A 56,423-nucleotide genomic window follows, 5' to 3' on the forward strand; every position below is an offset into this window, starting at 1 on the left:
CGGTGGAACGTCCAGTGCTGCCCATGGCGGCGATGCGGGTGCCCGGCTCCACCATCTGCCCGACGCGCGCGCCGAAGCCCGACAAGTGGGCATAGCGGGTGACCAGGCCGCTGCCGTGGCTGATCTCGATGCAGTTGCCATAGCCCTGCTTCTGGCCGACGAAGGTCACGCGGCCCTTGGCGGCGGCGTAGATCGCCGAGCCCATCGGTCCGGGAAAATCGAGGCCCGCGTGGAACGCCGCGCCGCCGTTGAAGGGGTCGGCACGATAACCGAAGCTGGATGAGACGAACGGCACATGCGCGGGCTGCACTTGCGGCACGCTGGCGAGACTGGAAACCATCGCGTCCATGCGGGCCAGGCTGGCGCCCATTCGCCGGAAGCGGGGATCGACCGAGCCGTCGCGCGCGGTGGCGAGGCGCAGCAGCGGACCACCCTCGGCAGAACGACGGGCGATCATCGCACCGGGATTGAGGCCGAGCTTGCGGATCGAATCCGCCGCACGGGTGGAGCGACGGTCCGCATAGCGGGTCAACCGCTCGACAAAGGAAAGCTGCGCAGCCTCCAATTGCGCCAATTGCGCGGCCTCGGGCATCGCCATGCTGAGCTTCTTGACGGTGGTGGACGTCTCGTCCCGGTCGTCCGACGCAGCATCGCCGCCTTGGATATCGTCGGGCAGATCACCCAGGTGGGCCTCGACCATGCGCTGGATGAATTCCTGCCGCCGTTCCAGGTCTGCGGCCACTGCACGCACGTCCTGGCGATAGGCGTCGACACGGTTCTGGGCGGTGGCGATTCGGGCCTCGCGCGCCTGCAGGGCGGCTTGTTCCTGCATGGCCGACCATTGCGAGAGTGTAGCGCTCGCCATCGTGCCGACCCACACGGAGAGGAAGGATACCACGCCCACGGCGCCAAGCGTCTGAACTTTCGTGGAAACCTTGATAAATCGGACCTGGCCCTGAGAGCGCATGAAGAATTCACGCTCAGGGAAAAGGGTCCGCAGACGCGATCGAACCGCGTCGGCGGCTGGCATTTTCAAAACTGACCCCGCTATCGCAACTATACTGTCTTGAGGCGCGCCCTAGCCACGGACTGTCACAAACGCGAATCCGCCTGCCTTGCGCACATGCCAAACGAAGTTGAGCGGAGGGAGTCTTGCGGCAAGCTGAGGTTTCGGCGGGAACGCTGGGTCTGCCGTGACATCGTCGGGCTGCGATGATAGGTGGCGGGCATGAATATCCAGAGCCCCGTCATCGCCCACGAATCCGATCTTGCAGCAGCGGATGGGCAGAGCCCGGAGGCGCTGGTCGCAGGCCTGGCAACGGCGGGCCGCGCCGCGCAGCGACAAGTCGCGCTACTGTCCGATGCGCAGAAGACTGCCGCTTTGCGTGCGGTGGCCGAACAGTTGCGTGCCGATCAGGCCGCGATCCTGGAGGCCAATGCGCGCGATGTTACGGCCGGCGAGGAAAAGGGCCTGTCGGGCGCACTGCTCGATCGGTTGCGGCTCGATCCCAAGCGGCTGGCGGCGATGGCCGACGCGGTGGAGCAGGTGGCTTCGCTGCCCGATCCCGTGGGGCAGGTGATCGATCGCAGCGAGCGGCCCAACGGCCTGCAGCTCTCGCGCGTGCGGATCCCGATCGGACTGATTGGGATCATCTACGAAAGCCGCCCCAACGTCACCGCCGATGCCGCTGCGTTATGCCTGCGCTCTGGCAACGCGGTGCTGCTGCGCGGGGGCACGGAGGCGATTCACTCCAACCGGGCGATCCACGCCGCCTTCGCCAGCGGGCTGGCCTCTGCGGGCGTCCCGGCGGAAGCGGTGCAGCTGATGCCTTCGCAGGACCGCGCCCTGGTCGGCGCGATGCTGACGGCGGCGGGGCTGATCGACATGATCGTGCCGCGCGGTGGCAAAAGCCTGGTGGCGCGCGTGCAGGCGGATGCACGGGTGCCAGTGCTCGCCCATCTCGATGGCATCTGCCACACCTACATCGATGCGGGCGCCGATGCCGAGATGGCGCGCAAGGTGGCGCTCAACGCCAAGATGCGCCGCACCGGCATCTGCGGGGCGATGGAGACGCTGCTGCTCGACGTGCAGTTCGGCGATTCGATCGCACTGGTGGGTGACCTGATCGACGCGGGCTGCGAATTGCGCGGCGATGCCCGGGCCCAGGCTCTCGATCCGCGAATCGGCGCGGCGAGCGACGAGGATTGGGATACCGAATATCTCGACGCGATCCTTTCTGTGGCGGTGGTGGACGGGCTGGATGCGGCGCTGGCGCATATCGCCCGCCATTCCTCGCACCACACCGATGCGATCGTGACCGGCGACGATGCCCATGCCGAGCGGTTCCTGGCCGAAGTGGACAGCGCGATCGTTATGGTCAACGCCTCCAGCCAGTTCGCCGATGGCGGCGAGTTCGGCCTCGGCGCGGAGATCGGCATCGCGACCGGCCGCCTCCACGCTCGTGGGCCCGTCGCGCTGGAGGGGCTGACGACGTACAAGTGGCAGGTGCGTGGGACTGGCCAGATCCGGCCCTGACTTTGATTCACGCGATGACGTTTCACGCGGAGGCGCGGAGCCGCGGAGACAAGCAGAAGAAGATTAGCTCGCGCAGAGGCGCAGAGGCGCAGAGCGGCGATTTCTGCGGCGAAGCCGCCTTCTCCCTCAACGGTTCGATCAACCCCGTCGACGGAACGGCAAGGGGCCTGACGGCCCACGGCGACTCCTCTGCGCCTCTGCGCCTCTGCGCGAGGCATCTCTTTACTTTCTTGTCTTTTTTTACTCTCACTCTGCGTGAAGCCGCATGAGCATCCCCACCGGCCTGCTCGGCGGCAGTTTCAACCCGGCGCATGGCGCACACCGCAAGGTCTCTCTAGAAGTCATGCGCGCGCTGGGGCTGGAAGAGGTGTGGTGGCTGGTTTCCCCGGGCAATCCGCTCAAGCCCAAGGCGGGCATGGCCCCGCTGGCCGCACGGTATGCCTCGGCACGGGCGCAGGCCCGGCGCGCGCCGATCCGGGTCACCGCGATCGAGCGGGAATTCGGCACCGCTTACACCGCGCTCACCTTGCGGCGGCTGATCCGGCGGTACCCCAAACGGCGCTTCGTCTGGATTATGGGCGCGGACAATCTCGCCCAGTTCCACCGCTGGCGCGACTGGCGGAGCATCGCGCGATCGATGCCGATTGCCGTGGTGGCGCGTCCGGGCTATGATAGCGCCGCTGTCGCGAGCCCCGCGATGGCCTGGCTGGGACGAAACCGGAAGTCACCCGCCTGCTTGAAGTTCCGGGATTCGTGGAGCGCGCCTGCGCTGTTGACCTTGCGTTTTGATCCCGACCCGCGCTCGGCGACGGATATCCGTCGCGCCGATCCGGACTGGGCGCAGCAGTCGTCGCTCTTGCGGCACGGCTTGCGTGATCAGGTCACCCATCGCGCCATAACCGGACATTCTGCGTGAGCGGGCAACTTGCCCTCCCGCGCTTTCCGCACCATTTCATCATCATGCATCATTTTGTTTCTACTTACCGATCGCACGCACTTGCGGCGCGATCGTGCGTTTCATCAGCAGAGAGGAGCTGACTTTACTCAAGATGCCCCAGGCACATCTACAGCCGGTCTCGACCGGCACCGCGAACCCCGCCGGGCCTGCCATGCCCGCAGGGTCGGACGATCCGCTTCTGGCGCTCGTCCTGCAATCGCTCGATGACGATCAGGCCCAGGAGGTCGTGACCATCGATCTCGACGGCAAGTCCAGCATCGCCGATTACATGGTGATCGCATCGGGCCGGTCCAGCCGGCAGGTGGCTGCGATCGCCCAGAAGCTGGCGGAGCGCCTCAAGCACGGCGGCCACGGCCATGCCCGCATCGAAGGCCTGCCCGCGGCAGACTGGGTGCTGGTGGATGCCGGCGGCGTGGTGGTCCACTTGTTCCGCCCGGAAGTGCGCACGTTCTACAATCTGGAGCGCATGTGGGGCTTTGGCGAAGGCGGCGCCGGCGTGGCCTGATCGCGCGCGGCAGGACGCGTCCCATGGCTCCGGCACTCCCGCGATTGCGGGAGCCGCCGTCACATTGCCCTCGCCGTAGCGGGGCCGTGGCGCTACCACGGCGGCAATGCTCTTGCACATCATCGCCAGGGGAAAGATCGCCCGCTCGCCCGAAGCTGAGCTGGTGGACCGCTATGCCAAGCGGCTGACCTGGCCTTTTCGTCATACCGAATTGCCCGACGTGGGCGGCCGCGTGCCGCCTGTGGCGCATACGCCCGTGCGTGAGGTGCTGCTGGATGAGCGGGGCAAGCTGCTCTCGTCCGAAGCGTTCGCCGAACTGCTGGGCCGCTGGCGGGACGAAGGCGTGCGCGAGGCGCGCTTCCTGATCGGCGCGGCGGATGGCCATGGCGATGCCGCGCGGGGGCAGGCGGACCTGCTGCTGGGTTTCGGCGCGATGACGTGGCCGCACTTGATGGTCCGCGCGATGCTGGCCGAACAACTTTGGCGCGCGACCAGTATCCTCGCCGGTCATCCCTACCACCGGGCGGGGTGAGAGTGGCGACTCTGCCCTTCCTCGTTACACCCGCAGCAGCGGAAACTCCTTTCCAGAGGCTTGCTTCGGCGCAGCCTTGTCAGATGGCACCCCGCGTTTGCGCGGATGGCGGGAAAAAGGGCGGGCGGCGGCTATGGCTGCTCCTAGCCGCGCTTCTCGCCGTTGCCGGGATCGTGCTTACCGCCACCGCGCAGGACGCGCCTGTTCCCCCGCCCGCCGATGCCGCGCAGACCCGCCGCGAGCTTGCGACGGCCCAGGCCGAGGGTAACGCTGCCCGCCGCCGGGCCGAGACGCTGGAAGCGCAGGCCCGTGCCGTCACTCTGCAGGCGGACCGCACCGCGCGCGAGGCCGCTGCCCTGGCTGCGCGCGTGCAGGAAACCGAGGCGCAGATCGCGGCGCAGGAGGCGCGGGTCAAGCTGATCGCCGCCGCCCGCCAAGCCTTGCGCGCCCGCATGGCCGAGCGGCAGGCTCCGCTGGTGCGGCTAACCGCCTCGCTCCAGCGGCTTTCGCGCCGCCCCCCGGTGCTGGCGCTGCTGCGGCCCGGCTCGCTGCGCGATCTCGTCACCATGCGGGCGCTGTTGCAGACCATGCTGCCCGAAGTGGAGCGCCGCACCGCCGCCTTGCGCACCGAGATCTCCCGGGCGCAGGCGCTGGAGCGATCGGCGCGTGCCGCGTCGGACCAGTTGCGCGCCGGTGAGAACCAGTTGAACCAGAAGCGCCGCCAGCTGGCCGCGGTCGAGGCGCGGCAGCGGATCGCCAGCAGGCAGGTTTCGGGCATCGCCAGTCGCGAGGCGGAGCGCGCGCTGATGCTGGCGGAGCGGGCGCGCGACCTGGGCGATCTGGTGGGGGAGATCGGCCGTCAGGGCCAGCTGCGTGAGGCGCTGGCACGGCTGCCTGGCCCGATTATCCGTCCGCCACGCCCGGAGGATTCGCGGGTGATCGATCCGCCCGCGGCCATTCCCGCGCCGCAAGGGCTGGGCGCGTGGATGCTACCGCTGACCGGCCGCCTCGTCACCGGTTTTGGCGAGCAGGGCGCGGGGCAATCGCGGTCGCGCGGCGTGTTGCTGGCGGTGCGGCCCAACGCGCAGGCGGTGGCGCCCGCCTCGGGCCGGATCGCCTTTGCCGGGCGCTATCGCGGTTATGGCCAGATCGTGATCATCGAGCATGAGGGCGGCTGGGCCTCGCTCGTCACCGGCCTGGCGCGGCTGGACGTGGCGGTGGGGCAGCAGGTGGTGGCAGGCTCGCCCCTGGGCGTGGCCGGGCCGGGCCGCCCGCAAGTGGGTGTCGAGCTGCGGCGCAACGGCGAGCCGGTCAACCCGCTGCAATACCTGCGGGGGGCGTGAGGGCTCTTACGTCCCTCGCATGCAGCTATGCTTCGTTGTTTGCCCTCAAGACAGCCACTGGCCAACCCCCGCCGCCGTCACTAGAATGGGGGAACTTACGCGGAAGCCGGATGGGCTCTGCTGGAAAAGAGAGGCTCCCATTAGCCGATGAAATTCGCTCCTCTCCTGCGCGCCACCATGCTGGTCAGCGCCGTCGCCCTATTGCCCACCGCCACGGCGGGCCTTGCGGCGGTCGATGCGCGCAGCGGGCCGCAGTTCGGCAAGCTGCTGGCGATCTACCAGCTGGTGAAGGATAATTACGTCGATCAGGTGAGCGACGACAAGCTGCTGAAGGGCGCAATCGACGGGATGCTTGCCAGCCTCGATCCGCACTCGACCTATCTCGATGGCCCCTCGCTGCAGCGGATCGAGACCATGATCGACGGCAACTACACCGGCCTTGGCCTCTCCGTGGTGGAAGAAGACGGGGCGGTGAAGGTGGTCTCGCCGTTCAAGGGCTCCCCGGCGGAAAAGGCGGGAATCAAGGCGGGGGACTTCATCACCCATCTGGATGGCACGCTCTATTTCGAACGGGACCTGGACGAGGCGGTCGCCAAGATGCGCGGCCCCGCAGGCACGCCGATCCGGCTGACGATCTTCCGCACCGGCCGCGATGCGCCGTTCGACGTGACGGTAACGCGCGGCGTGATCGAGCTGGAGCCGGTCACGCATGAGCTGAAGGGCGATGTCGGCGTGATCTCGGTGAACGAATTTTCGCGCGATGTCGGCAAGGACGTGAACATCGCGATCAACGACCTGAAGGCGCAGGTGGCCAAGACGCCGCAGGGCAAGCTGGCGGGTCTGGTCCTCGATCTGCGCTCGAACCCCGGCGGTTCGCTGGACGAGGCGGTGGCGCTGTCCGACTTGTTCCTGGACAAGGGCGATATCGTTTCGCAGCGCGGCCGCGTCGCATCGGAAAACCAGTTCTATCGCGCCGAAACGATGTTCAAGGGCGATGCGATCAAGGGCATGCCGATGATCGTGCTGATCGACGCCGGTTCGGCCTCGGCATCCGAGATCGTGGCCGGGGCGCTGCAGGATCAGCATCGCGCCGTGATCATGGGTGAGCGCAGCTTCGGCAAGGGCAGCGTGCAGTCGCTGATCGGTCTGGACAAGACCAGCGCGGTGAAGCTGACGACGGCACGCTATTTCACGCCGTCCGGCCACTCCGTGCAGGAAGGCGGCATCGATCCCGACATCCGCGTGCCCCAGCTTTCCGATCCCGACGCCAAGGCGCGCGCGGATCGGGCGGTGCGCGAAAGCGACTTGCGCGGCCACCTGATCAACGAGGCCTCGCTGGACGACAAGGAACTGGAAACCGACAAGAAGGATGATCCGCGTTTCACCGCCACGCCGGAAGACCTGAAGAAGCAGGGCATCAAGGACTTCCAGCTGCACTACGCGATCCAGACGCTGGACCGCACGGCGGGCCGTCCCGCGCTGGCGGCGCGGAAGTAACTTTGGTCGTAAATGCATCCTCACTCCCGTTCGTGTCGAGCGAAGTCGAGACGCCTCGCGCACCGCCAGCGTGTCTCGACTTCGCTCGACACGAACGGGGAGGGGTGATCTATGCGTGGTGAAAAAGCCGCGCGCTGGCTGGCGCTGCTGACGCCGGCGCTTCTGCTGGCGGGTGCGTATATCAGCCAATACGGTTTCGGCCTGCCGCCTTGCGAGATGTGCTGGTGGCAGCGCTATGCCCATTTTGCGGCGCTCGCGCTGGGGTTCCTGGCCTTCGTGATCCCGAACCGCGTGCTGGTCTGGCTCGCCGCAGTGGCTATCGCGTTGGCCGGACTGATCGGCGGTTTTCATGCCGGGGTGGAGTATGGCTGGTGGCAGGGCGTCACCGCATGCACCGCCAGTCCCTTCGCCAGCGGGCAGGACCCCCTGGCCGCGATCCTGGCCGCGCCGGTGATCCGCTGCGACGTGGCGCCATGGTCGCTGTTCGGGATATCGCTGGCGGGATGGAACTTCCTGTTCTCGATCGCCGCCGCGCTGGCGATCGGCTTACTTCTGACGCGCGGCCGGAGAGTGGCTGATGGATAAGCGCAGCGAGCGCATGTTGCGGGTCGACCAGGCGGGCGAATTCGGCGCGACCCGCATCTATGCCGGGCAGCTGGCGGTGATGGGCAATCGCGCGCCCGGCGCCGCCGAGATCGCCGGTATGGCGACGCAGGAGGCCGCGCATCGCGAAGTGTTCGACAAGCTGCTGGCAGAGCGCGGCGTGCGGCCCACGCTGCTGCAGCCGGTATGGTCGGCGGCAGGCTTTGCGCTGGGCGCGGCGACGGCCTTGCTCGGCCCCGAGGCGGCGATGGCCTGCACCGCGGCGGTGGAGACCGAGATCGACCGCCACTATACCCAGCAGCTGGACGACCTGGGGGACGAAGACCCCGAATTGTCCGGCCACATCGCCAAGTTCCGCGACGAGGAGCGGGAGCATCACGATGCGGCGATCGCCGGCGGGGCGGAACGGGCACCGGCCTATCCGCTGCTGTCCGGCGTGATCCGGCTGGGCTGCCGCGTGGCGATCAAGCTTTCCGAACGCATCTGATCGTCAAAAGCGTGACGGGCGCGGGAACCAATCGCGCGGCCTTCAGCTATCATTCAAGGCACTCGCGGCTTATAGCGGCGGCGAGGCGCTTCGCCTGATGGGAGCTGAAATATGTTGCGTACCTGGACCGCCATCGCCTCAACCGCTGCTGTCCTGGCCTTTGCCGCGCCGGTGCTGGCGCAGGATGGCGCGGAAACGTCCGGCAGCGACAAGGTGAACCAGGTGATCGTCTATGGCGACGATCCCTGCCCGGCCTCGACCGGAGACGAGATCACCGTCTGCGCCCGCAAGCCCGAGGGTGAGCGTTATCGCATCCCCGCTCCGCTGCGCGGCGTGGACCGGCCGACTTCGGAAGCCTGGAGCAACAAGGTGCTGGCGTACGAGACGGTCGGCCGCTTCGGCACCAACAGCTGCTCCCCCGTGGGCGCCGGCGGCTTCACCGGCTGCACCCAGCAGATGATCAACAAGGCCCGCGCCGAGCGGGAGAACGGCACCGACGTCCGGTTCGGCGATCTGATCCAGAAGGAGCGCGAGAAGCGCCTCTCGACCATCGACGCCACGGCTGCCGAAGAGCAGGTCAGCGTAGAGGCCGAGGAACGCGCGTACGAAGCGCGCAAGAAGGCGGCGGATGCGGCTGCGGCGGGACAGGCGGCGGGTACGACAGCCCCCTGATAGAAGCAGCGTCCTCTGTGGTTCAACTGGGGGGTATGGCGCGGAGATTGCGCCGCGAAGAAGCGGGGTCCCGGATCAAGTCCGGGACGACGAACAACTGGTTATGCTTCCATCCGTTCGTGTCGAGCGTAGTCGAGATACGCTGACGCAGCGCTGGCGTGTCTCGACTACGCTCGACACGAACGGATATAGAGGGCGAACCGGATAGGACGCCCTGTTTTCCCTTAAAAAACGAAAGCGTGGATGGCATTGAGCTTGGCTGACTTTGGCTAAGCCTGGCCAATCCAGCCACCTCCTACCGCCTCAGGTCAGCGCGATGTCCGGCGCGTCTTCCTGCTTCATGCCGACCACGTGATAGCCCGCATCCACGTGATGCGTTTCGCCCGTCACGCCGGAGGACAAGTCCGACAGGAAGTACAGCCCGCTGCCGCCCACGTCGTCGATGGTGACATTGCGGCGCAGCGGCGCGTTCAATTCGTTCCACTTCAGGATGTAGCGGAAATCGCCGATGCCGCTGGCCGCCAGCGTCTTGATCGGCCCGGCGGAGATCGCGTTCACCCGCACGTTCTGCGGGCCGAGATCGTTGGCGAGGTACTTCACCGAGGTTTCCAGCGCCGCCTTGGCCACGCCCATCACGTTGTAATGCGGCACTACCTTTTCGGCGCCGTAATACGTCAGCGTCAGGATCGAGCCGCCGTTGGGCATCATCGCCACCGCCCGCTTGGTCACGGCGACGAGGCTGTAGGCCGAGATGTTCATGGTCATCAGGAAGTTTTCGAGGCTGGTGTCGACATACTTGCCGCGCAGCTCGTTCTTGTCGGAAAAGCCGATCGCGTGGACCACGAAGTCCAGGGTGTCCCAGCGTTCTTTAAGCGTGTCGAACGCGGTGTCCAGCGCAGCCATGTCGGAGACGTCGCATTCCAGCAGAAAGTCGCTCCCCAGGCTTTCGGCCAGCGGCTTCACGCGCTTGGCCAAGGCATCGCCCTGGTAGGAGAAGGCCAGCTCGGCCCCGTGCTCGGCCAGCTTCTTCGCGATGCCCCATGCCAGCGACTTGTCGTTCGCCAGACCCATGATGAGACCGCGCTTCCCCTGCATCAGACCTGTCATTCGTATTCTTCCTGTAATTCACCCGTGCCGGCTTCGGCTGGAGCGCCGGCGCGATTCATGGCCCGTTCCTCGGGCGATTCCGTAAGTGCCGCGTTGAGCTCGGCCCCGACGACCATTCCTAGTCCGACAAGCCAGAAAAAGAAAAGTGCGATCATCACGCCCGCCAGGCTGCCATAGGTCAGATCGTAGCGGAAAAACGTGGATAGAACGCGGGGCAGGGCGGCGGCGACCACCACCCACCACACCGTCACCAGTAACGCCCCGGGCCAGCGCGGATAGATCGGCTTCTGGTAAGCCGACGGCGTCAGCGCGTAGAACAGCGTGTAGATCGATCCGTAGAGGCCAAGGCCGGTGACAAGGTGGCTCATCGCCAGGCTGAAGCGCGGCGCGTCGATGCCGGGCAGCAGCGTAACTAGCACTTCCTCGATCGAGGCGATCAGCACTTGGCCGGATAGCGAGATCAGCATGATCAGCACCGCGGCCAGGATCAGCCCGGTGGATGTCAGGCGATAGCGCCAGAACGTGCGCGTCGGCTGGGTGCCGTAGGCGCGGTGGAGGATATCGCGGATCGTCTCGATCAGGCTGGCGGCGGACCACACGCCGAACAGGCCGCCGATCCACAGCAGCCAGCCTTGGCGCAGCGCCACCACGTCATGCGCCACCGGGGCCAGCACTTCCGCCACGCGCGGCGGCAGCGCGAGCAGGATGTTGTCGATCGAACCGTCCAGCTGCTCCTGCTCGCCGATGACAGAGAAGATCGCGCCCACCGCGATGAAGAAGGGGAACAGCGCCAGCAGCGTCACGTAGGCGAGATTGCCGGCGTGGATGAAGCCATCCTCCCACGCGCCGGTCACCACGCGCTTCGTCACGTTGAAGAAGCGGGAGCCCGGGCCGGTCTTTTCACGGATGCGCGTTTGCAAGCCGGAGTGGCGGCGCATGGCATCCTTGCGCCGCGCTTCGGGCGTAAGGTTGGATTTTGCGACTTCGGTCAACCGGCGGTCAGCCTCAGACGCCCAGCTTCGCGCGGACGTCGCGCGTGTCGCGCCAGCCATCGAGGCGCTGGACGAGATCGGCGTCCCCTTCTGGCAGCACGATCTGCAGCGTCAGCAGCTGGTCGCCGCGGGTGCCGTCCTTACGGGTGAAGCCGCGGCCCTTGATGCGCAGCACCTTGCCGGAAGAGGTGCCCGCCGGGACGGACAGCATCACCGCGCCGCTGACGGTGGGGGCGCGCACTTTCGCGCCGTTCACGGCTTCGTCCAGCGTCACCGGCAGGTCCAGCCGCACATCGTCCCCTTCGCGGCGGAAGCTGGGATGGGGCTGGATCTGGATCGTGACGATAGCATCGCCCGCGCCGCCGGGGCCGGCCTCTCCCTTGCCGGCGAGGCGCATCTGCGTGCCGTCTTCCACCCCGTTGGGCAGCTTGAGGTCGATCGTCTTGCCATCGCCCAAAGTTATGCGCTGCGGGGAAAGGCTGGCCGCATCGGCGAAGGGGACGGAAAGGCGATAGGATACGTTCGCGCCCTTGGGCGGGGCGCGGCGTTGCTGGCGGGCGCTGCCGAACGGATCGCCGCCCATGCCGCCGCGCGCGCCGCCGCCGCGTCCACCGAACATATCACCGAAGATATCGCCCAGATCGATGCCTTCGCTGGAGAACCCTTCGAAGCCGCCGCCCGGATTACCGCCGCCAAAACCACGATGCCCGCCGCCAAAGCCGCCGCCGCCGTACCCCCCTCCGAAACCCATCGGGTTGCCATCGGCGTCGATCTCGCCCCGGTCGAACTTGGCGCGCTTGTCCTTGTCGGACAGCAGATCGTAAGCCGCAGTCGCTTCGCTGAAGCGCTCGGTCGCCTTGGGATTGTCCTTGTTGGCGTCTGGGTGGAGTTCCTTGGCCAGCTTGCGATAAGCGGATTTGATCTCCTTCTCGCTTGCGCCACGGGACACGCCGAGTGTGGTGTAGGGGTCTGCTGCCATATCGGCAGCATAGCTAGGATCGTGTGGCGCTTCCGGCAAGCGGTGCATTCTTCTACAAGGTGCGTAATGCCCGGCGCCATATGCGTCGGCCGCCAAGGATGACCGCATGATCGATGCCGAAATCGCCGCCGAAAGTATTCCGCGTTCAGACCCCCTGGCCCTGTTCGACCAGTGGTATGCTCAAGCGCGCGAGTCAGAACCCAACGATTCCAACGCGATGGCACTGGCCACCGCCACGCCGGAGGGTGTGCCCTCGGTCCGAATGGTGCTGCTCAAAGGGCACGGCCCGGACGGTTTCGTGTTCTACACCAATGCCCACAGCCGCAAGGGCCGCGAGTTGCTGGCCAATCCCCATGCCGCGTTGCTGTTCCATTGGAAGAGCCTGCGCCGCCAGATCCGGATCGAGGGGCCGCTGAGCGAGGTCGATCCGCAGATGGCGGACGATTATTTTCACTCACGATCCCGCGATTCGCAGCTGGGTGCGGTGGCGTCCGACCAGTCGGCCCCGCTGGATTCGCGCGAGACGTTCGTATCCCGCTATCACGAGGTGGAGCGCCGGTTCGGCGATAGCGAGATCGAGCGGCCCGCGCACTGGACCGGGTTTCGCGTGAAGCCCACCGCGATCGAGTTCTGGGTCGACCGGCCGGGCCGCCTGCATGAGCGCCGTGTGTTCACGCGCGATCAGGCGGGCGGCTGGGCCAGCACGCTGCTCTATCCATGAGCGCCAGCTCCATGAGCGATAGCGGCACGCTGAACCGCAGCGCCGCGATGGCCAGCATCAGCGCGGCGCTGTTGCTGCTGGCGTTGAAGGGCTGGGCCGCCTGGTCCACCGGCTCCACCGCGATGCTGGGCAGCCTGGCGGATACCACGCTCGACCTTGTCGCCAGCTGCGCGACTTTGGCGGGCGTGTGGGTGGCGGCGATGCCCGCGGATGACAAGCACCGCTTCGGCCACGGCAAGGCGGAGGCGATCGCGGCGCTGTTCCAGATCGTGCTGATCTCGATCTCGGCGCTGGGCATCGCCGCGCGTGCGGTAGAGCAATTCGTGGCCGGCGGGCGGACGCAAGCCGCGGGTGACGGGATCGTGGTTTCATTGGTGGCGATCGGGGTCACGCTGGCGCTGCTGGCCTGGCAGCGGCACGTGATCCGGCGAACCGGTAGTCTGGCGATCCAGACCGACAACGTGCACTATCAGTCAGATCTGCTGCTAAACCTGGCGGTGATCGCCGCGCTGGTGCTGGACCAAGTGGCGGGCTGGCGTCACGCGGACCCGCTGTTCGGCCTGGGCATCGCGGCCTGGCTGGGGTGGAGCGCGTGGACCGCATCGCAGCAGGTGCTCATGCAATTGATGGATCATGAATGGCCGGCGGAGAAGAAAGACCGGCTGCTGGCCTTGCTGGCGCGCAACCCTGACATCACCGGCGTTCATGACATGCGCACCCGCACGTCCGGCAATCGGGACTTTGTGCAGTTCCACGTCTGGGTCGATCCCGAAATGAGCGTACGCCAGGCGCATCGCGTCATGGACGATATCGAGGCGCGGCTGCAGGCCGAATTTCCGGATGTGGAAATCCTGATCCACCCCGATCCCGAAGGGTTGGTGGATGAAGAGGGCCCCGCGTCCCGCGACGTGCTGCCCAATACTTGCGATGTCGCCGATTACCTGGCCGATCAACATAAGGGCGATGCCTGATGCCTAAGGTACCCTATTGGCATGTCGATGCGTTCGCCGATCGTCCGTTCGGCGGCAACCAGGCGGCGGTGATGATCCTCAAAGCCTGGCCGGATGACGCGGTGCTGCAGGCGATCGGCGCGGAGAACATGTTCGCCGAAACCGCCTTCGTGGTGCGCGATGATACCGGCGCGGCGGATTGGGAGCTGCGCTGGTTCACCCCGACGTGCGAAATCCGACTGTGCGGCCACGCCACGCTGGCGTCCGGGCACGTGTTGCTGGGCCTGGAGCCCCAGCGGGCGCACGTCACCTTTCGCACGCGCAAGGCCGGCATCCTGGAAGTGCGGCGCGATGGCGAAGTGCTGGCGCTGGGCTTGCCGTCGATCCCGACGCAGCGCGGCGAGCACGCAGGCGCCGTGGCGCTGCTGGGGGCGGAGCCGGTGGAAACCTGGCGTTCGCCGCTGGGCTACAACGTGTTTCTCTATCCTGACGAGGCGGCGGTGCGCGCGCTGATGCCCGATTTGCGGGGGCTGGCGGCGCTGTGCGATGACCAGTTCATCGTCACCGCGCCAAGCGTGGAGACCGATATCGTCAGCCGCGTGTTCGTGCCCGGTGGCGGCGTGGACGAGGATAGCGTGACCGGATCGGCCCACGCGGTGCTGACCCCGTTCTGGGCGGCCAAGCTGGGGCGGGAGGGCTTCACCGCCTACCAGGCCTCACAGCGGGGCGGCCTGCTGACGTGCCGTCTGCAAGGTGAGACAGCATGGCTGGGCGGCCCTTGCGTGACCGTGGTGGAGGGCCGCTTCACGTTTTGAGGGGGTGGGCTTACCGGTTTACCTCGTTCTCACGAACGGAGATGGTTCGAACTTCCATCACAAGAACGACCCTACCCCGGAAACAGCTCCAGCAGCGCGCCGATGTGATCGTGCAGCACCGCTTCCTGCTGGGGCGTCGAGTATCCCAGGCGCACGACGGTGAGCAGCTGTCCCGGCGAGCCGACGACATATTGCCCATACTCGCCCCGGCAGGCGAACAGGTCCTTGCGGCCTTGACCGGGCCAGAGGGGTGAGACGCCCTCGGGCGGTGTGCCGTTCAGCCAGACCCCTGCGCCATAGGCGGCGTTGCGCGGCGAGGGCTTGCGCATGAAGGTGACCCAGCGGTGCGGCAGCACTTGCGCGCCTTTGACCGAGCCGGTGTGCCTCAGGAACTCGCCCAGCATCGCCCAGCTGCGGGCGGGGGCCAGCAACATCGAAGAGCCGACCATCGTGCCCGTCCGGTCGAAGCTGACTTGCGTGCCTTTCATGCCTACCGGGTCCAGCACGCGGGTGCGCAAGTAGTCACTCACCCAGCGCCGTCGAATCGCCGGATCGCGGCTGTCGGTCAGCGCGCGGCCGGCCAAGTCGGCCAGGATCACGCCGGTGGCGGAGGACGGCTCGAACTTCTGCCCGGCGGGCGATTCCAGCGGCTGCGCCTCGGCATAGGCGGCCATGTCGTCCCGCCCATCGAGGAACAGCATGCGCGTCCGGTCGGACTTGCGCTCGGGCTCGCCGCTCCGCTGCGCCGTTTCGGCATGGCGCAGGCCGGAACGCATCTGGAGCAGCTGGCGCAGCGTGATCTCGCCACGCGGATCGCCAGGGCGCTGCCAATCGGGCACCGGGGCGGTCTCGTCCATGCGCAGGCGGCCATCGCTGACCAGCTGGCCGATCATCAGCGCAGTGACGCATTGCGCCATCGACCAGCCGTTCAGCGGCGTTTTCTCGCCGATGCCGGGGCCGTAGCGCTCCGCCACCACGGTGCCGCGCTTCATCACCAGCAAGGCCTGCGTGGTGCCCACCGATTCGGCATCGAACAGGGCATCGATCTGGCGCGCAAGCGGGATGCGCGCCGCGCCGCCGTCATCGCGAATGGCGGCCTGCGCCTCCGCGCTGGGCGGGGGCGGGCCCTCCTGTCCACCGCCGCATCCGGCCAGGAACGGCACGGAGACTGGCAGCAGGGCAAGGGCGAGGATAAGGGGCAGACGACGCGACTTCATTCGCGCGGGTGATGTGCGAGGCGTGAGACGATGGCAACAGGGCAGGTGAGCGAAATGCGGCAGCGCCAGCCAGCGCGCTGGGGAAGAAACCTGCTGCTGCTTGCCGTGCTGCTGGTCGTAGCGCTGACCGCGTGGTCGTGGACGCGCCTGCGCGTCACCGCCCGTACCAATACCGCCTTGGCCGCGCAGACCGGCTGCCTGTGCCGTTTCGCCGCCGGTCGCTCGCTGGCGTCGTGCGAGGCGGACCCTGCCGTCAAGCGCGACTGGGTGGGGCTGCACCAGGACGCCGCCGCGCGCTCGCTGACGGCCAGCGTGCCCTTGCTCGCCAGCCAGACCGCGCGCTGGTCGCCCGAAACGGGATGCGTGATGGACGGGTGGAAGGATTAGGCGAAAAAGGCCTCTGCCATTATCCAGCGGCGCGCTCACCGCTGTTTCTTGGTGATCGTCGCGGTGAAGTCCGGATCCTTCTTCGCCACCCAGTCCACGAACTTGCGCACGTTGGGGTTCAGCAGCAGGCCTTCCACGTCCATCCCGTGGCGCTGCAGTTCGGAGTTGGTGAAGTTGGCGATCAGGGTCTGCTGACAGATCGGGTGCATCGGCACGACATCGCGGCCGCCGCGGCTTTTGGGCACGGGATGGTGCCACACGATCGTCTGGCCGGTCGGCCTGCCGCAGAGCCAGCAGGGGACGGGCGGTGGTGCGGTTTCCTCTTCCTGCGTTTCGGAATCGTCGTAGCCGCCCTTGCGGTGCTTACGGGCCATGCGGGTTACTCCTGAATCGCCGAAGTGGTGCCGGCGATCCAGCCGCCGCCCACCACGCGCTCGCCCGCGTAGATCACTGCGGCTTGTCCGGGGGCTACGCCATATTCTGGTTCGGCGAAGCGGATGGTCGTCGCCGCGCCATCGCCCAGCGGACCGTCCACCATCACCGGCACCGGTTTTGCCAGCGAACGGACCTTGGCGGTCAACGGGCCATCGGGCACCGGCCCGATGCGGTTGGTTTCATCGATCCGCGCCGCGCTGACGCCCAGCATCACTCGCGGGCCGACGAGGACGCGGCGACTGTCCGCCTCAATGCCCACGACATAGAGCGGCTGGGCCTGTCCGCCGATCTCCAGCCCCCGGCGCTGGCCCACGGTGTAGTGGATCACCCCGCGATGCGTGCCCAGCACCTCCCCGGTGGCGGCGTGGACGATTTCGCCCGGCGCATCGGCTTCGGGGCGGATGGCGCGCACGATCTTGGCATAGTCACCATCGGGCACGAAGCAGATGTCCTGGCTGTCAGGCTTGGCGGCGTTGCGCAGACCTGCCGCTTCGGCCAGGCGGCGCACTTCGGGCTTGGGCAGGCCGCCCAGCGGAAAGCGCAGGAAATCCAGCTGCGCCTCGGTGGTGGCGTAGAGGAAATAGCTCTGGTCCCGCGCCGGATCGAGCGCGCGGTGCAATTCCGGGCCCGCCGCACCGATCACGCGGCGCACGTAGTGGCCGGTCGCCAGGCAATCCGCGCCCAGATCGCGCGCCATGGCGAACAAGTCGGTGAACTTGGGCCCCATGTTGCAGCGGATGCACGGGATCGGCGTGCGCCCGGCCATGTAATCGTCAGCGAAGCGCTCCACCACGTCCTCGCGAAAGGCGCTTTCGTGATCGAAGACATAATGCGCGATGCCCAGGCGATCGGCCACGGCCCGCGCATCGCGAATATCATCACCCGCGCAGCACGCGCCCTTGCGTCCGGTGGCGGCGCCATAGTCATACAATTGCAGGGTCACGCCGATCGTCTCGGCCCCGCTGGCGGCGGCGAGAGCGGCCACGACCGAGCTGTCCACCCCGCCGGACATGGCGACGACGATGCGCCGCGCACTCACCGGAGCGTGCATTTGGAACAGTTCGGCGAAATCCAGGCCGGCAATCTGGGATGCAGGAGTCATCCGCGCGCCATAGCCGGTCATGCCGCATTTGGCCAATCTACGCGATTTTGCGGATGCACCGGGCAAGCAATCGCGGCCCATGGCGCAAGTATCCTAAATAACGGGTAAATCCGGAGTTTACCGGCTCTTGACCATAGCGGGTGTAGAGCCGGTCGCATGGACATGTCGCTAAACCTTGACGGGATGGTCCCGGTTTTTGCCGGAGATCCGCCAGCCGTCCGCCCCGTGCATCCACGGTGGCCGGATCTGCTGGCTCGAATGGTCGCGTCGCGGGAGGCAAGTGCCTCTATCGCAAGGGAAACAAGGAGAGGCGCTGTTGTGATGCAGGGCAGTTTCGATGAATTCACGGCAGCCTGCCTGGCCAGCTTTCCGCGCTTTCGGCACCTTTCTGTTAACCCAATCAATTCAGCCAATCGCAAGTCCGGCGGGATCATAGCCTCACCCGTCGCCGGCGTAACCAGAACCGGTGGGCGAGGGTAACGATGATCGAAAACCAGAAAATCCGGCCGGCGCAAGTGATCGGCCCACTCGGTGAGCCGCTTACGCTGGACTCCCTGCCGCCGCCCAGCACCACGCGCTGGGTCGTGCGCCGCAAGGCCGAAGTGGTCGCCGCGGTGAACGGCGGGCTGCTGTCGATCGACGATGTGTGCGAGCGCTACCAGTTGACGCTGGAAGAGTTCGCTTCATGGCAACGCGCGGTCGATCGCTCGGGCATGCAGGGCCTGCGGGTCACCCGCATCCAGCACTATCGCGACCTTTACGAGCGTCAGCAGAAGTATTGATGCAGTCCTTGTCCCGTGATCGCGGGACAAGTGCAAGATGACGGAATGGCGGTTGCTGGCAAAGCGGGCCGCCATTTCTGATTCCAGAGTGCGATCGTGGCGAAAAAACCACGCTGCCATCGACGTTCGTCGATCGCAGAAGGCGTGTTTCGACTTCCTGTTTGCCACTGCAAGGCCCCGGGTCTATGCCGCCACGCATGGAATCTGCCGGTGCGGGCAGGGCTTGCGGCCGATCGTGGCGCGCCTTAGCAGCACTGGCTTGCAGCGGCGTCGGGATGGCTCGGCGCGGCCCGGGTAGCAAGCATGAACTACGACACGAAGATCGACACGCCCGGCAGCCTTGAAGCTGACGCTGATGCGCGTGTGATCGAGGTGCATCACCTGGATGACACGGCAGAGCGTCCGTCCCGTCGGCGGCTCTGGCTGATCGGCGGCGCGGTGGTGCTGGTGTTGCTGGTGGCATGGCTGCTGATGCGTTCGCGCGATGACAAGCCGGTCGATCCCAATGCCGGCGCGCAAGTGCCCGTGGTCAGCGTGTCCGCGCCTGGCCGAGCCTCGATCGCGGGTGAGATCACCGGCACCGGCTCGATCGCCGCCCGGCGGGAGATGCCCGTGGGTGCCGTGGGCGAAGGCGGCCAGGTCGTCAGCGTGCTGGTCGATGCCGGGGACTGGGTGCGCAAGGGCCAGCCGCTCGCGGTGATAGATCGTTCGGTGCAAGTGGAGCAGGCCGCCAGCTTGGCCGCGCAAGTCGATGTCGCCGCTGCCGACGCGCGGCTGGCGCAAGCCAACCTCGATCGCGCCTCGCAGCTGGTTTCGCGCGGGTTCATTTCCAAAGCCAACATTGATCAGCTGACCGCCACGCGCGATGCCGCCAATGCCCGCGTGAAAGTGGCGCGGGCGCAGCTGGCGGAAGCGCGGGCGCGCAACAATCGGCTCAACATCGTCGCGCCCGAGGCCGGCCTGGTGCTGACCCGCGCGGTCGAGGCGGGGCAAGTCGTCACCGGCGGCAGCGGCGTCCTGTTCCGCATCGCCAAGGGCGGCGAGATGGAAATGATCGCGCGCCTTTCCGAGGACGATCTGGCCAAGCTGTCGGTCGGCGTGCCCGCGCAAGTCACGCCGGTCGGCTCTGACCGCGCCTTCGCCGGGCAGGTCTGGCAATTGTCGCCCGTGGTGGACCAGCAGGACCGCCAGGGCGTGGCCCGCGTCTCGCTGAACTATTCGCCTGATCTGCGGCCCGGCGGCTTTGCCACCGCCCGCATCACCTCGGGCAACGTCGTCGCCCCGCGCCTGCCGGAATCCGCCATCCTCAGCGATGACAAGGGCGCGTTCGTCTATGTCGTCAACAAGGACAGCCGGGTGGAGCGCCGCGCGGTGCGCACCGGCGTCGTCACCGCCGAAGGCATCGCCATCGTCGATGGCTTGAGCGGTACCGAGCGCGTGGTGCTGCGCGCGGGCGGTTTCCTCAATCCCGGAGACAAGGTGAAGGCCCGCCGTGTCGGGCAGGGCGGTCAGGCGGACTGAGCCATGGGCATGCGCAACATATCGGCATGGTCGATCCGCAATCCGATCATCCCGATCGTGTTCTTCCTGGGCCTGTTGGTGGCCGGCATCGTCTCGTTCATGCGCATGGACGTGAACAACATGCCGGACGTCGAATTTCCCGGCGTGATCGTCCAGGTCTCGCAGCCCGGCGCCGCGCCGACCGAGATCGAGACGCAGATCACGCAGATCGTGGAAGGGGCGGTCCGCTCCATCCCCGGCATCGAATCCATCCAGTCCACCGCCTCCGAAGGCAGTTCGCAGACGCTGGTGTTCTTCAACGTCGGCACCAACCCCGATGTCGCCACCAATCAGGTGAAGAACGCGGTCGATCAGGTCCGCTCGCAGCTGCCTGAAGGCATTCTGGAGCCGCAGGTCACCAAGATCGAGGCGGGCGGCGGCGGTTCCATCGCCTACTTCGCGGTCAGTGCCGATGACATGACGATGGAGCAGCTCAGCTGGTTCATCGATGATACCGTGGCCAAGAGCCTGCTGGGCGTGCCTGGCCTGGCCAAAGTGGAGCGCAACGGCGGCGTCGATCGCGAAATCCGCGTGGTCATGGAGCCGGACCGCATGCAGTCGCTGGGCGTCACCGCGCGTGACGTGAACAACGTGCTGCGCGCCACCAACGTGGACGCGGCGGGCGGCAAGGCCGAAATCGCCGGATCGCGCCAGTCCGTGCGCGTGCTGGGCAATGCCAGCGATGCCTACGCCCTGTCGCAGACGCGCCTCAACCTGGGCAACGGCCGCTCGGTGAAGCTGGGCGATGTCGCCCATGTGAGCGACGGTTATTCCGAGCAGGTGCGCATCGCCAAGCTGAACGGGCGCGAAGTGGTGACCTTCGGGTTCGAGCGTGCGCTCGGCGCCTCCGAAGTCACCGTCTACGAAGGCGCGATGCAGAAGCTGGACGCCATCAAGAAGGAGAACCCGGAGGTTCACTTCACCCAGCTGTTCACCACCGTGGATTACACCAAGGACCAGTACACCAGCTCGATGGAAGCACTGGTGGAAGGCGCGGTGCTGGCGATCGTGATCGTCTATCTGTTCCTGCGCGATTGGCGCGCGACGATGATCTCCGCGCTGGCGATCCCACTTTCCGCGATCCCGACATTCTGGTTCATGGATCTGCTGGGCTTCACGCTCAACTTTCTGTCGCTTCTCGCGCTCAGCCTGGTGGCGGGGGTGCTGGTGGACGATGCCATCGTCGAGATCGAGAATATCGTGCGCCATATGCGCATGGGCAAATCGGCCTATCAGGCTTCGATCGACGCGGCGGACGAGATCGGGCTGGCGGTGGTCGCCACCACGTTCTCGATCGTGGCGGTGTTCCTGCCGGTGGGCCTGATGCCGGGCATTCCGGGACAGTTTTTCAAGGCTTTCGGCCTGACCGTGGTCGCCGCGGTGCTGATGAGCCTTGCCGTCGCACGCGTGATCACGCCGATGGTGGCGGCCTATTTCCTGAAAGCCCACGGCCACGCCGAGCATGGCGGCGGCAAGGCGATGGACTGGTATTTGCGCGTGCTGGGCTGGACGCTGGATTCGCGCGAGTCCCACCGCCTGCGCGCCCGGGTGCGGCGCGCGCCTTCACGGGTGTGGTTCTATCCGCTTGGCTTGCTGCTGCTGCTGGCGATTCTGGGCGCGGGCATCGGCGCGGCGCTGAGCGTGTTCCAGATCGTGGACAAGGGCCTGCGCGGCATCGGCTTCGATCGCACGGCCTTCATCCTCTCGGCGGTGATTGCGCCGATCGTGACGCCGCTGGTCGTGCTGCTGCTGGGCAAGCTGGCGCGCGCGATGGTCGGCGTGCTTGGCGCGTTCGGCCGCTGGTACAGCTATCTGACCGATCGCGTGGCCGCCCGGATGCGGGATCATCGCTTCTATGCGTTTTGTGCCGGGATCTACGCCCTGGTCGTCACCTTCGCGTTGCTGGCGGGCGCGCCACAGCAGTTCCAGCCCAACACCAACGAGGACACCAGCCGCGTCAACATCGAGATGGTGCCGGGCACGACGATCCAACAGACCTCCGCCGTGGCCACCCGCGTCACCCGCCTGATCGAGGCACAGCCCGAGGTGAAGCTGGTGATGCAGGCCGCGCGCGAAGGGGCAGGCACGCTCTACATCACCCTGAAGCCCGCCAATGAGCGCGAGGCGACGAGCATCCAGTTCGAGCGGCGGCTGGCCCCGCAGCTCCAGCAGATCCCGGACGCGCGGGTAAGCTTCGCCACGCAATCGGGCGGGTTCGGTTCGGGCCGGGATATCTCGGTCATGCTGTCGGGCAGCAATCCCGACCAGCTTCAGGCCGCGGCGCAGACGCTGGTGGAGCAGATGCGCGCCGTTCCGGGCGTGGTCGCCCCGCGCATCGCCGCGGACCTCAAGCGGCCGGAACTGGTCGTCGTGCCCCGGCTCGATCTGGCGGCGCAGCTGGGCGTCACCACCGCCTCGCTCAGCCAGACGATCCGTATCGCCACACTGGGTGAGATCGACCAGAACGCCGCCAAGTTCTCTCTGACCGACCGGCAAGTGCCGATCCGCGTGATCCTGCCCGCCAGTTCGCGCCGCGATCTTGCCACGATCGAGAACCTGCCGGTGCCCACCGCCACCGGCGGATCGGTGCCGCTCAGCCGCGTCGCCGAGATCCGCTTCGGCGCGGGGCCGACGCAGATCCAGCGCTACAACCAGGCACGGCGCATCTTCGTGGGCGCGGACCTTGGCCCCGGCCAAGTGAAGGGCCCGGTAATGGAAGCGATCCAGAAGCTGCCGATAATGCAGGACCTGCCCACCGGCGTATCCAACGCCCCCGTGGGTGAGGACAAGTGGCAGGGCGAGATGATCAACAGCTTCATCGTCGCCGTGGTCAGCGGTATCTTCCTGGTCTTCGCGGTGCTGGTGCTGCTGTACAAGCGGTTCGTCTCGCCGCTGGTCAACATGGCCTCGCTCCTGCTGGCGCCCTTGGGCGGATTGCTGGCGCTGACGATCCTGGGAGAGCCGGTCTCGATGCCGGTCTATATCGGCTTGCTGATGCTGCTGGGCATCGTCGCCAAGAACTCGATCCTGCTGATCGACTTCGCGCTGGAAGAGATGGAGCGCGGCGTGGACAAGACGGAGGCGATCATCGATGCGGGGCGCAAGCGCGCGCAGCCGATCGTGATGACCACCGTGGCGATGACCGCGGGCATGGTGCCCACCGCGCTCTCGATCTCGGGCGACGGCGCGTTCCGCCAGCCGATGGGCGTCACCGTGATCGGCGGCCTCGTGCTGTCCACGATCCTGACGCTGGTGATCGTGCCTGCCGCCTTCAGCCTGGCGGACGGCTTCGAGAAGCGCATCGGCCCCAAGCTGCGCCGCACCTTCCTGACGTTCGACCCCAAGCTGCACGGCGAATCGCGCCCGCTCGGGGCCGGGGGGACCCTTCCGGCCGAATAGGCGTTTAGCGGCGGATGACGGGGCTGTTTGGCAAAAGCGAGGAAGGTCGTTTCGCGCAGAGGCGTAGAGGCGCAGGGATGACGTATCCGGCCGTAAGGCCATTCGATACGCCAATAGCACGGCTTGCCGCGCCCGATGATCGAAAAGCCGGCTTTACCGCAAGCGCTGCATCTCTCCGCGCCTCCGCGCCTCTGCGCGAACCCGTCTTTTCTTCCATCATCGTCGACGTCCGCTGATGTCGGCCAACACAAACCGAACCGGGCCATCTCCCGATCGTGCCCGCGTGATGCGCCGCACCGCCACCGGGCTGCTGCTGTTGATGGCCGCCGCTTTCGTCGCCCTGCAGCTGCTGCGCGGAAGCCATCCGGCCTGGGGATACGCGATCGCCTTTACCGAGGCGGCGATGGTGGGCGGGTTGGCGGACTGGTTCGCCGTCACCGCGCTGTTCCGCCATCCGCTGGGCCTTCCGATCCCGCATACCGCGATCATCCCGACCAACAAGGACCGCATCGCCGATACCATGGCGGTGTTCCTGAAGGACAATTTCCTGACGCCGCAAGTCGTGGCGCGGCGGCTCGTCGGGTTCAACCTCGCCGCCGCGGCGGGCACATTCCTTGCCGACCCGGACCGGAGCGGGCAATCGCGGCTGCGCGCGGGCGCGGCCAACTTGCTGGCCGACGTGCTGGAATCGCTCGACCCCGAACGGCTCGGCACCCAGGTCCGCGCCGGGCTGGTGCATCAGCTGGAAAAGATCGAGCTGTCGCCGCTGCTGGGCCAGATGCTCAGCGCCGCGATCGCCGACCGGCGACACCTGCCCTTGCTGGAAGGGGCGATCCGCTGGGCGGGCAATGCGCTGGAAGCCAACGAAGACCTGGTGCGCGCGATGATCCGCGAGCGGGCCAATTCGCTGCTGCGCTTTGCCGGGCTCGACACCCGCCTCGCCAATGCGGTGCTGGACGGGCTGTACAAGCTGCTGGCGGAAATGGTGGTGCAGCCTGACCATCCGCTGAAGCTGAAGATCGAGACGATGATGGAGGAGCTGGCGCATAACCTGGTCCACGATCCCGCCACGCGCCTGAAGGTGGAGCGCGCCAAGCTGGACCTGCTGGCCAATCCCGCCGTCAGCGAATGGTGGCAAAGCGTGTGGGAGCGGCTGCGGCGATCCCTGATCGAGGCGGCGCGCAATCCCGATACCGCGCTGGGCACGCGCATCACCGGCATGTTGGGAGAGCTGGGGCAGGCCTTGCGGCAGGACCCGGCGCTGCAATTGCAGATCAACCGTTTCGCGCGCCGCACGCTGGTGGGCGTCGTCTCCCGCTATGGCGACGAGATCGTACGCATCGTGTCGGAAACGGTGAAGCGCTGGGACGCGCACACCGTCACCGCCCGGATCGAGGGTGCGGTGGGGCGCGACTTGCAGTTCATCCGCATCAACGGCACGCTGGTGGGGGGGCTGTTCGGCCTTGCCATTCATGCCGTGGAGCGCTTTTTGTGATCGATACGCCCTTGCTGCAGACTGAGCGGTTCGACTTGTGGCAACCGCGTGGGCCGCAGGACCTGGCCGCGCTGTGCAACCTGATCTCCGATGAAGAGACGCGTCGGTTCCTGGGGCATGCCCGCGCGGAATTACCGGCGCAGTGGGAACGCTTCATGCGCAATGCCGGATCGTGGGCGATCTATGGGTACGGCGTGTTCCAGGTCCGCCCGCGTGGTGACGAAGATCTGATCGCCAGCATCGGCGTGTTCCATTCGTGGCGTGGTTTCGATCCCAGCATGGACGACCAGCCCGAGGCCGGATGGATCGTCCGCCGGGACTGGTGGGGCCGGGGCGTCGCAGTGGAGGTGATGCGCGCGGTGCTGGCATGGTTCGATGCCACCCATGCCGCGCCCCGGATCGTCGCCATGATCGATCAGGGCAACACGGCTTCGGTAAAGGTGGCGGGCAAGCTGGGCTTCGCGCGCTATGGAGGATTTACCGATCCCGATGGCACGACACTGGATATGTTCGAGCGAGTGCGCTGACGCGTGATGATCGGGGGTAGAGTTGAGGGTTGAGGGTTGAGGCAGACAAGGCCTCCGCCCCCCCCTCCGTTCGTGTCGAGCGAAGTCGAGACACGATAGCGCCACCTCAGCGTGTCTCGACTTCGCTCGACACGAACGGGACAATACATGCGAACCAAAGGGGCTAACCCCCTAGTGCGATCTGCCCTAGCCCTTAGCCGCAATCCAGTTCGTAAAAGTCGACGATGTGCTTCCAGCCTTCCTCGGCGGTTTCGCACCAGCGAAACAGGTCGGTGTCGTTGGCGTTGATCACGCCTTCCTCCGCCAGCGCGTCGAAGTTCACCACGCGGTTCCAGTAGTCCTTGCCGTAAAGCAGGATCGGGATCGGCTTCATCTTGCCGGTCTGGATGAGGGTCAGCAGTTCGAAGAATTCGTCGAATGTGCCGAAGCCGCCCGGGAACACGGCTACCGCGCGGGCGCGCAGCAGGAAGTGCATCTTGCGCAGCGCGAAGTAGTGGAACTGGAACGAGAGGCTGGGCGTCACATATTCGTTGGGCGCCTGCTCATGCGGTAGCACGATGTTGAGACCGATGGACTCCGCCCCCGCCTCGGTCGCGCCGCGATTGGCCGCTTCCATGATCGAGGGCCCGCCGCCCGAGCAGACCACGAACTGGCGCATGTCCTTTTCCACGATGGCGCACTGGCTGGCGGTGAACGCCAGCTTGCGCGCTTCCTCGTAATAGTGGGACTTGGCGATCAGCCGTTCCACCACCTTGGTGCGCTCGGGCGTGGTGGCGGTGGCGCGCACCGCTTCGACGTGCTCGGGCGAAGGGATGCGGGCAGAGCCGTACATCACCAGGGTGGAGCCGATGCCCGCTTCTTCCAGCAGCATCTCGGGCTTCAGCAGCTCCAGCTGAAAACGCACGGGCCGCAGCTCGTCGCGGAGGAGAAATTCGGAATCGAGGAACGCCAGGCGATAGGCTGGGTCCTGCGTCTGGGGGGTGGTGCTGGCCTTGGCTTCGGCGAAGCCGGCTTCCTGCTGGGCCTTGTAGAAACGGCCTTTGGTGAGGTTCTTGTCGTCTGGTTCAGTCATATGTGCGCACATGGCAATTGCCTCGCGCCGCGTCGAGGGCAAAGCGACGGTGACCCCCTCCGTCATGCCCCTGCGGGTGATGGGGGAACCGGCATCGCCCCGCGCGCCTTACCTTCCTGAATGCATGACCCGATCGCCCGATTTTCCCGCAACCTGCTGTGCTATGGCCAGGACATCCACGCGGTGGCCGATGCGGCCGAGGCCGCGCCACGCGATGCGCAGCTGAACGCCTTCGCCGCCGCCACCGCGCTGTTCGGCATGACCCCGGCCTCGCACGAGGCGGCGGACCCGTACCTCGACCGGGCACAGAGCGCGGCGAACGGCAGGGCCGAACGGGCGCTGGTCGAGGCGGTGCAGGCCTGGCGCGCGAATGATCGGCCCGCCGCCATCGTGCACTTCCGCCGGCGGCTGGAACTGCGGCCCGATGATCTGGCCACCTCCAAGCTGTGCCAGCTGCTGCATCTGGACTTGGGTGACTTTGCCGGCATGGCCGATACGATCGAGACGATATTGCCGCACCATCGCGGCAATCACTACGTCATCGGCCAACTGGCGTTCGCGCTGGAGGAAGCCGGAGAGCCGCAACGCGCCGCAGACTTTGCCCGGCGCGCGGTGGACCAGGCGCAGGCGGCAGACGCGGACGATCCATGGTCGATCCACGCGTTGCTTCACGTACACCATCGCCGGGGCGAGCGGGCGGCGATCATCGCGCTGGTGCGCCGCCATGCCCCGCTGTGGGAGCGGTGCGGCACGTTCATGGCGCTCCATGCCTGGTGGCACGCCGCGCTGGCGATGCTCGATCTGGACGATCTGGATGGCGCTCTGGCGGTGTACGATGCGCATATCGGCACAAGCGATCCCGCGTGCGTGCAAAGCCTGGTCGCGCGCGTATCCCTGCTGGAGCGGCTCCGGCTGCGCGGCGTGGATGTGCGGGATCGCTGGCCGGCGTTGGAGACGGCACTGGGCCAGCGCGCGGCGGATGGTATCAACGGCTTTCTGGATGTGCATTACGCCTATGGCCTGGCGCGAACCGGAGCGGTGGCCGAGGCGCGGGCGGCGATCGAGGGGCTGGACGGTTTGGCATCGGCAGCAGCTCGGGCGCTGGTGGATCACGCCAGCGGCAATCATGACGCTGCGGCCTGCGCATTGGCGGCGCTACGCCCGCTGCTGGTTCGGCTGGGCGGCAGCCATGAGCAGCGCCAGCTTTACGAACTGATCGAGCTGGACGCCGCCTTGGCCGCCGGTCGATGCGAGCAGGCGCTGGCTCTTCTTCGCGATGGCGGCGCGGCGCGCCCTGCCTGGCAAGACCGGCTGGAAGCTGAACTCCTGACAGGGGAACGCCCGGCGCGGCGGGCCTGAAAACGGCAAAGGCCGCCCGAACCATGCCTGGTTCGCGACGGCCCTCATCCGGCTGAATTGCGCGTCACTTCAACTTACGCGTCGTCCGATGTCTTGACTCATTGGGGCGGTACGGCTCCGGCGGGCGGCGGTGGGGGCGGCACATCGCCCATGCCGGGAGCGGGCGCGCCCGGAGCGCCAGGAGCCGCACCCATACCCGGCGGCGGGGGCGGCACATCGCCCATGCCGGGAGCGGGCGCGCCCGGTGCGCCAGGAGCCGCACCCATACCCGGCGGCGGGGGAGGCGGCGGCGTCTGCCCGCAGGCTGCACCACCCGGTGGCGGCGGAGGGGGCGGCGGCGGTGCGAAACCGGGGCCCCGTCCATCCGGGCCAGGGCCGCGCCCATCGGGCCCAGGGCCACGTCCGTCTGGACCACGTCCATCGGGGCCGGGACCACCGGGGCCATGCGGACCGCGCGGGCCGGGGCCCACTTCCATCACGCGGCCTTGCGGATCGACCAGGTAGGAGGCGCGCAGCTGGCCCTCATCGTAGCGGCCCTGCACCATCAGGTCGCTGCCGGTGGTGAGGTTGCGGGCGGCGTCGCGCCCGGCGTCCACCATCGCCCGGCCGCTGGCATCCTGCAGCAGCACCCGATCGCCATAGACGCCCGCGATTTTGCCCTTCACCGTGACGATGCCCTGCTTGGCGGGCAGCTTGGCGATGTCGGTGCGGATCATCGGTGCCATCTCCACCGCCGGGCGCGTCATCGAGACGGCTCCGGCGCCGCCGGCAAAGCCCAGCGCGAGTAGTATCGCCGCACCGCTCGCCAGCCGGGTGCGGGTCGAAAGTTTAGGTAACCGCATGAAAAAACTCCTTCGTGTTCTGACGAGGATGTTTTTAGCCGATTCGTCCCCCACCACGCTGAACCGGGGCGTTCAGATTGCGTTTAACCCCGCGGAGTAGCCGCCGATCATGCGTATCCTGCTGATAGAAGACGATCCCGATCTCGGCCCCGCGATTGCCAAGGCGTTGCGGGCGGAGAATTGTGCTGTCGATCTGGTGGCCGATGGGATCGACGCGCAGCACCTGGGCGATACCGAGCGATACGATGCCGCCGTGCTCGATCTCGGCCTGCCGGGGCATGACGGCATCGCCATCCTGCGCGCATGGCGCGAAGGCGCGCGCGGGCTGCCTGTGCTGATCCTCACTGCGCGCGATGGCTGGTCGGACAAGGTGGCCGGCTTCAAGGCCGGGGCGGACGATTTCATGACCAAGCCGTTCCGGATCGAGGAGCTGATGATGCGCCTGCGCGCGCTGGTGCGCCGCGCCAGCGGCCACGCCGCGGCCCGGATCACGTGCGGCCCGCTGGTGTTCGATAGCCAGACCGGCCAGTTCGAGCTGGAGGGCCTGCCGCTGAAGCTGACGGCTCTGGAATGGCGCGTCCTGTCCACCCTGATGCTGTCTAAGGAGACGGTGATCGCGCGGCTCGATCTGCTGGAACGAGTCTACGAAGGCGATGCCGAGGTCGATTCCAACAGTCTGGAAGTGATCATCGGCCGCCTGCGGAAGAAGATCGGGGCGGACCTGATCGAGACGGTGCGGGGCCGCGGCTATCGCGTTACCGCAGCGACACCGGCCGCTTCGGAATGACGCTGATCCCGCAGTCTATCCTCCCCGCGTCGATACATGGCCGGATGCTGCTGATATCCGCGCTGGCGACGCTGGTGGCGCTGGCGGTGGCCGGGCTGGCGATCCTGGGCGTGCTGCAAGGCTTCGTCACGCGCGGGCTGGACCAAAGACTGGACGCGGAACTGTCCTTGCTGGCGACGGCGGTGCGGCCGGACGGCGCGATCGACAAGCCAAGGCTGGCGCAGGTCCGCGCCGCTCTAGCGGGGGAGCCGGGCTGGCGCTGGCGCATCGCGAGCCCCGGCGGGGTCGTATCTTCCGCAGATTTCCCCGAAGTAGAAGATGGCCCGCTGCTGCCGCCACCGCCACCGCTGGTGCCCGCAGCCGACCGCGCGCCGCCTCCCCCCGTCGGCGGTCCGCTGGAAGGCCCGCGCGCTCATGCTCCGCAGCCGGGCGAGGGGTATGACGCGGATGGACGCCGGGTTCACATGCGCAGCGTCTCGCTTCCCAGCACCGCCGGACCAGTGACGCTCACCGCCGCCGCGCCCTGGGCCATGGTGCAAAAGCCGGTGCGCGGTGCGCTGCTGCCGCTGCTGGCGATCCTGGCGATCCTGGGCGCGGTGCTGGGCGGCGCGGCTCTGGTGCAGCTGCGGCTGGGCCTGCGTCCCTTGCGCCGCCTGCGCGCCGATGTCGCCGCCGTGCGGGACGGCCGCGCGCAGACCGTGGCGGAAGATCAGCCCGAAGAACTGCGCCCGCTTGCCACGGAGCTGAACGCCTTGCTGCAGGACAATGCACGAACCCTGGCCACCGCGCGCGCCTCTGCCGCCAACCTCGCCCATGCGCTCAAGACGCCGGTCGCCGCGCTGGCGCTGGAATTGCGCGATGATCCACCGCGCGCCGCGCTGATCGATCGGCTCTACGGCACCATCCGCCACCATCTCGCCCGCGCGCGCAACGCGGTGACGGAACGCCGCGCCGCCGCGCCGCTCGCCGAAACGATTGCGGACTTGCTGGGCACCGTGGCGCAGCTCCACGCGGACCGCGCGCTGGTGTTTGACGATACCGCGCAAGCAAACGTCACCGTGGCGATCGAACGCTCCGATCTGGAAGAGCTGCTGGGCAACCTGCTGGACAACGCCGCGCGCCACGCCGCCAGCCGGGTCGCGATCGCCACCACGGCCCAGGACGGCACGGTGCGCATCACCGTCAGCGACGACGGGCCCGGCATCCCCGTGGCCGATCGCCTGCGCGCCACCGCGCCCGGTGTCCGTCTGGACGAGCGCGGCGATGGTGACGGCTTCGGCCTTGCGATCGTGCGCGATCTTGCCGAACTGAACGGCGGCCGGCTGCTGCTGGACGAAGCCCCCGGCGGCGGCCTGGCCGCCACGGTCGAACTGCCGCGCGCGGGAGGCGCATCGTGATGATCCTGGCCAACGCCGCCACTCTGGGCATCTGCGCCGCCGCGATCGCGGGGGTGATCGGCCGCCCGTTCCGCTGGCCCGAGGCGATCTGGGCGGTGCTGGGCGCGATCGTGCTCCTGCTGGTGGGCCTGCTGCCGTGGTCCGAAGCCCTCGTCGCGGTGGGCAAGGGCACGGACGTCTATCTGTTCCTGATCGGCATGATGCTGCTGAGCGAAACCGCGCGCCAGCAGGGCTTGTTCGACTGGGTCGCCGCCACGGCCGCCCGGCATGCGAAAGGGTCCGCCAGTCGGCTGTTCGTGCTGGTCTATCTGACGGGAATCGTCACCACCACGTTCCTTTCGAACGACGCCACCGCCGTGGTGCTGACGCCCGCCGTCTATGCCACCGCACGCCGGGCCCGCGTCGATCCGCTGCCGCTGCTGTTCGCCTGCGCGTTGATCGCCAACGCCGCCAGTTTCGTGCTGCCGATCTCCAATCCCGCCAACCTGGTGCTCTATGGCGGTACGATGCCGCCGCTGGGGCAATGGTTCGCCTCGTTCGCACTGCCTTCCGCAGCCTCGATCCTAGTGACGTTCCTCGCGCTGCGCTGGGTGGAGCGCGAGCGGATCGGGGGCACCTGCCACTCGGACGTGGAGCGCACCGCCTTGTCGCGCGGCGGCAGTATCGCGCTGGGCGGCATCGTGCTCACCGCCACCGTCTTGCTGGTCGCGTCGGCAATGGACGTGGAACTGGGCCTGCCTACCTGCATCGCGGGTGTCGCCTGCTCGCTCGCGGTATGCCTGCTGACGCGCAGCTCGCCACTGGGCATCGTGCGCGATGTTGCGTGGAGCGTGCTGCCGCTGGTGGCCGGGCTGTTCGTGCTGGTCGCCGCGCTGGACCATGCGGGCGTGACCCGCCAGATCGTCGCCGCGCTGAAAGATCTCGCGACCGATCCGGCCCACGGCGCGCTGGTCTCCGGCACGGTGCTGGCCTTTGCCTCCAACCTGATCAACAACTTGCCCGCCGGCCTGATCGCCAGCACCGCCGTCGCCCAGGCGCACCCGCCGCGCCTGATCGTCGATGCGCTGCTGATCGGCGTGGACCTTGGCCCCAACCTTTCGATCACCGGCTCTCTGGCGACGATCCTGTGGCTGCAGGCGATCCGCCGCGAAGGCGAGGACGTGACCTTCTGGCGCTTCCTGAAAGTGGGCGCGGCCACGATGATACCCGCCCTGGCCGCCGCGCTGGGCGCGAGGCTGTTGCTGGGGTGAACTATCGTTTCAGGGGAAGTGGATGCCCGACAAGGATTCGAACCTTGATTGACGGAGTCAGAGTCCGCTCTCTTACCGTTAGAGGATCGGGCAACGAGGCGGCCTCTCTAGCGGGTGAATTGGGTGGGTCAAGCTTGTTTTGCGGCCACTTGTGCGCCGGACGAGCCTTCCTGCGGCCTCATCTTCGTGATGCCGTCATACCGCCGTGCTGCGCCCTTGCCGAGCAGGCGCGGGCGCGTTAGCATCCAGTTCAGGTATTCGCCCCGCTGGGCGGAATGGTTTTTTGAAAGTTCATGTTTCCATGGCGGAATCACTTCCGCCGGCAGCGAAGGTCGAAATGTCGGGGCGTCGCGCCAGGCGGCGTCATGCGCGCAAGGGCAAGGCTCGCCCGGCCGCAGCCGATTCGCCCGATGCCCGCGGCGCGGGCGGCAGGGCGCATCCGACAAGCGTCACGCCGCGCGAGAACGACACGGGGCCGCGCCCCGCGCATGCGCCACCGGCCCAAACCGCCGAGGGTCTGGCTAAGCGTCCGGCAACAGGCCCGGCTGCGAGTCCGGCCGTGGCGACCGGGTCCTTTTCAGCGCCAGGCGCGTCCGCTCCGCTCGCCAAACCCGCGTTCACTTCGCGTGGTGAGGGTGCACCCACGTTCAGTCGCCCGCCGCTTTACCGCCAGTCCTACGCCGCGATCGATCTGGGCACGAACAACTGCCGCCTGCTGATCGCGCGCCCATCGGGCGAGCACTTCACCGTGATCGACGCGTTCAGCCGCGTGGTGCGGCTGGGTGAAGGGCTGGCGCAGACCGGCCGCTTGTCGGACGAGGCGATGGACCGCACGCTTGGCGCGTTGCGGGTCTGTGCCGAAAAACTGATGCGCCGCAATGTCTTCCTGGCGCGATCGGTCGCTACCGAAGCCTGCCGGCGCGCCGAAAACGGCAGCGCCTTTATCGAGCGCGTGCGGGAGGAGACGGGCATCGCCCTCGACATCATCAGCGCGCGCGAAGAGGCGCGGCTGGCGGTGCTGGGCTGCCACGTGCTGCTGGAGCAGGGGCTGGGCCCGGCCATGATCTTTGACATCGGCGGCGGCTCCACCGAACTGGTGCTGATCGAAAGCACGGACACGGTGCCGCGCATCCTGGATTGGCAGAGCGTGCCCTGGGGCGTCGTCTCGCTGAGCGAAAGCTGCGGCGATGAAGGCGCCACGCGTGAGGCGCGGGTGGAGCGCTATCGCCACATGCACGGCTTGGTCGCCGAAAGCTTCGCCGCGTTCGCCCGGCGCACGCAGCCTGCGCGCGAGTCTGCTTCGGAAGGTGGGCCGCTGCGCCTGCTGGGCACCAGCGGCACGGTGACGACGCTGGCCAGCCTGCATCTGGAATTGCCGCAATACGATCGCAGCGCCGTGGACGGCCTGATCGTGCCCTCACAGGCGATGCGCGCGATCAGCGAACGATTGTCGACCATGGCGATCGAGGAGCGGCGCGAACTGCCTTGCATCGGGCGCGAGCGGGCGGACCTGGTGGTTGCCGGTTGCGCGATCCTGGAGGCGATCCTGGACCTGTGGCCGGCCAGTCGGCTGGGCGTGGCCGATCGCGGCATTCGCGAAGGTATCCTGCGCAGCCTGATCTCGGGCCATGGCTCGGCACAAAACGCGGGCCGCCCCGCCACGGAGAATCGTCTATGAGCCGATCAGGACGCGATCCGGGCGAGCGGTTGAAGACCGCCAAGAAGCGCACGACCAGCTCGGCCCGCTGGCTGACGCGGCAGCTGAACGATCCTTACGTGAAAAAGGCCAAGGCGGACGGCTACCGCAGCCGCGCGGCCTACAAGCTGCTGGAATTGGACGAGAAATTCGCACTGCTCAAAGGGGTGGAGCGCGCCGTCGACCTGGGCATCGCGCCCGGCGGCTGGAGCCAGGTGGTGCGCCTGCGCAGCCCGAAGGCACGCGTCGTCGGCATCGATCTGCTGCCAACCGAACCGATCGAGGGCGTCACCATCTTCGAGATGGATTTCATGAGCGATGCCGCACCGGCTGCTCTGGAAGAGGCGCTGGAAGGCGCACCCGACCTCATCTTGTCGGACATGGCGGCCAACACCGTGGGCCACAAGCAGACCGACCACTTGCGCACCATGGGCCTGGTGGAAACCGCAGCGGATTTCGCCATCACCACGCTGGCGCCAGGTGGGACGTTCGTGGCCAAAGTGCTGGCGGGCGGCACCGATACCGCGCTGCTGGCGCTGCTGAAACGCCACTTCACCAGCGTGAAGCACGCCAAGCCCCCGGCCAGCCGCAAGGATTCGTCCGAGTGGTATGTGATCGCCAAGGGGTTCAAGGGGCAGCCATAAGCGCGGCGGATGCCTTCGCGCGCTGGTGGGACGCGTGGTTTGATGGCGCTGATCTGACAGTACCCATCCCCGTTCGTGTCGGGCGAAGTCGAGACAGCTGGGCTTCGCGCTATCGTGTCTCGACTTCGCTAGACACGAACAGGATGTAATTGTCCGACCGCAGTCGCGCCTTCAATCGAAAGGTAAGGTCGAGGGGAAGGGGGCGGTTTGTGGCCGGACTGACCCGCCTTGACAATGTGAACCATATAGGTTATACGCCGCAGCCATCGGAGAAATCCGACACGGCGGGTGCGGGTGGACGAAGGCCTCGTTCTAAACGTCCCGCGCCTTGCGGCCGGCGCTCAAGACGGGCGCCTGCACCGCGATGCAAGACTACAACCCGCCGGCACTAGCGCCGGAAATGGGGCCGGCGGGCTTTTGCGAGCTTTTCCCGCCGGTCGTCTTGCACGTTGAAAGCCGAGCGTGTGGTGCTGCTTTCGCGTTCCCCCACTCGCCGGTCGCACAATGGAATGCCGAGCCAAGCCTGTCGCGCCAGGCCAGCGCCGGCCGCACGCCTGCCGTCTGCTTCGGGCCTTATCGCCGCGCTGGCCTGCGGACGATGGCGCTTGCATGCCACTTTTTCCGCCCCCGCATCGCCGCACACGAAAAGCCCCGCCGATCCGAACGGGGACGGGCGGGGCCTTGGAAATCGGGTCCTGAGCGCAGGTCTTACGGGTTCTTCGAACCACCTTCTGCGCCACCGGCCTTATCGCCGCCTTCTTCCTTCGGGGCGGGGGCGGCCAGCGCGCCGGCGGCGGCTTGCGGGCCCGAGGGGGCAGGCTCGGCACCCTTGCCGGCAGGCGCCACGTCCGCGCCCGGAGCCGGAGCGGCGGGGAGTGGCAGGTTGGAGCCCTGCGTGTTCAGATATGCGATGATGTTGGCGCGGTCTTCCGCCTTGGACAGGCCGGCGAAGGTCATCTTGGTGCCGGGCGCGAAAGCCTTGGGGCTCTTGAGCCAGTCGTTCAGCAGGTCGAACGTCCAGTTGCCGCCCTTGCTCTTGAGAGCGTCGGAGAAGGCGAAGCCGCCTGCGCCCTGGCCGATCGCCTCACCCACCACGCCGTGCAGGTTGGGACCGATGCCGTTCGCGCCGCCCGCGTTGATGGTGTGGCACGACGTGCACTTGGCGAAGACCGCCTCACCCTTGGCCGGATCGGCGGTGGCGAGCAGCGTTGCGATCGGCACTTCGGCCGCCCCGCCGCCTTCGGCCTCCACGCCTTCGATGGCGTAGCCTTGCTTTTCAGGATGATGCGGCTTGTTCGCGCTGAAATAGTGCGAACTGATGCTGCTGAGGCCCAGAGCCACGACTCCGGAGAACAGCGTCCAGCCGGCGATGGTATTGAAGCGATCTTCCATTTAGAACAGGCCCCGGGTGTCTATCTTGTCTGTCGATTTGCCCTGCGCTCTAGTGTCGGCAAGGGGCGAGTGCAAGAGCCATTGCGGCTTACTTGTGCGGTCTGGCCATTGCGGTATCGCCGCACCGGGCCTAAGCGCCGCCCGGTTATGGAATCCTATCCGCAACCCGCTCGCGCCCTAGTGGCACAGATGGCAGAAGCTGCCGCCGCCGATCCCGCACGGGCCGTGGCGCTGCAAGGCGCACCGGGCTGCAACAGCCACCGCGCCGCGCTGGAGTACGATCCCGGCTGCCAGCCGCTGCCCTGCTTCGCCTTCGAAGATGCGCTGGACGCCTTGAAGGACGGCCGCGCCGATCGCGCGATCATCCCGATCGAGAATTCGCAGCATGGCCGCGTGGCCGACATCCACTTCCTGCTGCCCGAAAGCGGCCTGTCGATCGTGGGCGAGCATTTCATGGAGATCCACCACGCGCTGATGGCGCTGGGGCAGGGGCCGTTCACCGGGGCCTACAGCCACCCGCAGGCGCTGGGCCAATCGCGCCATTTCCTGCGCGAACACAACATGGTGCCGCTGTCCTACGCCGATACGGCGGGCGCCGCGGCCTATGTGAAGGAGCGCGGCGATACCGGTGTGGCGGCGATCGCCCCGGCGCTGGCGGCCGAGCTTTACGGGCTGGATATCGTGGCGAACAACGTGGAGGACGCGGCGGACAACATGACCCGCTTCGTCATTCTGGCGCGTGAACCGCTGGCACCCGCGGCGCTGGCGGGCGGACCGGCGATGACGACGTTCATCTTCGAGGTCCACAACCGGGCCGCCGCGCTTTACAAGGCGCTGGGCGGGTTCGCCACCAATGCCGTCAACATGACCAAGCTGGAAAGCTATCAGGTGGGCGCCAGCTTTGCGATGACCACCTTCTACGCCGATATCGAGGGCGCACCTGGCGATCCGCGGATCGATCGGGCGATGGAGGAGCTGGCTTTCCACTGCAAGTATGTGCGGCGGCTAGGCACTTACCCCCAGGCGCGCGCGCGGGGCTGACGCTTTCACGCGCGCAGTCGCTGCCCTTGGCGGTTGCGCCCGCTCGCTCGCCATGCCACCACCTGGGCCGTGAGCGCATCCGGGGCCCCAATCGCGAATTCGCCGACCGCTGCCGACGTCGCGCGTGATTGGGAAGCGGTGCGCGCCACCGCCGACATCCAGTTCGCGCCGCTGCCGCCGATGCCCGTCCCCAAGACGCCGGCCTGGATCGAGTGGCTGCAGGAGATGGTCGAAAAGGTGTTCGGCCCGCTCGCCCGCTATCTGATCGCGGCCTGGCCGATCCTGGAAAAGGTGATGATCGCGCTGGCCGTGGTGCTGGTGCTGTTCCTGCTGTGGCGCTTGCTGGGGCCGCTGCTGGGCTGGCGGCGCAAGCCTGAGGCCGAGGCGTGGACGCCCAGCCGGGAAGAAGCGCTGGCGTTGCTGGAGGATGCGGACAGGCTGGCCGCGCAAGGCCGCTATGGCGAAGCGGCGCACTTGCTGCTGCTGCGCAGTGTCGGCCAGATTCGCGCCGCCCGCCCTAACAGCGTGATCCCTGCCAGCACCGCGCGTGAGATCGCCGGCCTGCCGCAATTGCCGCCGCCCGCGCGCTCTGCCTTCGCGGTGATCGCGGGCGTGGTGGAGCGCTGCCTGTTCGCGCTACGCGATCTGGACGCGGGGGACTGGCAGGTGGCCCGCGCCGCCTATGCCGACTTCGCGCTGGCCGAGCTGCGCGCATGAGCGAGGCGGGCCCGACGCCGGTGGGTGGCAATCCCTTCACCGCGCGCACCGCGCTGGGGCTGGTCGTGTTCGGATCGCTGGCCTTCGTCGCCCTGCTATGGATGATCGGCAATGGCCTGGCCCAGGGCAGCGCCAACAACGGCGGCGCGCATGGCGAAGGGCGGGGGCTGAACGGCTATGCCGCCGTTGCGGACCTGCTGGAGCGGCAGGGCCATGCCGTGCGGACGTCCCGCTCCAGGGCGGGGTTCGACCAGCCGGGGCTGCTGGTGCTGACGCCGCAACCGACTGCCAACGGCAAGGACATCACCGAGGCGGTGGAGCGGCATCGCCGGGTCGGCCCGGTCCTGGTCATCACGCCCAAGTGGACGGCCTTTCCCCTGCCCAGTGGCGACTTGCGCGCCAAGAAGGGCTGGGTGCAGCTTGCCGGGCCCGGAGAAATCAACTGGCCGGGCTTCCTGGACCAGCTGACGCTCAACGCCAGTGAGGGCGCGAAAGGCGCGCAAGTGCGCTGGCGCTCGCGCATGGCGGCGGGCACGTTCCCGGATGCGCGCAGGACCCTGGCGGGTGTGGGGCCGGGGCTGCTGCCGCTGGTGGAAGGAGCGGACGGGCGGGTCTTTGCAGCCTATCTGGACGATGGCGTGTTCCCGGCGATGGCGCGCCAGGCGCTGCGCCCGGCGGACGCGGCCACGCGCTATCGCTCGCAGACCTATCCGCTGATCGTGGTGTTCGATGCCGATCTGCTGAGCAACTACGGCATGGCGCAAAGGCCCAGCGCCGAACTGGCGGTGCAGATGGTGAACGCCGCCGCCGGGCCCGATGCGCCGATCACGTTCGACCTGACGCTGGCGGGGCTGGAGTTCAAGCCCAACCTCCTGTCACTCGCCTTCACGCCGCCGTTCCTGGCCGCCACGCTGTGCCTGCTGCTGGCCGCGATGGCGATTGGCTGGCGCGCGTTCCTGCGCTTTGGCCCGCCGCTGGTGCCGGGCCGCGCCATCGCCTTTGGCAAGCGCGCGCTGGTGACGAACGCGGCGGGTCTGATCGTGCGTTCCCGCCGGTTGCATCTGCTGGGCCCGCCTTATGCCGACGCGGTGCGCGCCCGCCTGATTCGCGCGCTGGGCTTGTCCCGCGCGGGCGACGAGGCGGCGGACACGCTGGCCATCGATCGCGCCGCCGTTGCCCGGGGCGAGCCGAAGCACGCCTTTTCCCAAGCCGCCGCCCGTTTGCGCCAGGCCCGCTCCGAGCGGGAGCTGGTGAAGGCGGCGGCCGATCTCCACGCGCTCGAAAGGACGCTTACCCGATGACCACAATGACCCTTGCCGAAGTGGCGGACCTGGCCGCCGCCATCCGGGGGGAGATCGCCAAGGCGGTGGTTGGCCAGGCCGCGATCGTCGATCACTTGCTGATCGCGCTAATGGCGCGCGGGCATGTCCTGCTGGAAGGGCCTCCGGGCACTGCCAAGACATTCCTGGCGCAGTGCTTCGCCGCCAGCCTGGGGCTGGATTACGGTCGCATCCAGTTCACGCCGGACCTGATGCCGGGCGATATCCTGGGCTCCAACTTGTTCAACTTTCAGACCAGCACGTTCACGCTGACGCGCGGGCCGATCTTCCGAGACCTGCTGCTGGCGGACGAGATCAACCGCACCCCGCCCAAGACGCAGGCCGCCCTGCTGGAAGCCATGCAGGAGCGGCAGGTGACGCTGGACGGCACGGGGCACCCTTTGCCGGAGCAGTTCATGGTGGTGGCGACGCAGAACCCGATCGAGAGCCAAGGCGTCTATCCGCTGCCAGAGGCGCAGCTGGACCGCTTTCTGTTCAAGCTTTCGGTCCCCTATCCCAGCCATGACGAGGAGCGGGCCATCGTCACGCGCTATGCCCAGAACCGGGGCCTGCCCGATCCGGCGGAGCTGGGGGTGAGCGCGGTGGTCGATCCCGCGCGTCTCGCCGCCGCGACCACGGCGGTGGCGGGTGTCACCTTGTCCGAGCCGGTGGCCGATTACGTCGTGCGCCTGATGCGTGCCACTCGCGAAAGCCGCGACTTGTCGCTGGGCGCATCCCCGCGCGCGGCGGTGCTGCTGGCGGGCGCGGCACGCAGCCGGGCGGCGCTGGATGGGCGCGACTATGTGCTGCCCGATGACGTGAAGGCGCTGGCGGCAGGCGTGCTGCGGCACCGTCTGGCGCTCAGCCCTTCGGCCGAGATCGAAGGGCGGCAGGTGGAAGACCTGGTCGCCACGCTGGTCGCCAACACCGAAGCGCCGCGGTGAATGTTGCTGCGGTTGGCCTTGCGTGATCCTTCTTCCCCCCCCGCCGGGGAGGGGCCGGGGGTGGGGGAGCGTCGCCAAAGGCGGCGCGTAAACGCTCGCGTCCAGGCCCCCACCCAGCCTCCCCCGACTCGGAGGAGGGGTTCGGTTGCGTCCATCCGGGACACCGCGCCATGGCCCCACCCCCGTTCGTGTCGAGCGAAGTCGAGACACGCTGGTTCGGCGCTGCCGTGTCTCGACTTCGCTCGACACGAACGCAGTATTGAACCGCGGCTCCAGGCAACAGCGCGGGAGCAGGCAGCCTAAGTGTCGCCGCTTCTTCCCACCACGCGCACCGTCGCGATCCTGGCCGGCGCGGCGCCGGTGGCGGTGCTGGTCGCCGCCACGGCCCCCGGGGCTTGGCTGGCGGTGCTCGCCCTCGCCTTGCTGGTGCTGGGTCTCGCCATCGTGGACGGGCTGATCGCGGGCGGATTGGAACGCTTCACCGTCACCGTGCCCGAAGACGCAGAGGTGGGCGCGCGGCATCGCTTCGGCTTCCACGCGCAGTTCAAGTCGGGACGGCGCAGCCAGGTCGACGCGGCCTTGGCCTGCGATCCGCGCCTGGCCGAAGGTGGCCGGGCCGTGGCCGCGCTGGCGGGTGAGGGGGCACAGGCGCAGGGCGAGGCGATGTTCACGCCCGTCCGGCGCGGCACCGGCGTGGTCAGCACGGCATGGCTGCGCTGGACCGGGCCGCTGGGCCTGGGCGCGCGCCAGCACGCCCTCGCGGTGGGGCGCGAGGTGCGGGTATGGCCCAATCTCGCCGCCGTGCGCTCGCCCGGCTTGCAGACCTTCCTGCGTGATGCGCAATTCGGCCTGATCGCCCGGCGCATCCGGGGCGAGGGCACGCAGTTCGAGGCTTTGGCAGAGTACCAGCCCGGCATGGACCGCCGCCGGATCGACTGGAAAGCGTCGGCCCGCCACCGCCATCTCTACGCCAAGGAGATGGAGACAGAGCGCAACAATCAGATCGTCTTCGCTTTCGATTGCGGGCAGGCGATGTGCGAGCCGGTGGCCGGCATGGCCCGCATCGACCGTGCGATCAGCGCCGCGCTCACCACTGCCTACGTCGCGCTGAAGGGCGGGGACCGGGTGGCGCTGCTGGGCTTTGCCGCCCGGCCCGAGGCGCTGAGCCCGTTCGTGGCGGGATCGGCGCAGTTCCATCGCTTGCAACGGGCCGCCGCCGCGCTGGATTACCGGGCGGAGGAGCCCAACTTCACGCTGGCGATGGCGACGCTTTCGGCCCGGCTTACCCGCCGCTCGCTGGTGGTGGTGTTTTCCGATTTCACCGACCCCACCAGCGCGGAACTGATGCTGGAAAGCGTCGGCCGGCTGGTGGCGCATCATGTCGTCCTGTTCGTGACCTTGGCCGACAGCGAGCTCGAACACCTCGCCGCCGCCGCGCCGAATGAACTGGACGTGCTGGCGATGGCGGTTTCCGCCGACGGCCTGCTGCGCCAGCGTGCTGTTGTGCTGCAACGGCTGAGGCAGCTGGGAGTGGATGTGATCGAGGCCCCGCACGATCGCATCGGCACGCGGCTGCTGGACGCCTACTTCGCGATCAAGCGGAAGGGAGCAATCGGGTGACTATTCCCTCGATACGGGCAAGAGGGGAAGGCTGATGGAGCCAGGTTCCGACTTGCTCACCGCCGCATTGCTGCGTTCGGATCGTTTCCGCATCGAGCGGGAGGGGGACTGGCAGCGGCTCGATGCGATCGTCACCGCCATTGAGAAGGGCCGCCTGCGCCGGATCTCGGACGCGGACCTGCTGGCCCTGCCGCAGCTTTATCGCACCGTCGCCTCCAGCCTCTCGATCGCGCGGAGCATCTCGCTGGACACGGCGACGCTGGGTTATCTGGAGACGCTGGTGCAGCGCGCCTGGTTCGTGGTCTACGGTCCGCGTACCTCGCTGATCGGCTGGCTGCGCGGTTTCCTGGGCGGCGGCTGGAGCCGGTCGGTGCGCGGGCTGGGGATCGATCTGGCGGTCGCCTTCGCGGTGATGGTGGCGGGAACGATCGTGGGCTGGCTGCTCGTGGCCCATGATCCCGACTGGTACGGCGCGATCGTGCCCGGGCAGTTCGGCGATGGGCGCGTGCCGGGTGCGAGCGCGGAGACTCTGCGCGGCACGCTGTTCGGCAATTCGGGGCAGAACGGGCTGGGCGTGTTTGCCGCCTATCTGTTCAGCAACAACGCGGGCGTCTCGATCATGGCCTTCGCGCTGGGCTTTGCGTTCGGCATCCCGACGCTGCTGCTGCTGGTGCAGAACACCGCGATGCTGGGGGCGATGCTGTGGCTCTATCACGGCGCGGGCTTGACGATCGACCTGATCGGCTGGCTCTCCGTCCATGGCACCACCGAGCTGTTCGCGATCCTGCTGGCGGGCGGGGCGGGGCTGCACATCGGGCGGTCGATGGCGTTTCCCGGCAATCGCAGCGTGCTGACCGCCGCGTCAGAATCCGGCCGCCGCGCGGCGCAAGTCATGGCGGGCGTGGTGCTGATGCTGATCGTGGCCGCGGGGCTCGAAGGCTTCGCCCGCCAGCTGGTGGACAACACGCCCGGGCGGCTGGCCATCGGCGGGTTCATGCTGGCGGGATGGTGCGCCTATTTCTTCGCCTTCGGGCTGAGGCGCCGCTGATGGTTCGCACCGCCGCACTTCCCCGCCGCCTGGTCCGCACCAGCCAGCAGCGCACGCTGGTGACGCCAGAGGGCGTGGCGCTGCCGCTCTCCGTGGCCAGCCGGGGCTCGCGCGCCGGGGCGCTGATGCTGGATTTCATCTTCATCGGCACCGCCTTCACGCTGGTGACGATCGGGCTGGTGGCGCTGGCGGGCGGAGTCGCCAGTGTCGCCGGCCGGTTCGGCAGCGGCTCGCCCGGCGCGGCGGTGTTCCAGTTCCTGGTGGTGGCATGGATGATCGCGGCGTTCCTGGCCCGCCACGCCTATTTCCTGTGGTTCGAGCTGGGCGCGCGCGGGGCGACGCCGGGCAAGCGACTGATTGGCATCCGCATCGCCGCGCGCGATGGTGGGCGGCTGACGGCGGAGATGGTGATCGCCCGCAACATGCTGCGCGATATCGAGCTGTTCCTGCCGATCGGCTTCATCGCCACCGCCGGGGCGGACAGTCCGCCCGCCTGGCTGACGGCGGCGGCGTGGTTCGCGCTGTTCATGCTGCTGCCTTGCTTCAACCGCGATCGGCTGCGGGCGGGGGACATCGTGGCAGGCACCTGGGTGGTGGAGGCGCCGCGCCAGAAGCTGGAAGCGCCCATCGCCACCCCGCTGCCCACCGCGACCGAGGCGCCGCGCTATCGCTTCACCGAGGCGGAACTGGCGATCTACGGCGAGTACGAATTGCAGACGCTGGAGCGCATCCTGCGCGAGGATCGGGAGGCGGCGCTGGAATCGGTGCGTGCCGCCATCGCCGCCAAGATCGGGCGCGAGGACAACAACGGCTGGGAAGATCCGCGCGCGTTCCTGGAGGCCTACTACGCGCAACTACGCTCCCGCCTGGAGACGGGGATGCGCATGGGCCAGCGCAAGGCGGACAAGTTCGCGGGGTAGGGCGGCCGGTTCACGCCTGGGGCGATGTCAAAGCACCAGCCCGAACGGGCGACGGGGGGCTGCCGCAAGGGCCAGCCCCCCCTTCCCATCACTCGGCCGGAACGGCGGCCTTGTTTTCCTCGTAGCGGGCGATCGCTTCCAGCGTGATGCGGCGTGCTTCTTCAGCTCCGCCCCAAACGCCGATGCGCACCCACTTCTTCTTCTCCAAGTCCTTGTAGTGGGTGAAGAAGTGTTCGATCTGCTCCATCACGATGCCGGGCAGATCGTCCTTTTCGGTGACGTTGGAGTAGTAGGGGAACACGCTGTCAGCGGGAACGCAGACCAGCTTTTCGTCGCCGCCGGCTTCGTCTTCCAGGTTCAGCACCGCGATCGGGCGCGCCGCCACGACCGATCCGGGAACGAAGGGCGAGCGGGCGATCACCAGCGCGTCCAGCGGATCGCCGTCGGGCGAAAGGGTGTGCGGCACGAAACCGTAGTTCGCCGGGTAACGCATCGGCGTATGCAGGATGCGATCCACGAACAGCGCGCCCGAGGCTTTGTCGAACTCGTACTTAACGGGCTCGCCACCGATGGGCACTTCGATGATCACGTTCAGACTTTCAGGAGGATTGTCTCCAACGGGAATCATGTCGATGCGCATGGCCGTCCTTCTCTAGCGCCCACATGGGCGTATTGTGATTTACTGTGGGCGCGACTTAGCCGCCACGTTGCTGCACCGCAACGTGAATCCATGCTTGCCGATCGGCTAAGTGTTAGGCCGTTACTTGCGGGGGGCCAGCAGCCGGTCCAGCCCCGCCTCGCCGCCGCCGGTCCGTTCCAGCCAGGGGAAGCGCAGGCCGCCGTTCCAGGTGATCGGCACGGTCAGGTACTGGTCGCCCCGCTTCACCATCAGCTGGATCGGGCGATTGCCGCCCTTGGCCGCCGTCACCGCATCGCGGATCACGCCGTGCGAGAACGCGGTGCCGTTCACCGCCAGGATCTTGGCGCCCTTGACCAGGCCGGCATCGAAGGCCGGACCGTCCCACAAGGTAGAGGTGACTTCACCTTCGGTGTTGACCGCCATGCCTAGCGAATAGCTGAGATCCAGCGACTTGCGATCCTTGGATGCGCCCTCCTGGTACGGGTTGGGCTTGTCCTTCCAGACCAGCTTGTAGCCCGCCTTCTCGATCCCGGCGATGGGCGCGGCGCGGCCCGGCGTGTAGAGCCGATCCCGCAGGAAGGTGGCCCAATCGTAGGCATAGACACCGTTCAGCGTGCCGACGACATCGTCGAACGTATAGGTCAGTTCGCCCCAGTCGCCATCGCGCATGCCGAAGAATGCGCGGGCGAAATCGTCCAGCCCCTTCGCGCCGCGCGTGCCCTGCCGGATCACCTGGTCGGCCTCCAGCCAGACCAGCGCGCCTTCGTTATAATAGTCCTCTCCCCGAGTGACCGAATCGAAGGGGATCGGTTTGCGGCCGTTGATGATCGGATCGTAGGTGGTGTCCTCCACCGATCGCCAGCCGCGCCCCGGAACACCCTCGGCATAGCGGGCGGCGTTGCTGGCCAGTGCGCCCAGCACCACGTCCTTGGGCTGAACGCCCGAGCGGGCGGCCAGGACGAGGCCCCAGAACTGCGTCTGCCCTTCATAGACCCAAAGCAGCGAATTGCGCATCGGGTACTGGTATTCGGGCGTCCACAGTTCGGCCGGGCGGCGGTACTTGCCGTTCCAGCTGTGGACCAGTTCGTGCGGGATGACATTGCGATCCCAGGCCATCGCCTCCCATTCGGTCCAGGCGCTGGGCTCCATCTGGTTTTCGCTGGAGCGGTGATGCTCCAGCCCGATGCCGCCCATCCGGTCGGTCAGCGCCAGCAGCAGGTCATAGTGGTCGAAGTGCCGCGCGCCGAACAGCGCCGTCGCTTCGGAAACCAGCTTGCGATAGGTGTCGAGGTTCTCGGGCTTGATCGCCAGATCGCGCGGATCATCGGCGACGACATCGATCTTCACGTTCTGGCCCAGGTCCCAGCTCTTGGCGTGGAGCCCGGCGAAGATCGGCGAATCGACCAGCGTGGCGTAATCGGTGGTGGCCCAGCGAACGGTGTCGGCCTGGCGCGTCATGCCATCAAGCGCGGTGAACACCGTCCAGCCGGTCGGCACTTTCACTTGCGCCGCCACCGGGATGCGCCGGGCGTAGTAACCGGCGGGGTAGAGCGACATCTTCTCCCACTGCAGGTTCAGCATTTCCTGCGTCATGGTGATGCGCCCTTCCGCCGTCTGCAGCGGAGAGGTGTGGACGAAGCGCGCGGTGACGGTGCGGGTGCCGGCGGGCAGCACCAGGTGGAAGGCGTTCACCTGCACATCGTCACGCTGCCAGGCGATCGGCTTGCCATCCGCCTCGAAGCGGATGTTGGCGAACAGGGCCAGGCTGTTGCGGGGCGAGTGGCCGCCGGGAATCCACAGCGGCTCCAGCAGCGTCAGCTCGGTAGTGTTGGCGGCGACGGGGATCGTCTCCACCACCGAGTAGATGCCGCGCCGGGTGTCCGTGGCATCGATGGCAAGGCCGATGGTGCCGGGATAAGCCTCGTCGCGCGGGACCGAAAGCGGGGCGGGCAGTGGCGCCGCCATGGGGGCGCTGTTGCCCGGTGATTGCGCCCATGCCGGTTGGGCAAGGGCAAGAGCGAGCGCGGCGACCGAAAGCGTTGTTTTCATGGGAGCAAGTCTTGGCGCATTCGGCATATCGCTCGCAAGCCCCGTGATGGCGTAACGCACAGGCGCTTTGATCGAGGGCGAGCGCAGCAGAAACAGCTCCCCGCTTTGCTTCACCGCGCGCCTCGGCTAAGCGCGCGAACGATGAATACCACCCCCCAAGCCATTCGCGGCACCCAGGACATCTTCGGCGCAGAGGCGGAGGCTTTCGCCCGCGTCGTCCAGACGTTCGAGCGGGTGCGCCGCCTCTACCGCTTTCGCCGCGCCGAGATGCCGGTGTTCGAGAAGACGGCCGTATTCTCCCGCTCGCTGGGCGAGACCACCGATGTCGTCTCCAAGGAGATGTACTCCTTTGATGATCGCGGCGGCGAATCGCTGACGCTGCGGCCCGAATTCACCGCCGGGATCGCCCGCGCCTACATCACCAACGGCTGGCAGCAGCACGCGCCGCTGAAGCTGGCCACGCACGGGCCGCTGTTCCGCTACGAGCGGCCGCAGAAGGGCCGCTACCGCCAGTTCCACCAGATCGACGCCGAAGTGATCGGCGCGGGCGAACCGGCCGCCGATGTCGAACTGCTGGTGATGGCGGACCACTTGCTGAAGGAACTGGGCATCGCCGATGGCGTGACGCTGCAGCTCAACACGCTGGGCGATGCCGCCAGTCGCGATGCCTGGCGCGCGGCGCTGGTCGAGTATTTCCGCGCTCACGCCGCCGACTTGTCGGAAGATTCGCAGGACCGGCTGGAGCGTAATCCGTTGCGCATCCTGGACAGCAAGGATCCGCGCGATCGCCCCTTCGCCGACGCCGCGCCGCGTATCGACGATTACCTGTCGGCTGAGGCGCAGGACTTTTTCGGGGCGGTGACACAAGGGCTCGAAGCGGCGGCGGTGGCTCATACCCGCGCCCCGGCCCTTGTGCGTGGGCTGGACTACTATCGGCACACTGCTTTCGAATTCGTGACCGACCGCCTAGGCGCGCAAGGCACCGTGCTGGGCGGTGGCCGCTACGACGGCTTGATGGAGGCGCTGGGCGGCCCGGCGACTCCGGCGGTCGGCTGGGCTGCGGGGATCGAGCGGCTGGCGATGCTGGTGGCCGATGCCGGCGAAGTGGCCGAAGCCAAGGCGGACGTGGCGATCATCCCGCTGGGCCCCGCGGCGGACACTGCATGCCTGGGCCTGGCCGCCACGCTGCGCCGCTCCGGCCTCGCGGTCGACATGGGCTATCGCGGCAACATGAAGAAGCGCATGAGCCGCGCCAACGACAGCGGCGCGCGCTTTGCCCTGATCGTGGGCGACGAGGAACTCGCGGCGGGCGAGGCGATGGTGAAAGACCTCGTTTCCGGTGAGCAGGAGCGCCTGCCGCTCCACGCGATCCCGGCAAGGATCGGCGTCCGCTGATTCCATGAGCATCTCCGAACATCGTTTGCAGCAGCTGGCCGGTCGCCTGGCCGAGCTTGAGGCGCGTCTGGCGTCGGGCACGCTGGAAGGCGATGCCTTCGTCGCCGTCAGCCGCGATTACGCCGAGCTGGAGCCGGTGGCCCGCGTCGCTTCGGAAGTCCTGGCGATGCGCGCCGAGCTGGAAAGCCTGGCCGCGCTGTCCGATCCCGATCCGGAGATGCGGGCCCTGGCGGAAGAGGAAATCGCCCGCATCAAGGCCGAGCTTCCCGAGGCGGAGCGCCGCCTGTCGCTCGCGATGCTGCCGCGCGATGCCGCCGATCAGCGCCCGGCGATGCTGGAAATCCGCGCCGGAACCGGGGGTGACGAGGCCGGCCTGTTCGCCGCCGATCTCTACCGCATGTACGAACGCTACGCCGCAGAGCAGGGCTGGCGGGTAGAGATGATCAGCGCCAGCGCGAGCGATGTGGGCGGCTTCAAGGAAGTGGTGGCCAACGTCGCGGGCACCGGCGTCTTCGCCAAGCTGAAATTCGAAAGCGGCGTCCACCGCGTCCAGCGCGTACCCGTCACCGAAAGCGGCGGGCGCATCCATACTTCGGCGGCGACCGTGGCGGTGCTGCCCGAGCCGACCGAAGTGGACGTGCAGATCAACGATGGCGACCTCAAGATCGATATCTACCGGGCCAGCGGCGCGGGTGGCCAGCACGTCAACACCACCGATTCGGCGGTGCGCATCACCCACTTGCCCACCGGCCTGGTGGTGATCCAGCAGGACCAGCGCAGCCAGCACAAGAACAAGGACAAGGCGATGCAGGTCCTGCGCACCCGCCTTTACGAAAAGATGCGGGACGAGGCGCAAGGGGCCGAGGCGGAGGCGCGAAAGGCGATGGTTGGCTCGGGCGATCGCTCCGAACGCATCCGCACTTACAACTTCCCGCAAGGCCGCGTCACCGATCACCGCATCAACCTGACGCTGCACCGCTTGCCCGAAATCCTCGAAGGTCCGGGCCTGGCCGAGATGATCGACGCGCTGATCGCCGAGGATGAGGCCAAGCGCCTGGCGGCGATGGATGGATAGGGTGGGCCAAGTAACTGCGGTCAGGCCAACACCGAACGAAATGGCGTGATCGGGTGAGTGTCGCCCAGGCCATCCGCGCCGCCGCCACGCAGCTCGCCCCAACCAGCGACACCGCGCGCCTCGATGCTGAAGTGCTGATGGCCCATGCGCTCGGCGTGTCCCGGTCCGACCTGTTGCTCCGGCAGATGCACGCGGCGGCTCCCGAGGCTTTCGCGGCGCTGGTGGAGCGTCGCATGGCGCATGAGCCGGTGGCCTATATCACCGGCCATCAGGAGTTCTTCGGCCTGCCCCTGCACGTAACGCCCGACGTGCTGATTCCGCGTGCCGATAGCGAGGTGCTGGTGGAACGGGCGCTGGGTGCAGGTCCGCAGGCCCGCCGGGTGCTGGATTGCGGCACCGGCTCTGGCGCGCTGCTGCTGGCGGTGCTGGCGCATCTGCCCGAGGCCCAGGGCATCGGGATCGATCGCAGTCCGGCAGCCCTAGCCATTGCCGGTCGCAACGCCGCCGATCTGAACATCGCCCAACGCGCCTCGATGCGCCAAGCCGACTGGACGGAGGCGGGCTGGGCAGACGATCTGGGCCGCTTCGACCTGATCCTGGCCAATCCGCCCTATGTGGAGACGCAGGCCGCGCTTTCGCCATCGGTGCGCGCCTATGAGCCGGCAGGCGCGCTGTTTGCCGGGGCGGATGGGCTGGACGATTATCGCCGTTTGATCCCGCAGCTACCGGCGCTTTTGCATCCCCAGGGCATCGCCCTGATTGAGATCGGCGCGACGCAAGCCGCCGCAGTCAGCGCCATCGGTGAGGAAGCAGGGCTGGCCGCTCGAGTCCATCAGGACCTGGGCGGCCGCGATCGAGTCGTCGAATTCACGGGGATATCGTAAGATTTCGCTTGGAATTTGAGAGTACAGCACCTAGGTCAGAGTTCGAACCGGCTAATGGACGAAGTTTTCCCATACCCGGTTCGACTCCAGCATTTGCAATCGGTCGATCGCAGCGAAGCGACGGCAACGCAGATGAAGGGATCACGGGTTTCGGATAGCGAACCGTGATGGAGCGACATGACGGCTTCGCGAGCTTCCGGTGCATCTGCACGGGAGGGTCCCCGACAGCCCGGGGTTTTGAGGAAAGCAGTCCTTGAATAACAATCGAAATAACAACAATAACAACAACAATCGCCGTCGTGGCCGCGGTAACAACCGGCAGCAAGGCGGTCAGCAGCTGAACCGGATCGACAGCAGGGCGCGTGGCAATGCCCCGCAGATGCTGGAGAAGTACCGTAAGCTCGCGCATGATGCGCATCTCAATGGCGATCGCGTGACGGAGGAATACAACCTCCAGTTCGCCGATCACTATTTCCGCGTCATCGCCGATCAGCGCGCGCGCCAGGAAGAGCAGCGTCAGCAGCGTCCCAACGACCGTCCCGCCGAATTCGGCGACGAGTATGCCGAGGACGATTACTACGCGGAGAACAATTCGCCGTACGACCGCGCGGGTAACTATGCGCCGTCCAACCAGAACGTGACCGGCGGAAATGGCCAGCCTCAGGGCGGTCAGCCGCAAGGCGGCCAGGCCGGCAACAATGGTCAGTCGAACGGTGGCAACACCGGCAACGGCCAGTACCCGAACGGCGGCGCCCAGGCGGAAGCCGGTGGCCAGCGCGGTGGTTATGGCAACGACAACCGCGGCAACGACAATCGCCAGGATCGTGGCCGTCGCAACGATCGCTTCGAGCGGAACGACCGTCCGGAGCGTGGGGAGCGGCGCGATCGCCAGGACGCGCAGGGCCAGGGTTCGAACCAGGGCCAGGCCACCCCGGCAGCTCCGGTTGCGATGACCGAGGCCTCGGCCGCCGCACCTGATGCGTCGACCGAGCAGACCGTCTACGAGCCGAATGAGAACCCGTTCGTTCGCGAAGGCCGCCCCGCTCGCGCGCCGCGTGCCCGCAAGCCCCGTCGCGATGATATCGCCAGCGATGGCAACGTCGGCGCGAGCGTTGAGAATGCGGCGCAGCCGGCCGGGCTCGATCCCGCCAGCTTGCCGCCTGCGATCTCCACGACTTCTCGCGCCGAAGCGCCCCGCGCGGAAACCCCGCAGGGTGAAGTGGCGGAAGAGGCTCCGGCCAAGCCCAAGCGCCGTACCCGTCGCGCCGCTCCTCCGGCGGACGATGCCGCCGGTGCGCTGCCCGAAACGGTAGGCTGATACCCACGGGACGCGCGGCGCAGGCACTATCGCTTGCGCCGCGCCCGCCCATCGGCAATCCCCTGATCCATGGATTCGCCGCACCCCTCATCTAACGAACCTGCGCTGCGCAAGCCGCTGATCGCGGTATTGCGGCACCCGCATTTCGGCGCATTGATGGCCGGGGGATTGGCCGCCTGCGGATTTCAGCCGCTGGGCTGGTGGCCGCTGACCATCCTCGCCATCGCCTGGCTGATCGAACTGCTGCACCACGTCCACCGCGGGCGGCAGGCGTTCTTCCTGGGCTGGCTGTTCGGTCTTTCGCACTTCACCATCGGCAACAACTGGATCGCCACAGCCTTCACGTATCAAGCCGAGATGCCCGCCTGGCTGGGCGGCATCGCCGTGGTCCTGCTCTCGCTCTATCTCGCGATCTTCCCCGCCCTGGGCACGCTGGCGGCCTGGCTGATCGCCAAAGGCTGGCGGCGCGATCCTGCCCAGGCCCGCGCTTCGCTCGGCATCGCGTTCGCCGCGTGCTGGATCGTCACCGAATGGATGCGCGCCTGGGTGTTCACCGGCTTTGCCTGGAACCCGCTGGGCGTGTCGCTGCTGGGCGGTTTCGCCACGCAGGGGCTGGCGTTGCTCTCCCCCTGGATCGGCACGTATGGACTGTCCGGCGTGGTCGTGCTGCTAGGCGCGATGGTGCGGGCCCTGGTGTTGAAGGGGCGCTTGTCTACCGGATCGGCTCGCATCGCTTCCTACGCGGCGCTGCTGGCGCTGGCGGTGGGCCTTTCGCTGCTGATGCTGCTGCCCACCGGCTATCTCGACCGGCAGGAGGGTGAGATCCGCTACACCCTGATCCAGCCCGACTTGCGTCAGGAAACGCTGGACGATCCCCGCAATTTCGAACCGCACTTTATCAAGATGGCGCGGCTGACAATGCAGGCCGATCGCGGGCAGCGGCGGCTGGTGCTGTGGCCGGAGTCCGGACTGGCGGACTATCTGCGCGATGGCTACCCGGAATACTTCTATCGCCAGATGACTTACGAGGCCGATCCGGCGCTGGCCCGCCAGCGTCTGGGTCAGGTGATCGGGCCCTACAGCCTGCTGTTGACCGGCGCGGTCGATCTGGTGATGCGCGATGACAAGGTTCTGGCCGCGCGCAATTCGGTCACGGCGATCGATGGCAACGGCAGCATTCTGGCCGGTTACTCCAAGGCCCATCTGGTACCCTATGGTGAGTATCTGGCGTTGCGCTGGCTGCTGGAACCGCTGGGCGCGACGCGGCTGGTGCCCGGTGCGCTGGATTTCTGGCCGGGCCCCGGACCTCGCACTTCGGACTTCGGCGCGCTGGGCAAAGCCGGCATCCAGATCTGCTACGAGATCGTCTTTTCCGGCGAAGTGATCGATCGGACCGAGCGGCCGGACTATATCTTCAATCCCTCCAACGATGGCTGGTTCGGGGCCTGGGGGCCGCCCCAGCATCTGGCGCAAGCGCGGCTGCGGGCATTGGAGGAAGGGCTGCCGGTTCTGCGTTCCACCACCACCGGCATCAGCGCGGTGATCGATGCGGACGGGATCGTGCGCCAGTTCGCGCCGCCGCACGTGGCGACGCGGCTGGATGGCAGGATACCCCCGGCGGAGCGGCCCACGCTGTTTGCCCGCATGGGTAATGCCCTGCCGCTGGCCCTGGCGGCGGTGCTGATCGTCCTATCGCTGGTTGCACCGCGCCGCCGAAAAGCGTAATCGCACCCCATAAAGAATTCTTTATATCCCATTTCTCAAGACGGGTGCCTGATGCGTAGCGACTATGTCTTCACCTCCGAAAGCGTTGCCGAGGGTCATCCCGACAAGGTGGCGGACCAGATTTCCGACGCCATTGTGGACTTGTTCCTGAGCAAGGACCCGGAAGCCCGCATCGCCTGCGAAACGCTGACCACCACGCAAAAGGTCGTCCTGGCCGGCGAAATCCGCTGCAAGGGCGTGTTCGAAAACGGCGAATGGGCCGAGGGTGCCTTGCAGGAGATCGAGGATACGGTCCGCGCCGTGGTTCGCGACATCGGGTACGAGCAGGACGGTTTCCATTGGCAGACGTTCGATTTCTCGAACAATCTTCACGCCCAGTCCGCCCACATCGCGCAAGGCGTTGACGCCAGCGGCAACAAGGATGAGGGCGCTGGCGATCAGGGCATCATGTTCGGCTTCGCTTGCGACGAGACGCCCGATCTGATGCCCGCCACGCTGGATTACAGCCACAAGATCCTGCATCGCATGGCCGCCGATCGTCATTCCGGCGCGGCCCCGTTCTTGGAGCCTGACGCCAAGAGCCAGGTCACGCTGCGTTTCGTTGACGGGCGTCCGGTGTCGGCGGAGGCGATCGTCGTTTCCACCCAGCACAAGGAAGGCTACGACCAGGGCGAGCAGGAGGCCGAACTTAAGGCCTATGTGAAGAAGGTCGTGGCCGAAGTGCTGCCCGAGGGGCTGCTGTCGGACAAGACGGTCTATCACATCAACCCGACCGGCAGCTTCGTGATCGGCGGCCCTGACGGTGACGCGGGCCTGACCGGCCGAAAGATCATCGTGGATACCTATGGCGGCGCATCGCCCCACGGCGGCGGCGCATTCTCGGGCAAGGACCCGACCAAGGTCGATCGCTCGGCCGCGTATGTGACGCGATATCTGGCCAAGAACGTCGTCGCCGCCGGCCTAGCCGCGCGCTGCACGATCCAGGTGTCCTACGCGATCGGCGTGTCCCGCCCGCTTTCGCTCTATGTTGATACCCATGGCACCGGCACCGTTCCCGATGAGGTCTTGGAATCGGCGATCACGCAAGTCGCAGCGGACAAGCTGGGTGGGCTGACCCCGCGCGGCATCCGCGTCGGGCTGGGGCTCAACAAGGCGATCTACCGCCCGACCGCTGCCTATGGCCATTTCGGCCGCCAGCCTGAAGGCGATCTGTTCCCTTGGGAGCGCACCGATCTGGGTGAGGCGCTGAAGGCGGCTGTGGCCGCACAGACCAAGCTGGAGCCGGCGGAGTAAATTTCCCTCGCAGGAGGACCGATGTTCGAAACGATAATCCAGGTGGAAGACGTCCAGGCGCTGCTATCCAGTGGCGCGGACTTGCTCATCCTGGATTGCGAATTCGACCTGGGGGATCCCGACAAGGGGCAGGCGTTGTATCGCGCGGGGCACCTACCCGGTGCGCGCTACGTCGATCTCGAACGCGATCTCTCTGGCCCTGTCACCGGCGTCAACGGCCGGCATCCGCTTCCCGCCCGCACCGCCTTCGCGGCCAGTGTGCGGACGTGGGGTCTGAAGCCTGATCAGCAGGTCATCGCTTACGACGGCAACGGCGGCATATATGCCGCGCGGCTGTGGTGGATGCTGCGCTGGCTGGGCCATGCGCCCGTCGCGTTGCTGGATGGCGGGCGGCAAGCCTGGATCGCGACAGGGCTTCCGATGGAAAGCGGCTTGCCGCCACCGACGCGCGAAAGCGATTTTGCGGTGAGCGAGCCGCTGGTCGGCACTCCGGTTACAACCCGCGATCTCCTGGCGAACCTGGATCGCGGCGAACTGCAAGTGATCGACGCGCGCGATGCGCAGCGCTTTGCCGGTCAACCCCACCCGCTGGATAGGGCACCAGGCCATATCCCGGGCGCCCGCAATCGCTTCTATCGCGATAATCTGGACGAGCAGGGCCGTTTCAAGCCTTCCGAGGCGCTGGCGCAGGAGTTCGGCGCGGTGCTGGGCGGCAGGGGGCCGCACGATACGGTGATGCAATGCGGGTCGGGCGTCACCGCTTGCCACAACGCGCTGGCCATGGAAATCGCAGGCCTGAAAGGTACGCGCCTCTACGCCGGATCGTGGAGCGAATGGACCGCCGATCCCGCCAGGCCGATCGCCCGGGGGACATCGGAATAGGCCTTTCCTCATCGGGGGAAGGAGGCCGGGAGGTAGGGCGGCCATCCGCTCCCGCAGTCTCAACCCTCGGATCAAAACACCGCCCTCCCGCTCGACACGAACGGGTCAGAACGAAGCGAAGGAGAGGTCTGAGACCGACCTATTTCGCCAGTTCGGCCTCGATCGCCGCCACCAGATCCGGGTCCTCCGGCGTCATGGCGGGGGCGAAGCGGCCTGCCACGGAGCCATCCTTGCCGATCAGGAATTTCTCGAAATTCCACAGCACTTCGGGATCGTCGTTCGGCGTCATGCCATAGCCCTTGAAACGCTCTTTCATGCCCGCGACGTCACCTTGCTTGGTGGGCACGGCCTGAACCAGCGCGGCGTAGAGCGGTTGCTTGTCCGTGCCGCTGACCGGGGCCTTTTCGTATAGGGGAAACGAGACGCCATAGTTCAGCTTGCAGAACTCCAAGATCTCGTCCGCGGTGCCAGGCTCTTGCGCACCGAAATCGTTCGCTGGGAAGCCCAGGATTTCGAGGCCACGGTCCTTGTATGTCTGATAGAGTTTTTCCAGCCCTTCGTACTGCGGCGTCAGGCCACATTTGGAAGCGACGTTGACGACCAGCAGTACCTTACCCTGATGCTGCGCCAGACTGTCTGGCGCGCCATCGATGCGCTTGAGCGGGATTTGAGCGAGATCGGCCATCGTGTCTGTCTCCAGGTCTGGCGCAATATCTATGGTGCTAGAACTCGCGGATCAATCGCAATCCGCCGACCGGGCGAGCGCGTGCGCCGCGTTGCTTGTCCAGACCAGTGCCCAGTTGCAGGCTGACCTTTTTCGCCAGCGCGGTGTGGAATTGGGGCATCGCCAGCAAGCCCCCGTCCGGCCCGGACTTGAAATTCAGTTCCAGCGCGGCGATCTGCTTTTCGTTGAGGTTGTAGAAGGTCGTGTGGTTGATTAGCAGCCCGGCCACCTTTTCGGACTGGCCGACCCGCACATCGCCCACCCCTATCATCGACATCGTGCTCCACCGCTCGCTGTGGCGGCGCCCCAGCAGATAGAGCAGCGCGTGGGACGTGCTTTTGTCATGCCGATCGTAGATGCCCAGGTATTGTAGCCCGTGGATCATCCGGCCGCCATCCATGGTGCCCAGCGTGCCTTGCACACCAAGCTTCAGCTCGGTCAGCCGCCGGTTCTCGAACGGCAATTCGAATTCCAGAGCCAGGCCATCGGCGACGGCATATTCGATCTCGGGCGCCCATTCAACCACGCGATCCTGGCCGGAAAACGGCGAGGTGGCCAGGGCGTTGATTTCCAGTTCGCCCGCGCTTGCGCCAAGCCCGCGCACCATATCGAACACCATCGGTTCGGGTATCTCGGGTATCGCGGCGGCAGGGGCTGCCCATACGGCGATACAACTCGCCAAGGCGGCACTCAGCAGGCGTTTCATGATCATGGCGGTGTCCCCTTCGCGCCTTGGAAATAGTCCTCGCCCGCCGCCTAACCCCTCGTGGCGAAGGGAAAAGGCAAAGG

52 protein-coding genes and 1 tRNA gene (1 of these 53 cut by a window edge) are annotated in these 56,423 nt (G+C 67.3%); 38 read left to right on the top strand and 15 right to left on the bottom strand.

The window, feature by feature from the left end; translation table 11 throughout:
- Nucleotides 1-967: the 5' portion of a M23 family metallopeptidase gene (locus tag GGR39_RS03025; protein ID WP_183615937.1), read on the bottom strand. The gene continues 95 nt to the left of window position 1, outside the view; the window shows 967 of its 1,062 coding nt (coding positions 1-967); its start codon is at nt 965-967; its stop codon lies off the left edge, out of view.
- A 261-nt stretch (nt 968-1,228) separates the two neighbouring features.
- Between GGR39_RS03025 and GGR39_RS03030 the strand changes: the two genes are divergently transcribed.
- The 9 genes from GGR39_RS03030 to GGR39_RS03070 all read left to right on the top strand — a co-directional run bounded on the left by GGR39_RS03030 (nt 1,229) and on the right by GGR39_RS03070 (nt 9,133).
- Nucleotides 1,229-2,536, top strand: coding sequence for a glutamate-5-semialdehyde dehydrogenase (locus tag GGR39_RS03030; protein ID WP_183615796.1), 1,308 nt, complete (start codon nt 1,229-1,231; stop codon nt 2,534-2,536).
- A 265-nt stretch (nt 2,537-2,801) separates the two neighbouring features.
- Nucleotides 2,802-3,452, top strand: coding sequence for a nicotinate-nucleotide adenylyltransferase (locus GGR39_RS03035; RefSeq protein WP_183615797.1), 651 nt, complete (start codon nt 2,802-2,804; stop codon nt 3,450-3,452).
- A 193-nt stretch (nt 3,453-3,645) separates the two neighbouring features.
- Nucleotides 3,646-3,999, top strand: coding sequence for a ribosome silencing factor (gene rsfS, locus GGR39_RS03040; RefSeq protein WP_246388259.1), 354 nt, complete (start codon nt 3,646-3,648; stop codon nt 3,997-3,999).
- A 106-nt stretch (nt 4,000-4,105) separates the two neighbouring features.
- Entirely contained in the window at nt 4,106-4,531 is a 426-nt protein-coding gene (locus GGR39_RS03045; protein ID WP_058737414.1) for a 23S rRNA (pseudouridine(1915)-N(3))-methyltransferase RlmH, read from the top strand.
- 83 nt (nt 4,532-4,614) lie between these two features.
- On the top strand, nt 4,615-5,874 hold the full coding sequence (locus GGR39_RS03050) for a murein hydrolase activator EnvC family protein (protein ID WP_183615798.1): 1,260 nt from the start codon (nt 4,615-4,617) through the stop codon (nt 5,872-5,874).
- Between the two features lie 147 nt (nt 5,875-6,021).
- The gene (locus GGR39_RS03055) at nt 6,022-7,371 is read left to right on the top strand and encodes a S41 family peptidase (protein ID WP_058737415.1); all 1,350 of its coding nucleotides are present in this window, start codon (nt 6,022-6,024) and stop codon (nt 7,369-7,371) included.
- Between the two features lie 111 nt (nt 7,372-7,482).
- Nucleotides 7,483-7,956 carry a disulfide bond formation protein B gene (locus GGR39_RS03060; RefSeq protein WP_183615799.1) on the top strand — a complete coding sequence of 158 codons (474 nt, stop codon included), beginning with the start codon at nt 7,483-7,485 and terminating at the stop codon, nt 7,954-7,956.
- Nucleotides 7,949-8,461, top strand: coding sequence for a demethoxyubiquinone hydroxylase family protein (locus GGR39_RS03065; protein ID WP_058737417.1), 513 nt, complete (start codon nt 7,949-7,951; stop codon nt 8,459-8,461). The genes GGR39_RS03060 and GGR39_RS03065 overlap by 8 nt, the downstream gene beginning before the upstream one ends.
- Nucleotides 8,462-8,572: 111 nt before the next feature.
- Nucleotides 8,573-9,133 carry a hypothetical protein gene (locus tag GGR39_RS03070; RefSeq protein ID WP_183615800.1) on the top strand — a complete coding sequence of 187 codons (561 nt, stop codon included), beginning with the start codon at nt 8,573-8,575 and terminating at the stop codon, nt 9,131-9,133.
- A gap of 303 nt (nt 9,134-9,436) precedes the next feature.
- On the opposite strand, the gene fabI is transcribed toward GGR39_RS03070, so the two are convergent.
- Genes fabI through GGR39_RS03085 form a run of 3 tightly spaced genes read right to left on the bottom strand, consistent with a single transcriptional unit; the run spans nt 9,437 to nt 12,211 of the window.
- Complete coding sequence (gene fabI / locus GGR39_RS03075) at nt 9,437-10,240, bottom strand: enoyl-ACP reductase FabI (protein WP_058737419.1); 804 nt, start codon at nt 10,238-10,240, stop codon at nt 9,437-9,439.
- Nucleotides 10,237-11,232: a YihY/virulence factor BrkB family protein gene (locus tag GGR39_RS03080; RefSeq protein WP_058737435.1), complete on the bottom strand. Its 996-nt coding sequence runs from the start codon at nt 11,230-11,232 to the stop codon at nt 10,237-10,239. The genes fabI and GGR39_RS03080 overlap by 4 nt, the downstream gene beginning before the upstream one ends.
- A gap of 13 nt (nt 11,233-11,245) precedes the next feature.
- On the bottom strand, nt 11,246-12,211 hold the full coding sequence (locus GGR39_RS03085) for a DnaJ C-terminal domain-containing protein (RefSeq protein WP_058737436.1): 966 nt from the start codon (nt 12,209-12,211) through the stop codon (nt 11,246-11,248).
- Nucleotides 12,212-12,317: 106 nt separating this feature from the next.
- Here GGR39_RS03085 and pdxH point away from each other — a divergent pair, with 106 nt between their 5' ends.
- Genes pdxH through GGR39_RS03100 form a run of 3 tightly spaced genes read left to right on the top strand, consistent with a single transcriptional unit; the run spans nt 12,318 to nt 14,697 of the window.
- Entirely contained in the window at nt 12,318-12,932 is a 615-nt protein-coding gene (gene pdxH, locus GGR39_RS03090) for a pyridoxamine 5'-phosphate oxidase (protein ID WP_183615801.1), read from the top strand.
- Nucleotides 12,929-13,903, top strand: coding sequence for a cation diffusion facilitator family transporter (locus GGR39_RS03095; RefSeq protein WP_484549386.1), 975 nt, complete (start codon nt 12,929-12,931; stop codon nt 13,901-13,903). Before pdxH ends, GGR39_RS03095 begins: the two co-directional genes overlap by 4 nt.
- The gene (locus GGR39_RS03100; protein WP_183615802.1) at nt 13,903-14,697 is read left to right on the top strand and encodes a PhzF family phenazine biosynthesis protein; all 795 of its coding nucleotides are present in this window, start codon (nt 13,903-13,905) and stop codon (nt 14,695-14,697) included. The genes GGR39_RS03095 and GGR39_RS03100 overlap by 1 nt, the downstream gene beginning before the upstream one ends.
- A 71-nt stretch (nt 14,698-14,768) precedes the next feature.
- Here GGR39_RS03100 and GGR39_RS03105 read toward each other — a convergent pair whose 3' ends face one another.
- The gene (locus GGR39_RS03105; protein ID WP_183615803.1) at nt 14,769-15,914 is read right to left on the bottom strand and encodes a serine hydrolase domain-containing protein; all 1,146 of its coding nucleotides are present in this window, start codon (nt 15,912-15,914) and stop codon (nt 14,769-14,771) included.
- Nucleotides 15,915-15,944: 30 nt separating this feature from the next.
- On the opposite strand from GGR39_RS03105, the gene GGR39_RS03110 reads away from it, so the two are divergent.
- Nucleotides 15,945-16,301 carry a hypothetical protein gene (locus GGR39_RS03110; RefSeq protein WP_183615804.1) on the top strand — a complete coding sequence of 119 codons (357 nt, stop codon included), beginning with the start codon at nt 15,945-15,947 and terminating at the stop codon, nt 16,299-16,301.
- Between the two features lie 35 nt (nt 16,302-16,336).
- On the opposite strand, the gene GGR39_RS03115 is transcribed toward GGR39_RS03110, so the two are convergent.
- Nucleotides 16,337-16,675 carry a hypothetical protein gene (locus GGR39_RS03115; protein WP_183615805.1) on the bottom strand — a complete coding sequence of 113 codons (339 nt, stop codon included), beginning with the start codon at nt 16,673-16,675 and terminating at the stop codon, nt 16,337-16,339.
- 5 nt (nt 16,676-16,680) lie between these two features.
- On the bottom strand, nt 16,681-17,838 hold the full coding sequence (mnmA, locus tag GGR39_RS03120; protein WP_183615806.1) for a tRNA 2-thiouridine(34) synthase MnmA: 1,158 nt from the start codon (nt 17,836-17,838) through the stop codon (nt 16,681-16,683).
- 482 nt (nt 17,839-18,320) lie between these two features.
- Here mnmA and sciP point away from each other — a divergent pair, with 482 nt between their 5' ends.
- The 5 genes from sciP (at nt 18,321) to GGR39_RS03145 (ending at nt 25,601) form a co-directional block, all read left to right on the top strand.
- Complete coding sequence (sciP, locus tag GGR39_RS03125) at nt 18,321-18,620, top strand: CtrA inhibitor SciP (protein ID WP_058737425.1); 300 nt, start codon at nt 18,321-18,323, stop codon at nt 18,618-18,620.
- A 303-nt stretch (nt 18,621-18,923) separates the two neighbouring features.
- Nucleotides 18,924-20,141 carry an efflux RND transporter periplasmic adaptor subunit gene (locus GGR39_RS03130; protein WP_183615807.1) on the top strand — a complete coding sequence of 406 codons (1,218 nt, stop codon included), beginning with the start codon at nt 18,924-18,926 and terminating at the stop codon, nt 20,139-20,141.
- 3 nt (nt 20,142-20,144) lie between these two features.
- Entirely contained in the window at nt 20,145-23,579 is a 3,435-nt protein-coding gene (locus GGR39_RS03135; RefSeq protein WP_183615808.1) for an efflux RND transporter permease subunit, read from the top strand.
- A gap of 286 nt (nt 23,580-23,865) precedes the next feature.
- Complete coding sequence (locus GGR39_RS03140; protein ID WP_183615940.1) at nt 23,866-25,074, top strand: DUF445 domain-containing protein; 1,209 nt, start codon at nt 23,866-23,868, stop codon at nt 25,072-25,074.
- Nucleotides 25,071-25,601 (top strand): GNAT family N-acetyltransferase, encoded by a 531-nt coding sequence (locus GGR39_RS03145; protein WP_183615809.1) that lies wholly within the window; start codon nt 25,071-25,073, stop codon nt 25,599-25,601. The genes GGR39_RS03140 and GGR39_RS03145 overlap by 4 nt, the downstream gene beginning before the upstream one ends.
- Nucleotides 25,602-25,794: 193 nt before the next feature.
- Here GGR39_RS03145 and GGR39_RS03150 read toward each other — a convergent pair whose 3' ends face one another.
- Nucleotides 25,795-26,673 (bottom strand): LOG family protein, encoded by an 879-nt coding sequence (locus GGR39_RS03150; protein WP_058738159.1) that lies wholly within the window; start codon nt 26,671-26,673, stop codon nt 25,795-25,797.
- Nucleotides 26,674-26,793: 120 nt separating this feature from the next.
- On the opposite strand from GGR39_RS03150, the gene GGR39_RS03155 reads away from it, so the two are divergent.
- On the top strand, nt 26,794-28,032 hold the full coding sequence (locus GGR39_RS03155; RefSeq protein WP_183615810.1) for a tetratricopeptide repeat protein: 1,239 nt from the start codon (nt 26,794-26,796) through the stop codon (nt 28,030-28,032).
- A gap of 98 nt (nt 28,033-28,130) precedes the next feature.
- Here GGR39_RS03155 and GGR39_RS03160 read toward each other — a convergent pair whose 3' ends face one another.
- On the bottom strand, nt 28,131-28,874 hold the full coding sequence (locus GGR39_RS03160) for a hypothetical protein (RefSeq protein ID WP_183615811.1): 744 nt from the start codon (nt 28,872-28,874) through the stop codon (nt 28,131-28,133).
- Nucleotides 28,875-28,983: 109 nt separating this feature from the next.
- On the opposite strand from GGR39_RS03160, the gene GGR39_RS03165 reads away from it, so the two are divergent.
- From GGR39_RS03165 to GGR39_RS03175, 3 genes are read left to right on the top strand one after another with little or no spacing between them, the layout of a single operon-like run.
- Nucleotides 28,984-29,661 carry a response regulator transcription factor gene (locus tag GGR39_RS03165; protein ID WP_183615812.1) on the top strand — a complete coding sequence of 226 codons (678 nt, stop codon included), beginning with the start codon at nt 28,984-28,986 and terminating at the stop codon, nt 29,659-29,661.
- A complete protein-coding gene (locus GGR39_RS03170) occupies nt 29,658-31,058 on the top strand; it encodes a sensor histidine kinase (protein WP_246388197.1) in 1,401 nt (466 codons plus the stop codon). Before GGR39_RS03165 ends, GGR39_RS03170 begins: the two co-directional genes overlap by 4 nt.
- On the top strand, nt 31,058-32,308 hold the full coding sequence (locus GGR39_RS03175) for an arsenic transporter (protein ID WP_183615942.1): 1,251 nt from the start codon (nt 31,058-31,060) through the stop codon (nt 32,306-32,308). Before GGR39_RS03170 ends, GGR39_RS03175 begins: the two co-directional genes overlap by 1 nt.
- 19 nt (nt 32,309-32,327) lie before the next feature.
- Here GGR39_RS03175 and GGR39_RS03180 read toward each other — a convergent pair.
- Nucleotides 32,328-32,401: transfer RNA gene (locus GGR39_RS03180), tRNA-Gln, on the bottom strand.
- A 208-nt stretch (nt 32,402-32,609) separates the two neighbouring features.
- Here GGR39_RS03180 and GGR39_RS03185 point away from each other — a divergent pair.
- Nucleotides 32,610-33,986, top strand: a complete 1,377-nt coding sequence (locus GGR39_RS03185; RefSeq protein WP_183615813.1) for a Ppx/GppA phosphatase family protein — start codon at nt 32,610-32,612, stop codon at nt 33,984-33,986.
- On the top strand, nt 33,983-34,648 hold the full coding sequence (locus GGR39_RS03190) for an RlmE family RNA methyltransferase (RefSeq protein ID WP_058737821.1): 666 nt from the start codon (nt 33,983-33,985) through the stop codon (nt 34,646-34,648). The genes GGR39_RS03185 and GGR39_RS03190 overlap by 4 nt, the downstream gene beginning before the upstream one ends.
- A gap of 708 nt (nt 34,649-35,356) precedes the next feature.
- Here the strand turns inward: GGR39_RS03190 and GGR39_RS03195 are convergent.
- A complete protein-coding gene (locus tag GGR39_RS03195; protein ID WP_183615814.1) occupies nt 35,357-36,040 on the bottom strand; it encodes a c-type cytochrome in 684 nt (227 codons plus the stop codon).
- Nucleotides 36,041-36,187: 147 nt separating this feature from the next.
- Between GGR39_RS03195 and GGR39_RS03200 the strand changes: the two genes are divergently transcribed.
- The 7 genes from GGR39_RS03200 (at nt 36,188) to GGR39_RS03230 (ending at nt 43,649) form a co-directional block, all read left to right on the top strand.
- Nucleotides 36,188-37,081 (top strand): prephenate dehydratase, encoded by an 894-nt coding sequence (locus tag GGR39_RS03200; protein ID WP_183615815.1) that lies wholly within the window; start codon nt 36,188-36,190, stop codon nt 37,079-37,081.
- A 69-nt stretch (nt 37,082-37,150) separates the two neighbouring features.
- Nucleotides 37,151-37,798: a hypothetical protein gene (locus GGR39_RS03205; RefSeq protein WP_343055757.1), complete on the top strand. Its 648-nt coding sequence runs from the start codon at nt 37,151-37,153 to the stop codon at nt 37,796-37,798.
- Nucleotides 37,795-39,099 carry a DUF4350 domain-containing protein gene (locus tag GGR39_RS03210; protein ID WP_183615816.1) on the top strand — a complete coding sequence of 435 codons (1,305 nt, stop codon included), beginning with the start codon at nt 37,795-37,797 and terminating at the stop codon, nt 39,097-39,099. Before GGR39_RS03205 ends, GGR39_RS03210 begins: the two co-directional genes overlap by 4 nt.
- A 5-nt stretch (nt 39,100-39,104) precedes the next feature.
- Nucleotides 39,105-40,061 (top strand): AAA family ATPase, encoded by a 957-nt coding sequence (locus tag GGR39_RS03215; RefSeq protein WP_183615944.1) that lies wholly within the window; start codon nt 39,105-39,107, stop codon nt 40,059-40,061.
- A 303-nt stretch (nt 40,062-40,364) separates the two neighbouring features.
- Nucleotides 40,365-41,681: a DUF58 domain-containing protein gene (locus tag GGR39_RS03220; RefSeq protein ID WP_183615817.1), complete on the top strand. Its 1,317-nt coding sequence runs from the start codon at nt 40,365-40,367 to the stop codon at nt 41,679-41,681.
- 34 nt (nt 41,682-41,715) lie between these two features.
- On the top strand, nt 41,716-42,729 hold the full coding sequence (locus GGR39_RS03225) for a stage II sporulation protein M (RefSeq protein ID WP_183615818.1): 1,014 nt from the start codon (nt 41,716-41,718) through the stop codon (nt 42,727-42,729).
- The gene (locus tag GGR39_RS03230; protein WP_183615819.1) at nt 42,729-43,649 is read left to right on the top strand and encodes an RDD family protein; all 921 of its coding nucleotides are present in this window, start codon (nt 42,729-42,731) and stop codon (nt 43,647-43,649) included. The genes GGR39_RS03225 and GGR39_RS03230 overlap by 1 nt, the downstream gene beginning before the upstream one ends.
- Nucleotides 43,650-43,737: 88 nt before the next feature.
- Here GGR39_RS03230 and ppa read toward each other — a convergent pair whose 3' ends face one another.
- Together ppa and GGR39_RS03240 are read right to left on the bottom strand one after the other, a co-directional pair.
- On the bottom strand, nt 43,738-44,289 hold the full coding sequence (ppa, locus tag GGR39_RS03235; RefSeq protein ID WP_183615820.1) for an inorganic diphosphatase: 552 nt from the start codon (nt 44,287-44,289) through the stop codon (nt 43,738-43,740).
- A 120-nt stretch (nt 44,290-44,409) separates the two neighbouring features.
- Entirely contained in the window at nt 44,410-46,338 is a 1,929-nt protein-coding gene (locus tag GGR39_RS03240; RefSeq protein ID WP_246388198.1) for a M61 family metallopeptidase, read from the bottom strand.
- A gap of 141 nt (nt 46,339-46,479) precedes the next feature.
- On the opposite strand from GGR39_RS03240, the gene hisS reads away from it, so the two are divergent.
- The 7 genes from hisS to GGR39_RS03275 all read left to right on the top strand — a co-directional run bounded on the left by hisS (nt 46,480) and on the right by GGR39_RS03275 (nt 54,910).
- Nucleotides 46,480-47,733 carry a histidine--tRNA ligase gene (gene hisS / locus GGR39_RS03245; protein WP_058737813.1) on the top strand — a complete coding sequence of 418 codons (1,254 nt, stop codon included), beginning with the start codon at nt 46,480-46,482 and terminating at the stop codon, nt 47,731-47,733.
- Between the two features lie 4 nt (nt 47,734-47,737).
- Complete coding sequence (gene prfA / locus GGR39_RS03250) at nt 47,738-48,808, top strand: peptide chain release factor 1 (protein ID WP_058737812.1); 1,071 nt, start codon at nt 47,738-47,740, stop codon at nt 48,806-48,808.
- Between the two features lie 53 nt (nt 48,809-48,861).
- A complete protein-coding gene (gene prmC, locus GGR39_RS03255; protein WP_183615821.1) occupies nt 48,862-49,692 on the top strand; it encodes a peptide chain release factor N(5)-glutamine methyltransferase in 831 nt (276 codons plus the stop codon).
- Nucleotides 49,693-49,945: 253 nt separating this feature from the next.
- Nucleotides 49,946-51,010 carry a DUF4167 domain-containing protein gene (locus tag GGR39_RS03260; protein WP_183615822.1) on the top strand — a complete coding sequence of 355 codons (1,065 nt, stop codon included), beginning with the start codon at nt 49,946-49,948 and terminating at the stop codon, nt 51,008-51,010.
- A gap of 69 nt (nt 51,011-51,079) precedes the next feature.
- Nucleotides 51,080-52,735: an apolipoprotein N-acyltransferase gene (gene lnt / locus GGR39_RS03265; RefSeq protein ID WP_183615823.1), complete on the top strand. Its 1,656-nt coding sequence runs from the start codon at nt 51,080-51,082 to the stop codon at nt 52,733-52,735.
- Between the two features lie 51 nt (nt 52,736-52,786).
- Nucleotides 52,787-54,028, top strand: a complete 1,242-nt coding sequence (gene metK, locus GGR39_RS03270) for a methionine adenosyltransferase (RefSeq protein WP_183615824.1) — start codon at nt 52,787-52,789, stop codon at nt 54,026-54,028.
- A gap of 21 nt (nt 54,029-54,049) precedes the next feature.
- Entirely contained in the window at nt 54,050-54,910 is an 861-nt protein-coding gene (locus GGR39_RS03275) for a sulfurtransferase (protein WP_183615825.1), read from the top strand.
- Nucleotides 54,911-55,049: 139 nt separating this feature from the next.
- On the opposite strand, the gene GGR39_RS03280 is transcribed toward GGR39_RS03275, so the two are convergent.
- Complete coding sequence (locus tag GGR39_RS03280) at nt 55,050-55,595, bottom strand: glutathione peroxidase (RefSeq protein ID WP_183615826.1); 546 nt, start codon at nt 55,593-55,595, stop codon at nt 55,050-55,052.
- 37 nt (nt 55,596-55,632) lie between these two features.
- Nucleotides 55,633-56,346: a hypothetical protein gene (locus GGR39_RS03285; protein WP_246388199.1), complete on the bottom strand. Its 714-nt coding sequence runs from the start codon at nt 56,344-56,346 to the stop codon at nt 55,633-55,635.
- Between the last annotated feature and the right edge of the window lie 77 nt (nt 56,347-56,423).

It is taken from the genome of Novosphingobium fluoreni (assembly GCF_014196615.1).
GTDB classification, from domain to species: domain Bacteria; phylum Pseudomonadota; class Alphaproteobacteria; order Sphingomonadales; family Sphingomonadaceae; genus Novosphingobium; species Novosphingobium fluoreni.

Coding starts and splice junctions, on each gene's coding strand:
- GGR39_RS03030 (WP_183615796.1), top strand. CDS start 1,229: ATGAATATCCAGAGCCCCGTCATCGCCCACGAATCCGATCTTGCAGCA.
- GGR39_RS03035 (WP_183615797.1), top strand. CDS start 2,802: ATGAGCATCCCCACCGGCCTGCTCGGCGGCAGTTTCAACCCGGCGCAT.
- rsfS (WP_246388259.1), top strand. CDS start 3,646: ATGCCCGCAGGGTCGGACGATCCGCTTCTGGCGCTCGTCCTGCAATCG.
- GGR39_RS03045 (WP_058737414.1), top strand. CDS start 4,106: ATGCTCTTGCACATCATCGCCAGGGGAAAGATCGCCCGCTCGCCCGAA.
- GGR39_RS03050 (WP_183615798.1), top strand. CDS start 4,615: ATGGCACCCCGCGTTTGCGCGGATGGCGGGAAAAAGGGCGGGCGGCGG.
- GGR39_RS03055 (WP_058737415.1), top strand. CDS start 6,022: ATGAAATTCGCTCCTCTCCTGCGCGCCACCATGCTGGTCAGCGCCGTC.
- GGR39_RS03060 (WP_183615799.1), top strand. CDS start 7,483: ATGCGTGGTGAAAAAGCCGCGCGCTGGCTGGCGCTGCTGACGCCGGCG.
- GGR39_RS03065 (WP_058737417.1), top strand. CDS start 7,949: ATGGATAAGCGCAGCGAGCGCATGTTGCGGGTCGACCAGGCGGGCGAA.
- GGR39_RS03070 (WP_183615800.1), top strand. CDS start 8,573: ATGTTGCGTACCTGGACCGCCATCGCCTCAACCGCTGCTGTCCTGGCC.
- fabI (WP_058737419.1), bottom strand. CDS start 10,240: ATGACAGGTCTGATGCAGGGGAAGCGCGGTCTCATCATGGGTCTGGCG.
- GGR39_RS03085 (WP_058737436.1), bottom strand. CDS start 12,211: ATGGCAGCAGACCCCTACACCACACTCGGCGTGTCCCGTGGCGCAAGC.
- pdxH (WP_183615801.1), top strand. CDS start 12,318: ATGATCGATGCCGAAATCGCCGCCGAAAGTATTCCGCGTTCAGACCCC.
- GGR39_RS03095 (WP_484549386.1), top strand. CDS start 12,929: ATGAGCGCCAGCTCCATGAGCGATAGCGGCACGCTGAACCGCAGCGCC.
- GGR39_RS03100 (WP_183615802.1), top strand. CDS start 13,903: ATGCCTAAGGTACCCTATTGGCATGTCGATGCGTTCGCCGATCGTCCG.
- GGR39_RS03105 (WP_183615803.1), bottom strand. CDS start 15,914: ATGAAGTCGCGTCGTCTGCCCCTTATCCTCGCCCTTGCCCTGCTGCCA.
- GGR39_RS03110 (WP_183615804.1), top strand. CDS start 15,945: ATGGCAACAGGGCAGGTGAGCGAAATGCGGCAGCGCCAGCCAGCGCGC.
- GGR39_RS03115 (WP_183615805.1), bottom strand. CDS start 16,675: ATGGCCCGTAAGCACCGCAAGGGCGGCTACGACGATTCCGAAACGCAG.
- mnmA (WP_183615806.1), bottom strand. CDS start 17,838: ATGACTCCTGCATCCCAGATTGCCGGCCTGGATTTCGCCGAACTGTTC.
- sciP (WP_058737425.1), top strand. CDS start 18,321: ATGATCGAAAACCAGAAAATCCGGCCGGCGCAAGTGATCGGCCCACTC.
- GGR39_RS03130 (WP_183615807.1), top strand. CDS start 18,924: ATGAACTACGACACGAAGATCGACACGCCCGGCAGCCTTGAAGCTGAC.
- GGR39_RS03135 (WP_183615808.1), top strand. CDS start 20,145: ATGGGCATGCGCAACATATCGGCATGGTCGATCCGCAATCCGATCATC.
- GGR39_RS03140 (WP_183615940.1), top strand. CDS start 23,866: ATGCGCCGCACCGCCACCGGGCTGCTGCTGTTGATGGCCGCCGCTTTC.
- GGR39_RS03150 (WP_058738159.1), bottom strand. CDS start 26,673: ATGACTGAACCAGACGACAAGAACCTCACCAAAGGCCGTTTCTACAAG.
- GGR39_RS03155 (WP_183615810.1), top strand. CDS start 26,794: ATGCATGACCCGATCGCCCGATTTTCCCGCAACCTGCTGTGCTATGGC.
- GGR39_RS03160 (WP_183615811.1), bottom strand. CDS start 28,874: ATGCGGTTACCTAAACTTTCGACCCGCACCCGGCTGGCGAGCGGTGCG.
- GGR39_RS03165 (WP_183615812.1), top strand. CDS start 28,984: ATGCGTATCCTGCTGATAGAAGACGATCCCGATCTCGGCCCCGCGATT.
- GGR39_RS03170 (WP_246388197.1), top strand. CDS start 29,658: ATGACGCTGATCCCGCAGTCTATCCTCCCCGCGTCGATACATGGCCGG.
- GGR39_RS03175 (WP_183615942.1), top strand. CDS start 31,058: ATGATCCTGGCCAACGCCGCCACTCTGGGCATCTGCGCCGCCGCGATC.
- GGR39_RS03185 (WP_183615813.1), top strand. CDS start 32,610: ATGGCGGAATCACTTCCGCCGGCAGCGAAGGTCGAAATGTCGGGGCGT.
- GGR39_RS03190 (WP_058737821.1), top strand. CDS start 33,983: ATGAGCCGATCAGGACGCGATCCGGGCGAGCGGTTGAAGACCGCCAAG.
- GGR39_RS03195 (WP_183615814.1), bottom strand. CDS start 36,040: ATGGAAGATCGCTTCAATACCATCGCCGGCTGGACGCTGTTCTCCGGA.
- GGR39_RS03200 (WP_183615815.1), top strand. CDS start 36,188: ATGGAATCCTATCCGCAACCCGCTCGCGCCCTAGTGGCACAGATGGCA.
- GGR39_RS03210 (WP_183615816.1), top strand. CDS start 37,795: ATGAGCGAGGCGGGCCCGACGCCGGTGGGTGGCAATCCCTTCACCGCG.
- GGR39_RS03215 (WP_183615944.1), top strand. CDS start 39,105: ATGACCCTTGCCGAAGTGGCGGACCTGGCCGCCGCCATCCGGGGGGAG.
- GGR39_RS03225 (WP_183615818.1), top strand. CDS start 41,716: ATGGAGCCAGGTTCCGACTTGCTCACCGCCGCATTGCTGCGTTCGGAT.
- GGR39_RS03230 (WP_183615819.1), top strand. CDS start 42,729: ATGGTTCGCACCGCCGCACTTCCCCGCCGCCTGGTCCGCACCAGCCAG.
- ppa (WP_183615820.1), bottom strand. CDS start 44,289: ATGCGCATCGACATGATTCCCGTTGGAGACAATCCTCCTGAAAGTCTG.
- GGR39_RS03240 (WP_246388198.1), bottom strand. CDS start 46,338: ATGAAAACAACGCTTTCGGTCGCCGCGCTCGCTCTTGCCCTTGCCCAA.
- hisS (WP_058737813.1), top strand. CDS start 46,480: ATGAATACCACCCCCCAAGCCATTCGCGGCACCCAGGACATCTTCGGC.
- prfA (WP_058737812.1), top strand. CDS start 47,738: ATGAGCATCTCCGAACATCGTTTGCAGCAGCTGGCCGGTCGCCTGGCC.
- lnt (WP_183615823.1), top strand. CDS start 51,080: ATGGATTCGCCGCACCCCTCATCTAACGAACCTGCGCTGCGCAAGCCG.
- metK (WP_183615824.1), top strand. CDS start 52,787: ATGCGTAGCGACTATGTCTTCACCTCCGAAAGCGTTGCCGAGGGTCAT.
- GGR39_RS03275 (WP_183615825.1), top strand. CDS start 54,050: ATGTTCGAAACGATAATCCAGGTGGAAGACGTCCAGGCGCTGCTATCC.
- GGR39_RS03280 (WP_183615826.1), bottom strand. CDS start 55,595: ATGGCCGATCTCGCTCAAATCCCGCTCAAGCGCATCGATGGCGCGCCA.
- GGR39_RS03285 (WP_246388199.1), bottom strand. CDS start 56,346: ATGATCATGAAACGCCTGCTGAGTGCCGCCTTGGCGAGTTGTATCGCC.